Consider the following 57,671-nt stretch of genomic DNA (forward strand, 5'->3'; position numbering starts at 1 on the left):
GCCTCTAAGGACCCGCACTCTGTTTCTGCTCTCTTCTCTTGTCAAATAACTTCTCTTTGCTTCACTTAGCCTTCTCTTTTTATGAGTGACTTCGCTAGCAGCGAGAACCTTTAGCTACACAACCCACTTCGCCTTGTCAAACCTTTTTCAAATAATTTTATCTAAATATTTAAATCTTTGATATTATTAAATAAATATTAAATTATAATTTGATATTTATTTAAGCAACTCTACACCTTACAATTCTTGGTTTGAGAAAATTGTTTTCATTTTTTGGAATATTTCTAACTAAGAAACCTATATGATTTTTATTTAAGTTTTTTAATGAAACCATTTGTGAGTCATTGCAACAGCAGCAGCTTCACCCGCTGCGGCTGCCTGAATTGCTCCACTCCATCCATGGATATCCCCAGCAGCCCAAATCCCTTTAACACTTGTTTCTTTGCAGGAATCGATTTTGAGATAACCTGCTTCATTAAGTTCAATTTGAAAATTTTGAACAAGTTTTTGAATTAATGGTGATGGACGCTCAGGTAAAGTCCACAGTATACTTTCGATATCAACCTGTATTTCATTTTCGAGTGTAAGTGCATGTAAGATGCCGTCTGCATGATGAATTTTTAAGATTTTTTCTTCATAATATTTGGTTCCTCTCTCTTTCAAAATATTTCTCCCTTCATCAGAAATTTTCTTTCCATTCAAAAAAACTTTATTTTGCGAAGTCCAGTTTTGAGAGATTTTTGAAAAATGAAGTATTTCTGCTTCAGTTTGCTTAATAATACCCCACTCACGATCTTTATTTTCATAACCATCACAGAAAGGGCAGGGAATAATTGTCTTTCCCCAACAGTCCATAAAACCTAAAATATTTGGATATTCATCGATGAATCCAAATGCTAATAATAAATTTCGTGATAAATAGCTTTTTCCTTCTTCCGTTTTCACGAGGAATTGATTTGATGCATTTCTATCAATGTCTATAGCAGTTTCTTTTACAAGCTTTGCGTGGTTATAAGCGTTAATTTGTTGCCATGAAATTTCTCGAATTTTATTAGGTGGATAGCCATCTAATCCTAAAAAATTATGCACTTCTTGTGCAGAAAAATTTCTAGGCAAGGTAGGAGCATCAATCACAATAATTTTTTTTCGTGTTCTCGACAATACCAATGCAGCTTCCATACCTGCTGGACCGCTACCAATAATAATCACATCGCATATTTCAGATTTTTGATTTTCCATATTGAACTCCAAAAATTTAAGAAACCATACCGTCAATCACTTCTTTAGTAGTTAAAATTGAATTACATCCATCTACACTTTTTCCAGCCTGCCAATAGTCTTTATAGCCAGAGCCTTCCAATGAGGCTCTTTTTAATTTCCAAACTGCTTGTAAAGTGTAATAAAGTCTCATCCAATGCTTCATTTTTTTGTGTTTCAGCAAATATTTTGTAATTGGATTTGCTTTTGTTCCTATTTTCTCAATGTATTCAGTTTTAATAACTGAAACAGGGACTCCAGATATTTTCTCGGTGAGTACGATATCTTGTGAGGTCGCTTTAAGGATTGCATTTTTATAATCTTGATGTGCATTGCACTCTTTTGTTGCTATAAATCGGGTTCCCATTTGCACACCTGCATATCCAAGGCTAAGCGCTTCATCATAAGTCTTTTTATCACTCACTCCACCTGCACAGATGATTGGAATATTTAATGATTCTAAATCTTTATAAAGGCTTTCAAGGGAGAGTTCGCCCGCATGACCACCCGCTCGATTATTTACACAAATGACGCCATGCACCCCAGACTCCAATGCTTTTTCGGCCCATTTTCTTTCAGTGACATCATGATAAACAATTCCACCGACAGCATTAGCTTTATCAACAACCCATTTTGGATTCCCTAAGGAAGTCACAAAAAAACGAACACCCTCTTCGAGGGCAATATCGAGCCATAACTTCATTCGATCTTCATAAAGTTTTGATGATTTTTCTGTGATAATATTTAATCCAACTGGCTTTTTCGTTAAACTCTTTATAAACTGCATCCCTTTACGAAAATCATGTTTGTGTGCAAAAACCATCGATAAAGGTTGGATAATACCAATACCACCCGCCTCAGATGCTGCGGCCACAAGTTCGGGATTGCTACAAGGATACATTGCACCGCATATAATAGGATATTTAATTCCTACTTGTTTTGAAAAAACAGTATTTTGATTCATTTTATTTCTCTGAATTTATAATTTAAAAATTTTATATTCGAACTTTCCACGTTGCATACACTTTTGATACAATAATATTCTTTGAGTCTTTAATATTAGAAACTATTTTAAATTCATCTTCACTTTTAAATTGTTTTGGTAATTGAAAATTTGCTTCTGCAATTAAATCTCCTCTTGCTTTCTTTAAATATTCAATTTCTATTCTAACTAAAATCCCTTTAGCTGAATTGGGAAGCTGTGAAGTAATTGATAGACCTGTAGAAAACTCACCAATATTCGCCAATGCAATTGCATGAATACATTTTAAGTGATTGCGAATGGCTCTTTTATCTTTTATACGAACTTGCGCCAATCCGTTTTCAATCTTTAGCACAACTGGACTTATTGAGCCGGTGTATGGAATATACTTTGAAACTAAACTTGAGAAAATAATATTTCCGGCAGGAAGTTTATTTAATTTTTCCCAACCAATTTTGATCATTTCACTTGGTGATGAAAAATTAGGAAGAAATTTTGACATAGAATGTTTCCTTTGCGCATTAAATTATTCAACGCAAGAATACATTCATTTATAAAAAGGTCGCAACAAAATATTCTATTATTTTACTCTGATTCTTCATGATCATATAAACTTTGACGAGAAATACCTAAGGCAGAAGCAATTTTTGATTTGTTACCTCCGTATTTTTTAGATGCAACATTAATCATTATTTTTCTTAAAATATCTTTTGCTTCATCAAAATTTTCACCTGATGAAATAAACTTTAAAAGAGCTTCTCCAAAGCGGCCCTCTAACACTTCACCATAACTTTTAGCTGCACCTTGCAATCCGTGTAATTGGATTTGTGAAGAACGCATACTTCCAATAATTTCCACATCTGAAGGATAAATTTGACTTCGATGATCTGCTAATGCTCGAGAGAGTGCATTCTCTATTATTTGATGTAACGTTCTAAAGTTTGCAGGAAAAGTGTGATTTGCAGCGAGATCAAGAATCTTATCAATTACTTCAGAACTTGAAGTCACTTTCAAATCTTCACTTGATTGAGAGATTTGATCAAAAATAAATTGAATTGCTTTTGGCAAATCATTATTTAATGTTGAAATAGTTGGCAAATCAATTTCTCTATGAGCATATGCTTCTAGAAATCCAGGCACAATTTTCTTCTGATAATCAGTACAATAAGTCGCAACAAATTTAATAAGACCAATTGATAGCTTACCCTCACCAAGCACAGAAGTAACATACTCTGAATCAAAAACACTTTTTAGCTTATTTTGATTTTCATGAGAAAGGGCGTGTATATTATCAAGAACTAAAACACCACCAACAGCCCTTTCAAATAAAGTCAATTGTAAGGTGTTTCCTGTCATAGCCGCTTCGCCAAATAATAATAATGAATTCACTTCATCACTTTTTGAAGCACAATCGTGATAAACAATATTTCGGGAGATACTCCCATAATTTTGTTTTAAATATTGGTGAGCAAAAAATTGCGATCCAAGCGTTTTACCAGTCCCTGAAGCCCCACAAATTAACAATCTTTCTTCTTTTCGACGCATTGAATGTTCAAATGCATCAGTGGTTTGCTTTACTAAAAAGAGCTCTTTTGAAAATCGGGTATCAAACTCCATTACTTTTAATTTTCGAATAATCGTAGCTTGCAAAGCAGAGGAGCCCAAAACTTTAGTTAAAGAAAATGAATCTTTAAGTTTAGGGCAAAACATATCTGCTCCAGCTCGGATAACTTTAGCGGGCAGATCAAGATCATCTGAATTTGAAATCATTATTACTGGTAAACCAGGCAAAGTTGTGCGAAGATCAGGGAGAAGATCAATTCCCCATTTAGTTGTCCCTTTATAAAAGCAATCAACGACGCAGACATCATAAATATTTTTTCTTAAAAGCTTTTCTGCTGCTTTAATACTATCTGCTGTATCTGCCTTACCACCTAAACCTTCAATAGCAAGCACGATATCTTCTGCATCTTCAGCAGTGTCATCAACAACAAGCCATCTAGAAATTGGAAATACTTTAGAAATCATTGTTTAGAGTCTCCGATCCAATTAAGCGCCAACCCTTCAATCCTCTCTTTTTTTGTGATGAGTCTTAATGTAAATGATTCTGGTAAATTGAGCTCTTCATCAGCCACGACCTCAATTTTATCTTTTAATAATGATGATTGAATCAAACTACTAAGTTCTTCTTGAGATACAATATATTTATTTAAGCCACATTCAATTGCTTTTTTAAGAAGTTCATCACTCTTAAATATAATCACTTTCTTTTTTCCAATGGATACAAATTCATTTTGTAAAGAAGTTTCAATTAAAAAGGCGGGGATATCGAATCCAGTCTCTACAGTCTGATTGTTTATATCAAAAACCATTCTGCCGCTTAATTTAGCAGTGCCTCTTTTTATAATGGATAACCCTCTCCCTGTCCTGCCAAAAAACTTAAAAAATACAGGAGAATTTAAGTTCTTCATATCAATTCTATTTGTTAACTTTGCAAAGTGAATATTTGCGGCATTAAAAAAAGAAACTGGGGAATATATTCTTAAAATAAAGAAGTTTTCTTTATAATATATTTTAATATTTGGCATTGCTTTAGCGTGCTTTATTGCATTAGAAGACAGATTTACTATTATTCTTTCAAATAATGAAATATCTGCAATTGAAATCATACAATTTTCAGGCAATTCATTTTCAATTTTACAACCAACAAAATAAGATTGAATAAACTTAAAAATATTACGTGAGTCTAGCTCTTTAAAAGTATTTATTTCTTGGCTAGAATCGTCTGAGCTTCTGATTTCTATTGCCAAACGTTGCATTATTCCACGAATAACGGATACATTATAATTTAGATCTTCCTGAGCATATTTTCTGTCGATTGTATCGAGAACTTTAGCAATGTCATGCTGAGCATCGAGGACCAATGTTTGAAAAAATTGTAAATTTTTTCCCCTCACTTGAACAGCTTTTTGAGCTAGAATTCGAACATTAAGCCAATTTATTTTATCAGCTTTTTCAAGAAGTTCATCCACATCTTCCGTTTGTTCAAGCAGCTTTCCTGCAAAACCAATGGACTTTAACATAGCTGTAATACACAAACCCCAAAAGAATATAACAGCTAATGAAACTAAAATAGGTAAGGAAATACTGTGATATTCAAAGATATTTAAGTGGTTATCAATACAGGTATTTATTGTTAATTCAACCAAATATGGATAAGGAGATCGCACAGGTTGAAAATATTCTGTTCTCTTTTCAAGACATTCCGCTGGTGATGCTTCAGATGAAATCCACTCACCAATGAGCTGTCTATCAGGATTGAGTAAATAAACTGATACTCTTGCAACTCTTTCTTGACTTGAACTCTTTTTAGAATCAAACGTAAAATTAAGATATTCTTGCATTAAGGATAAAGATTGATCTTGTAAACCTTGTGAATCAAGCTCTGCAGTTCCTAAAATACTTCCAGAGATTCCGCCCATTATAAGCGCTACATCATTCCTTAAGTTGGCTATTCTTTCGGCTCTAACGGATAGTGTCCAGATAACAACATATAGAATAAAAAACCCGATTGCAGAAATGATAAAGTATGCAGATAAAGATCCTGAGTTAAATCGAAACTTTAGGTTTAAGCGCATTTTATCGTTCATTCCATAGTAATTCAAGAATCTTAAAACAAGAAACATGTGAGCAATTCCACCACTATCATGCAAAAGCGAAAAGCCCAAGCATTCTAAATATCGCTTTGTTTATTTAGCTAATGATTAAAACTCAAATAATAGAAACAAGTTCCTTTGTAAGGAAATTTCACTTGCAAATAGTAAAAACAGATGATATTGCCAAGCTTCCAGCTTTTCTGTCAAAGGAAGAGCCATAAGACAGCGTTTTTCTTGTTTTAACTTTTATTTTAATTATTTTAGGAGGTTGGTGTGCACGGATCACGTCATCGTCGCAAGCATCCAAAAGGTCGTCGTAAAGTTGGTCGTAAAAAAAGAAGATTGCTCAGACGTCGTCGCGCAATGAGAACAGGCGGTAAGTAATAATCGCTCTGGCTTCTTGCAAGCAAAGAACTCCTAAAAGAGACTTTTGATACCTTCAAAAGTCTCTTTTATTTTGAAATCTGTTAATAGAAAGCTTAAACACTTTGACTAAAGTTAGATTTAACTAAGGAGTTTTCAATATTTAAATCAAAACAAGCGCAGATATTTCTTAAAAACGGCACCCCTTTAGGCAATACCTCAATATCCCCTCTCTCTACTTTCACAAGCTTATCTTGTAAGATAGGTTCAAGATTCTCAAAAATTCTATTCATAATATCACTTGGTAATTCTTCTTGAGTAAGCGATGTTTTTCTATAGCAAGATAAGTTTAAAATATGTTTTTTAATAACTTTATCTATTTTATTTAAGGAATAACCAACTTCATAGCAAAGTTTATCTTCAGCAATTGCAAGCATATACTCTTGAATCGATTTTTTATTTTGAAAATAAAATCCGTTGTAATCACTGATAGCAGAGACACCCAAACCTATTAAATTTGGAGTGTTTTGCACAGTGTATCCCATAAAATTTCTATGTAATTTCTGATTTAAAAAAGCTTCGTATAAAGAATCCGTCTTTAAAGCAAAGTGATCATAACCTAAATCTACATATCCATTTTGAGTCAAAATTTCATAGCCCACTCTATAAATTTCATATTTTTCCATGCCTACTGGTCTTTTATTTAGATCTAACTTCTGTTGACTTGGTCTTAACGCAGGCAAATGAGCATAGCTATAAAAAGCAATTCTATCGGGTTTAAATTTTGATACGAAAGAAAATGTTTCTTGGATAGTTTGAATTGTTTGCAAAGGCAATCCATAAATAAGATCATAATTAATAGATTGAAAACCAATTGTTCTTGCATACTCTGTACAAAAATGAACATCAGACTCTGTCTGAACCCTGCCAATGATTTTTTGCACTTCTTCATTAAAATCTTGAACACCAAGACTCAATCGATTAAATCCGTTGGCTTTCAAAATATCTAAGTGCTCCTTTGTTGTAACACCTGGGTGTGCTTCAACACTGAAATCATAATCATCAGCAATTTTAAAATCTTTTAAGAGTGATTTTAAAAAATAACTCAGATTTTTTGCTGAAAAAAAAGTGGGAGTACCCCCTCCTAAATGCATCTCTTTTAAAATAATATTCTTAGGTAATCTCTTTTTATATAATTCCCATTCTTTTAAAATAGAATTTAAATAAGGAATTTCAAGTTGATGATTTTTAGTAATTACTTTATTACAACCGCAGAAGTGACATAGTCTTTCACAAAAAGGTAAGTGAATATACAAAGAAATATAGGGATTTGTTTGTATATCAACATTATTATCGACTAAGGAGAAAAATGTATCATTTTTAAAATTTTTCTCCCAGTGTGGGTATGTTGGATAACTCGTATAACGAGGAATAGGTCGATCATATTTTTGCAATAAATCATTATTAATATCCATTAGATAAACTCCTTCTTCCTATTAGGAGAGATACATTACAAAAATAGATATATCAAAATTTAAAGAAATGAATAGAAAATAATATTTTTTTATCTTTCAAATAGACTCTGATTTCAATGCTTTAATTAGAAATTCATTTAGTTTTCTTAAAGTTATGCGTCCCTGTTTATTTTTCAAATTATTTATCATTTTATAAGCGTCTTTTTTATTTTTTTGATAAAAATTTTCTGCGATACTTTGCAAAGCATTCAACCGATCTAAATCAAGCCAATCAGCTCTTTCAGGTAGGGAATTCTCCTGAGTAAAATTTAAAGGACAGACATCAACTGCAAGCTGAACTTGATTTTTATTCTCAGAAACTTTATATTGTAAAGGAAGTCCTTGAGTACGACAAATTGTTGGTCGAACTTCATAAATTGCGCAAATATCATTTCGCAAAAAGGAACATGGTTTACTTTTTTTCCCTAAAGTGTTTTGTTTTTCAGATGATTCAGGAAGTTCTAAAGTTGCAAGAAATTCTTTTTTTTTAACTGGTGTCAAAAACATGACCCACTCAATTATTAATTTTGCTTCAACCTCAAAAACGGAAATATCAACGTAACAACATTTAGAACAACCTGATTTACACATCATATTTTTAGAAAACTTATTCTGAAAATTAATAAAAAAATTAGAACTATTTTCTTGAAGATTAATTAAAGGTTGCAGTTCCTGTGACGGGCGATTGTTCATTATATAAATAGTCCTCTAAAGTTAAATTCACAAAAGTCGAGACGTTTACTCAACTTTTATGTATGATAAAATAGTAACTAGATTAAAAGGAAGTCAAGATGTTTAAGAAATTTCTCAAAAAACTGTTCGGTTTTCTTTTTGTGGGTCTTATCTGGCTATTTATCTTCTCCATACCTGTTGGAGAAGGCAAACGATTATATAATATTTGCTATACTTATATTGTAGACACACGCCCTGTTCGATGGGTCAAAGAAAAAATTTCCTCAGGGGCAAAAACCACTGAAAACACAGCAAAAGACACTGCAAGTGAAGTGATTGACAAAGTAGGCAAAGAAGTGAAAAAGTAAAAAACTTGTCTTTCAACAGCTGAAATTCAAGTTTTTTACTTTAAGACTTTTTCAGGATCCTTTAATTATGTCTTTTCCTTATTTATTATTTCAAGCGCTTTCTGAAGAAGTTTCTCATTTTTCACAATCAAAACTGCAAAAAGCTTATTCAGAGCTTACCCAGCTTTATAGAAATAACAGAATTAACATTGATAACTCATTAAACTCAGCTGAAAAAAGAATTTCATATATTGCAGCACGTATGCCTGCTACATTCGGAGCTATTTCACGAGTTCTTGAAGAAATAGATCATGAAACAAAAGAAAAAATAACCTCATTACTTGATTTAGGGGCTGGACCAGGCACTGCAGCATGGGCCGCATGCGAAGCTTTCCCAAACCTTACAAACGTTACCCTCATTGAACGAGAAGTAGAAATGCTCCTTTTAGGACAGCGTCTTGCTAAAGAAAATAATATCCTAAAAAACGCAAATTGGTTAGCAAATTCAATGGAGAAAGCTATAAAAGAGGCGAATAATACTGATTTAATTGTAGCCTCATATTCCTTCAATGAAATCCCTAAAGATAAAAAATCTGTTTTTTTAAAAGATCTTTGGGAAAAAACCAATCATATTTTAATTCTAGTAGATCCTGGCAGCAAAGAATCATTTTCTTCTCTACATGAAGCAAGATCTTGGTTTTTATCGCAAAATGCTCATATTTTAGCACCTTGCTCACACACATCAACATGTCCTGCTTTTGCAAACAATGATTGGTGCCATTTTAGCACACGTATTCAAAGATCCTCTCTTCACCGAGTTCTAAAGGAAGGAGAAAGGGGCTTTGAAGATGAAAAGTTTTCTTACCTCATTATTTCAAAGCAAGAATCTCATAAACTCAACTCACGCATCATTCGTCACCCTGAAATGCATTCTGGCCATTTAAAACTGCAATTATGCACCGCAGAGGGATTTGTACAAAAAGTTTACTCCAAAAAAAATGGGGACGAATATAAAAAAGCTAAGAAGAGCTTATGGGGCGATGCTTGGGAACTCTCACACTAAATTTTACAAATTATAAATGAATCTGAAAGACCACGGGTATTGACGACCTCCACATGACGATTACTTTAAAGAATGTAAGGATTCTTTTTGTGCCAAAAGCTCTATGAAAGAATTTTTTTAACTACTTAAGAGGTAATCCATGACAAAAGAAGTACATTCGTTTCAAGCAGAAACTCAACAACTGATGAGCCTCATGGTTCACTCACTTTATTCCAATAAAGAAATCTTCTTACGAGAACTTATCTCAAATGCAAGCGATGCCGTTGATAAACTTCGTTTTGAAGAGATCACAAATCACAATCTTTTAAAATCTGAAAAAGAAAATTCAGTCTTAATTACAGCAGATAAAGAAAAACATACCTTAACTATTGAAGACAATGGTATTGGTATGAATAAAGAAGAAATCATGAATAACTTAGGTACCATTGCAAACTCAGGTACTAAAAAATTTCTTGAAAAGCTTTCTGAGCAAGACAAAAAAGATTCTAATTTAATTGGTCAATTTGGTGTTGGATTTTACTCAGCATTTATGGTTGCAAGTAAAATCACTGTAGAAAGCCGTTCTGCACATGGTGGAAGCGCATATAAATGGATTTCTATTGGCGATGGTTCATACACACTAGAAGAATGCGAAAAAGAAACTCGCGGAACAAAAATTGTTCTTGAACTAAAAGAAGATGAAAAAGAGTTTTCAGAAGATTGGCGCATTCGTGGAGTTGTAAAGAAATACAGTGATTATGTTACATATCCAATCTTTTTAAGTGAATTAAAAGAAGGAAAAACAGAAGAAACAAGACTCAATAAATCAACACCTGTTTGGGCACGCAATAAACGTGAAAATAAACCAGAAGATTATCAAGAACTTTACAAACAAATTTCTATGGATTGGCGCGAACCTCTCCTATGGGAACATATGAGCGTAGAAGGATTAGTTCCTTTTAATGCTGTAGTATATGTTCCATCCGAAGCTCCATTTGATTTATACACTCGTGACAATCATGGATTACATTTATATGTAAAACGCGTATCTATTTCTGAAAAATGCAAAGAATTACTCCCAGAGTATTTAAGATTTGTCGCCGGTGTTGTTGAAACAGATGAATTGCCATTAAATGTTTCAAGAGAAATCTTGCAACAAAATAACAAATTGCCTCAAATTAAAAAGCAAGTTGTTAAAAAAGTATTAACTGCTCTGCAAAACTTATCACAAAATGACAATGAAAAATACCTAAATTTCTATAAGGTATTTGGTGCTGTTCTCAAAGAAGGTTTCCATTTTGATCATGAACAACATGAATTCCTGAGTGAACTCGTTCGCTTTAAATCAACTAAAACTGGAAAAGAAGGTTACGTCTCTTTCAAAGAATATATCGAAAGAAGAGCTGACTCGCAAAGAGACATCTATTATTTAACTGGCCCAAGTTTTGAAGCTGTTGAACGCAGCCCCCATTTAGAAGCACTCACCTCACGCGGAATCGAAGTTCTCTTTTTAATCGATCCAATTGATGAATGGTTTATTATGAGCTATGCGAAACATGGTGAATATAATTTAAAACCAATTAATAAAGGCGATATCGATCTTTCTGGAGTTGGTAAAGAGTCTGAAGAAGAAAAGAAACGCGAAGAAGCTCCAGTTGAACAACTTGTAGGTCTCATCGATCTCTTCCGCACAAAACTCTCTGACGACATTAAAGAAGTCAAAGTTTCCAAAAGATTGCGTGAAAGTGCATGTTGCTTAGTTGCCGATGAACATGGCATGTCTGCTCATATGGAACGCATTATGAAAGCGACTGGACAAAGTTTTGGCGATAACAAACGCATTCTTGAAATAAATCCTTCTCACGCACTTATTAAAAACTTAGCTGAAAGAAAAAATACCGGAGCGGATGAAAACACTTTAAATGAATGGGTTGAAGTTCTTTATGAAACAGCTCTTCTATCTGAAGGTAGTCCTGTAAAAAATCCAGGAACGTTTGCTAAACGCCTTACAAAAATAATGGAAGTGGCTTCTGGTAAATAATACCTCACGGAAAAGTTTTCCTAAAGCAGTGTAAGACTCTCTAAATATTCTTATTCTACATAAGAAATGTTTTAGGGAGCTTTTTTTATGGAAGTTTTTGATGCCGAAGGCAAATCGATCTTTGACATACAACCCAAAAAAAAGAAAAGATATATTTTATTTCTCTTCTCTTTAAAAAGAGAAGATGAATCACGCATACGCACCATTGAAAAAGCAATTCAAACGGCTGTTTCTGATTTTATTATGATTCGTTTTGAAGATCCAAATGAAGGATTAAAAGCATTACTTGTGAAAAATATTGAAATTGTTTTTATTGACTCTTCTCTATTTAATGATGATAAAACTTCAATAGATTTTGCTGTTGAATGTAAAAAAAGAAAAAAATGTCCTATTTTTTTCATTGCAAAAGATGAAAAAGTTTTAATTCAAGAATATCGCGAAAAACTTTATTTATATGAAGAATTTGATGACTATTTTTATGATCCAATTGATTTTGTAGAAATAAGTAAAAAATTAAAAAGGGCTGCAGCTAACTTAGGTCGAAGAGCAAAAAGATTTTCACTTGGCTTACCAATAAAATTGTTCAGGCTAAATACAAATGAAGAAATTAAAATCATTTTAAGTGATATAAGCCTTGTAGGATTTGGTATTATTTTGAGAAATGATGATATATTCAAAAAAAATGAACAAGTCAGAATTACTGTTCCTCTTGAAGAGTTTAAAATATTTCATCCACAATATGGAGAATTTTTACCTTTATCAGGTAAAGCGAGAAGAATATCCATAGATGGAAAAAGAGTTGGATTTTCTATTGAACACCTGACTCAAATGCAAATTGAACTTTTAATGAATATATTAGAAACTGTAACAAGAAGAATGAACATGATAAAGATTGCAAAAAAGCCTACCATTGTTGAAGTAACAGAATAATATTTTTATCAATGTTTTTTCAATTGAAGTGCATAATTATATAAATATTGACCTGCGCTTACAAGACTTGCCGCAAGTGCTAAATAAACAAATATTTGTCCAATATAATGAAATGGTACAAATAAAAGTGGACCACAGACCGTCAAACCAATTATTCCTAAATCTTGAAAAGTTGTTTTTGTTTTCCCAATAAAATTAGAGGGGATTTGAATTCCTTCATCAATAGCTGAAAGTCGAATTGCATTAATGCCAAGATCTCGAACTATAATAATAACTGCGATCACGCCTTCCATTCTATGCTTTTCAACTAGGATAATCATTGCAGAGACAACTAAAAGTTTATCCGCAAGGGGATCCAATAATTTTCCAAGAACTGTTTCCACATGAAATTTTCGAGCAATCCAACCATCAAAGAAATCAGTAATTGCAGCGATTGAAAAAACGATTGCAGCGGCAATATCGGTTGCACTCGGCACAATGGGTTGAATTATAAAAAAGTGTGCTGGACTTGGCGCAACTTCACCCAATGACATGAGATAAACCACAATAGGAATACAAAGAATTCTTAAATATGTCAGCCTATTGGGGAGTTTCTTAAGCCACATGGGTAAATTTTCTGGTTGACTGTTATTTTCTAATTGTAGCTGCCTATTTTTTTTAAAAAGAAAAAAAATCAAGAGTAACCTCACAAACAAGCAGGAAAGGCGAAAGAGACGTCGCAAATTACTATTCCCATCTCTCATTGTTGTGCAATGATATGGCTAGATTTTCAAGTCTCTCTATGAATTTTCTGTGATAACCTCAAAAGTTATCCTTCAAAGTCATATCCTTGACAATGGATCGAGGCGGTATAGTCTGTCTCTTCGAGGCATATGGCTCCTCTCAAGCTTTTCTATAAAAATACCTAAAGGAGGTTTTCATGAGCGTTTTAGTTGGCCGTCAGGCACCAAATTTTAAAGCTGAAGCTGTTGTAAATGGAGATTTCAATGAAGTTTCACTTTCAGACTATAAAGGCAAAAAATACGTTGTTTTATTTTTCTATCCTCTCGACTTTACATTTGTTTGCCCAACAGAGCTTCATGCTTTTCAAGAGAAATTAGAAGAATTTACAAAACGCGATGTTGAAGTTTTAGGCTGTAGCATTGACAGTAAATTTTCTCACTTTGCGTGGCTCAACACTCCAAAAAATCAAGGTGGTATTCAAGGAGTGCAATACCCGCTTATTTCTGATATTCATCGCACAATTGCACGTGATTACGATGTTTTAAGTGATGGTGGAGTTGCTTATCGTGGGCTTTTCTTAATTGATAAAAGTGGTATGGTACGTCACCAGTTGGTAAATGATCTTCCATTAGGCAGAAATGTTGATGAAGCACTTCGCCTTGTAGATGCTCTTCAGCACAATGAAAAACATGGTGAAGTTTGCCCGGCAAACTGGAATAAAGGCAAAGATGCTATGAAAGCAACTAAGGATGGTGTTAGTGGTTATCTTTCAAAGCACTAATTTATAATAATAAGTAATTATTCAACCAAGCTAAACTCTTTAGAGAGAATTCTTTAAAGAGTTTTTTTTAATATAAAAAGGAATTTTATGAAAAACTTAAAAAAAATAATTATTTATTTCTTTTTTGTTACTGCCAATCTAATCTTTAATATTCCAACAGCAGCAAGCACAGATCAATTTCCTAAATTGAGAAAACTTGAAAAAGAAGGAGTCCAAATAAGTGCATTAGTCGTGAGATTAAGTGATAAAAAAATAATTGCAGAACTTAATCCAGACAAAAGGCTTTCTCCAGCCTCAACATCCAAACTTATTCTTGCAGCGAAAGCTCTGGAAACATGGGGATCAAATAAAACATTTACCTCACAAATTTATATGAGAGGGCATCTTGAAAATGGAGTTTTAAATGGTGATCTCATTTTTTATGGTGCAGGGGATCCCTCACTCACTAACGAAAAAATATGGTTCTTAGCATCAGATGTATATCGTTACGGCATTAAAAAAGTGACCGGAAAACTCATAGTAAACAATTCATTTTTTGGTAAAATAAAAGAAGATGGAAATAGAAATGCTGGAAAAGCAAGGAGCAGAAATGCATACGATGCACCTTTATCCTCTTCAGCTATTAATTTTAGTGTTCTTGCCATAGTTGTAAATCCAGCTCAAAAAGTTGGTCAATCAGCAATAATAGCTTTAGAGCCATACGCAATGGAAAATATAAAAATTAACGGAAAAATTATTACAACAAAAGAAAACAAGAATGCTCAAATTTCTGTTGCAAGATCTTCAAATAAGGGAATAGATACTTTTACGATTTCAGGATCAATTCCAATAAATAGCACTGCTCAAAGAATTTATAGATCCGTTTCCAATCCTGATTTTTATGCCGGAGAAACTCTTAAGGCTTTCATTAAAAGTTCAGGAGTAAATATCTCTGGAAAAATTGTAATAGAATCACAATCTCTCTTAAAAAATGATAGGTTAATCGCAGAAGTTGATGGGTTTCCATTAGATTGGCAACTTAAAGGTCTTTTCCAAGTGAGTAACAATTTTATTGCTGACATGCTTGCATTAAATTTACTAAATGATGCATCTCCAAAAAATAAAGGAAACTTAGAAGAAAGCGGTAAATTACTAGAAAATTATGCAAATATCGCAGTAAAGGAATCTCCATGGGGTGAAATTATAAATAAGAATTTACCTATTGTCATGGAAAGTGGAAGTGGATTAACACCAAATAATCGACTCTCTGCTCGAGATATTATTTCTGTCTTGGATCGAATGTATTTTAATGGTAGAGAATTTCCAGCGTTTCTAGCAGCATTACCAATACCGGGAGATGAAGGAACGTTGAAAAAAAGATTTCAAACTTCCTCAGAAAAATTTCTTCAGGGGAGGTTAAGAGCCAAAACAGGTACCCTCAGCGAACCCGTAAATGTGAATGCGCTTGGGGGCTATAGTCGCCTGCAAAATGGTGAATGGATTTCATTTGCAATTATTGCAAATGGAATAAAATCCAAGCCACAAATTGAGATTAAAAACTTACGAGAAGCTATAGACTCGGACCTTGCAAGGGTTTTACCACCGGAGCTCTAAAATGGATAAAAAAACTAAGGGAACGTTTACTTTAAGAAGACTCTTTCCATCCCTACTCGAGGATGATCTCATTAGATTTCAAGAAAACTCTTCTGTAATTCGTCTCAAAAAAGGACAAAATCTTTTTATATCAGGTGACACACCTCGCTCTATTTATGGTGTTGCAAATGGCTGTCTAAAAATAGTGCGTGAAAGCCAAGAGGGAGAAAGCGTTATCACGCGTATTGTAAGAGCTGGTCAAATTGTGGGAATAAGAGAAGTTTTTGGTGAATTTAAATATGGGAGAACATCAGTTGCCTTAAAAGACAGTGAAGTTTTTTCAATTGAGAAAACAATTGTAATTGATTTAATACAAAGAAGTCCTGCTGTGTCTATGCAATTCATGAAAATATTTTGCAATGAATTGGCACGTCTTGAAAAAAGAATTGAATCCGATTTATATCGCCCAGCTAAAAACAGAGTTGCTTCAGTTATTTTTGAGCTTTACAATTTATTTGCGGATGAAGGTGCCCAGATCTTTGAACCACCTCTCAACCGCAGAGATATCGCCGAACTTGCTGATGTTACACCAGAGACTGTGAGCCGAGCGATTGCTGACTTTAAACAGGCAGGAATTATGGAAACTCATGGTTCTTCCTTCACAATTCTCGATACAAACTCTCTGCAAAATGAAGCAGAAGAAAGATAAAAATATTCATGTCTTGCTACCTTTTATGTGAAAATATCGAATTAAAGGCAGGATACAATACTCTCATTTCTTCTTTTTCATTAAAGCTTTACTCAAAAGAAAGCATTGCTCTCATTGGACCAAACGGAAGTGGGAAAACCTCACTGTTAAGAGTTTTGGCCGGAATTTCACGTCCATACAAAGGAAAAATTTTTGTAATGGAAGAAGAGCTCTGGCCAATAAATAATATTAGAAATGAGCATTATTCTGTTTTTCTAACAAATATTCCTTCACTACTTATGGATCACTGTGTTCTATGGAATTTAGAATTTTATACAGAATCTTACGGTTTAAAATTCTCAAAAGAAGAATACAGTAGTGCACTTTCTAAAGTAAATCTTGAAGGCAGAGAGTCACAAAGTGCAAGAACTTTATCCACAGGACAAAAACGTCGTTTAAGTTTAGCCGCTCTTTATCTTATAAAACCAAATATCATTTTAGCAGATGAGCCTACAAATGGACTTGATGAGTCAGGTTGCAATCTTTGTATTCAAATATTTAACGAATTATCGCAAAAAAATATGAGCTCAATTTTAATTGCAACCCACGATCAAAAACTCATTCAGTGGTGTCAAAAGACTATTTCATTAGAAGAGTTTATTCCCAAGCCGAGTATTGAAAAAAAATTGGTAAAAAAACTTTTGTAAAATGAATTTAATTATTAAAATAAAAAAAACTAATCTAAAAAATTCAAATTAAAAATATTTTTTCACAAATTTATTATTTAACGTGCCGTATATCCCCCATTAGCAAGAATTGTTTGGCCAGTAATCCACCAACCATCAGTCACCAGAAATTTCACTAAAGGAACAATATCTTCAATATCTGTCAATCCTGTTTTACTAAAATTTGCAAGTGCAGGGGCTTTTTTATTATATTCTACAGCTTCTGGAGTCTCTTGACCATAGAAAAAAGGAGTGTTCATAGGACCTGGCCCAACTGCAGTGACTGATATACCACGCTGGCCAAATTCAAACGATGCGGCACGCGTAAAATGCTCTACAGGTGCTTTTGTACCAGCATAACTTGAATAAAAAGGAGTATAAGCGGAAAGCAAAGAAGTTACAATTGTACATATTTTTCCATTATCGTTTAAATTTTTTCCAGCTTCTTTTATAAAAAAATAAGCTGCTTTTGAGTTTATATCTGACATACTATCAAATTCGCTTTCAGTCACTTCTACGATAGGTTTCTTTAAAACTTTTCCTACAGTATTGATCGCAATATCTATCTTACCAAATCTACTTTTTCCTTCTGCAAATACTTTTGCAACCTCGTTTGCATTTGTAAAGTCACCTTGAATTTCAAATGCTTCACCCCCATTTTTTTTAATTTCAGCGACAGTTGATTCGGCATCTTTTTTAGTTGAAGCACTATTATAATGAACAATTATTTTAGCTCCCTCCTTTGCAAAAGATTTGCTTATAAGGCCCCCTAAATTTTTTGCTCCTCCTCCAATAAGTACAACTTTATTTTTTAAATCATGGGATATCATAAAATCTCCTTTCTTTGCATATTTGAAATTAGAAAATATTTCTATTTTAAATAAAGATAAACAATGTTATTTTAAACAGACTGTTATCAAATTTTTAAACAATTAAGAGTTAACTCATATGGATTATTTCATAAAAAACATTAATATTTTTATTGAAGTTTCTAAAAAGGAAAGTATCACAAAAGCAGCCTTAAGTCTTAAAATTCCAAAGTCTGCAGTTTCAATTGGAATAAAAAAACTGGAAGAAAAAGTTGGCACTCGATTGCTTTTTCGTTCAACTCGAAAAGTAAGTTTAACTCAAGACGGAATAGAATATTTGCACCTCTGTAAAATATTACTATCTGATATTGAGCAAATAGAATACTTATTTAAAAAAAATAAAAATATAATTAAAGGTCAATTAAAAATTGATGCTCCCAGTAGAATTGCTTGTCGAATTATTATTCCAAATTTATCAAAATTCTTTACAATTTACCCAGATATTAAAATTTTCTTAAGTTCTAGTGATCGTTTTGCTGATATAATACATGAAGGATTTGACTTTGCTATTCGCGTAGGTGAATTAATGGACTCATCGTTTATTGCAAAACCAATTGGCAATCTAAAAATGATAAATTGTGTCAGTCCTAATTATTTAAAAAAATTTGGTCTTATAAATACAATCGAAGATTTATCTAAACACTTTATAGTAAATTACGAGGAAAATTCTGGGATAAAACCTGAATTTGAATATATGTTAAATGGAAAAATAAATTATTTAAAAATAAATTCTCTTATTTCAGTCAATAATGTTGAATCTTATATTTCAGCTGCAATTGCTGATTTAGGGATTATCCAAGTACCAGAATATGATGTTAAAGAACACTTAAAAAAGGGAGAACTTACAAGAATCTTAAATAATTTTAATGCAAACACAATGCCAATTTCATTTATTTATCCTCATAAGGAACTCATTCCAACTCGAATGAAAATTTTTATGGAGTGGCTTAAAAAAGAAATTGAACTACATATTGAATAGCAAATAAAAAGCCAAATATTTCTAGATTATTTTATTGCAAAAATGCTGTAATAAATCATGCTTGACTCCTATATATTTTTTTAATAAGCAGAAACATCTAAAATATCAATAATTAATTAAATATTTTAGATTGGACAGAATTTTCAAATGGAATTAGGATTTTATGGATATCTTATTTTGGAAGTTACAAACAAGAATACCTTTGAGAGATTGGGGGAAAACTTGAGAAAATATCCTAGCTTTTTTACATACTTTATCTTTATAAATAAAATAAGCTGTCGATCAATTTGGATGCGAAAAGCTTCTTGGTTTGGTACTTTACTCTTTGCAGGTTGTTTACTTATTTTATTTCCATTTGGCCTAGGAACCGAAGCTTTACAAAGAAATGATGTGCGCATTGGCTCCCTTTGGATAATTAACGAGTTCATTGCAGCCCTTATTATTGGTCGCATGTTTTCACCCGAACAAGAGTCGTTTGCTCTTGACTATATTCTTTCATCACGCATGCCTAGAGCCGCACTGCTTGTAGGTAAAATTTCTTTTACAGCTTTACAAATTCTAAGCCTTCAAATTCCTGTAACTTTTTTTTGGATTATTCTATATAACGTGCAAACAGAAATCTTGATCGAGCTTTTAAAAACAATTGTTCCTATAAGCTTGATTTTTAACCTTGGGACTGCCAGTTTAGGTGCGCTTGTCTCATGCCTTACAGCAAGGAGCCTCGCAAAAGAAATTCTGCAGCCTATGCTTTTTTTCCCGTTACAAAGCGGTGTCTTACTTGCAGCAGTTTCTTTGTCAATGCAGATAGGCGATAATGTGCTTCTGGGCGCATTCAGTTCAACGGCATGGTGGACTGTACTTTCTGCATATCCCATTCTTTTTACAGCTATGGGTTTTCTACTAAGCAATGTGTTGCTGCAGGAATAAATTTATGAGTTTAGAAAACGAAATTCCAAAAGAAATCATACAACCCATTAAAAGATGGAATTATTTACTATTTATATTTATATTTTTCCAAATAATTGGTTGGTATTTAGCTTTATATCATATAGGAGCGGATACCGATCAAGGAAATGTGTATAGGATAATATTTGTACATGTTCCAGTTGCATGGTGCGCATTTTTTTGGGTATTTTTAAGTGCATTTTTTGCAATTTTGACTTTACTCAATCCTCAAAAAAGTGAAATTTTTGATCGCAGCAGTCATACAGCAATAGAACTTGGAACATTATTTTCTGTTCTTATGCTTATTACGGGTAGCGTCTGGGGAAAGCCTACTTGGGGAGTTTGGTGGGATTGGGATCCTCGACTGACTTCAAGTCTCGTTATGTTTCTCATTTGTTGTGGTTATCTTGTTTTAAGACATTTCACCCCAGATATACGTACGAGAAGAAATATTGCGGCAATTGTTTCTATTTTAAGTGCGGTGAATGTTCCCATTGTTTATTACAGTGTTAATTTATGGAGATCTGTTCATCAGCCCCAAACCTTTGTAGAAAAAGCTAAAAATGTATCATCTGATATAAGTATAGTATTATTATTTAACTTTGCAGCAATGTTTTTACTAAGCATAGCAATTTATAAAATAAGACGACAATCCATTTCTGCAAAAGAAACTTTAGAATATGTTAGAGGTGAACAGTGAATGAAAGTTATGGAAATGTTGGATGGCAAATTTTTGTTTATGCTTCCTATTTCATAGTTGGAGTAAGTCTTTTATCTTATGTTATAATGGCAATTTTTTCACGAAAAAAATCTTTAAAAAATATGTATGAAGAAGGATTTTTCCAAGAAAAAAACTCTAAAAATTCTTCTGCCGGAGAAAAAAGTTTATGAAATTAAATGGAGGACAAATCGCTGGAATTCTAATAGTTGTCGGATCATTAGGTCTAATCACTTATCAAGCAACACGCAGCGAATCGACTGTAACATTTTATACTCCAGCAGAAGTTTATGCCAATCCAATGAAATTTGAGGGAAAATTATTCCGAGTATCCGGTCTCGTTTTAAGAGGATCAAAAACTTGGGAATCTCAAACAAATGATTTAAAATTTCAAATTACAGATTTAGAAGGTCATAACTTTAACGTACACTATAAAGGCATACCACCTGATTTATTTAAAGAAGGACAAGGAGTTGTTGTTGAAGGAAAACTCATTTCTAAATCAGGTATTCTCCAAAAAGACAATCTCATTCAAGCTAATTTACTCATGGTAAAACACAGTGAAGTTTATGACACTAAAGAAGATCACTCTAAGCTTAAAGAAGTAAAATTACTTGATAGTATATTAAAAGATCAAAAACTAGCAGGCACACAAATCAATAAACCCGTACAGAGTAATTAAAAATGAAGAAAAATAATAAAAAAACACTCGTCTTTTCTGGAATTATTCTTATTATTTTTATGTCTTTGATGATTTATTCACTTAAGCAAGATCCTAACTTTAATCCTAGTCAATTAGTTGGAAAAGAAGCCCCAAGTTTTGTTGCAGAAGATACCAATGGAAGAAATATTAATACAAAAGATATTTTCCTTAAAGACAACTGGGTTGTTCTAAATTTCTGGTCATCTTTTTGTGTCGTGTGTCGAAGTGAAGCTCCAGAGATAGAAAACTTTTATAAGACTGTGACATTAAATTCGGATAATATAAAAAAACCAACCTTTATTAGTATCAATATTCAAGATGATAAAAAATCGATTCTAGAGTGGCAACAAAATTATGGTCAAACTTTTGCTGTATTACAAGATACAAAAGGACTCATATCGGTTAGATATGGAGTAACTGGAACACCAGAAACTTTTTTTATCGATCCTAATGGAATAGTTCGTTACAGAATAGCTGGACAAATTAGTAAAAATCTAATTTTTAATTTTATTAGTTGGCTTGAAAAAAATCCCTCTGCAACTCAAGAAGAAGTAACACAGGCTTTAAAAACAGTGAGAAGCAACTCTTAATGTCACTTGCAAATCCAGTTTTTACAAAAATAAATGATTCTTTTAAATGCTTAAATTGCTCTAAACAAGTTCCTCATGCACAGAGTACGTGTCGTGACCACTGTCCAAATTGTTTATTTAGCATTCATGTAGATAATAATCCAGGGGACAGATCTGCAGAGTGCAAAGGAACATTAAAACCAACTGCTTGGTCACAGAATAAGAAAAAAGGTTATATGATTCATTATCGTTGTGAGAAATGTGGAGAAGAAAAATTAAATAAATTTTTAGAGCATGATTCTTTTCAAGCAGATGATTTTAGCATTCTCTTAAAATTAAACAGCGTTACGAAGGTAAAAGAGTGAGAACTTTAAAAGTCAAACCAATCAACAATTTTATCGTTATTTCTGATGTTCATCTGCGAGAGCCAGATGATAATATAACTCAGCTGTTTTTAAAAACACTTGATAATATTCTTAATGAAAGAGTTTCTAATCAGAAGAAAATTGATGCTCTCTTTCTTTTAGGAGATATTTTTGATTTTATTACAGGTTCAAAAAAGTTTTTTCTTAAAATGTGGAAAAGTGTTTTTGAAAAATTCAAACAATTAAAAGAAAGTGGAATTCAAGTTTACTTCATTGAAGGAAATCATGACTTTGGATTTGAGCATTTTCGCTCTAAAAAATTAGACGAATATTTTACAAATTATGGCGATTGCTCAATAGAGTTTATACATGAAAAAACAGGAAATATTGTTTTACGTCACGGAGATGATCTTATTTGTCCTGAAAAATATATTAAATTTAGACAGTTTGTTAAATCTAAATTTTTTCAAAAAATTACATCATTTCTATTCGCTGGATTTTTTATGCATTTCTTATTTTCTCGCTATGCAAAAGCAAGTAGATTGCAAGATGTATATAGAAAAATTGAACCTAACTTTATAAAAACCTGCCTTGATAAATATTTCTTATTTTATATGAGTGAATTTAATAAAAAAATTAACATTCTTATCATTGGTCATATCCATGTTTTTATTAATACATACTATAAAGACACTCATATACTAGTAGGCCCAGATTGGTTTTCAGCGCCAAATTATTTATACTATAATGAGGATGGAGTTTCAGAAAGAGTTTATTGCGACAATAAAATACAAAAAGAGTTTCAATTAAATAATTTATAAATTTTCCAATTAATGATTTTGTTGATTATGCTTACTTGAAATTCTATTAACAACTTCTAATATACGAAGTCCCTTATTCAAAACTGCTATTTCAGAGTCTTTCAGATTTTGAAATTGGCAAGAAATTGTCTTACCTAAATTTGTAGCTCTTTTTATTTCAGCCTTTAATTTCAATTTATCTTCAGAGTCAATCCCAAACATTTTTACCGGTATTTCAAATGTAACAATGCAACCCACTTTATATCCACGTTTTATATTATCAACTTCTAAATTAAGACTCACGCCACCAGCAGAAATATTATTTATCGTTCCCATAACTGTTACAGTATCATCTTCATCAGTTGTGATTTGAACAATAGCTTTGCTCGTAAAACGCTGATGAACTCTATTTTCAACGCCAGATGAATCCGTCATAGGAGCTCCGAATTTAAGAATAACTGAACTCAAAAGAGATCGGAAGAATTTAAGAGTTTATGAGTGAAAAATCATTCTTTTTATCCTGTCTTTTGTAAAAACTATTTGTTTGCTTCGCTGCAAGATCTTTCTCGTACGTCAAAAATTCCAATATAATTTAAGGATTAATACCCTTAAAATACGACTAGATATTTCAGATTTTAAAATCTTCAAAACATGAGGTTTTGATATGGAACTTTCTAGCATTATAGGTCCCATACTTGGTGCCATCGCAGTCGTTGGAACTGCTGTTTTAAAAGGACTCTCACCTGCTATGCTATGGGGTGGTTCCGCGGCCATGATCGTGGGAGTAGGAGCTATGGCTGCTGTTATGACTGCCTATCCAATGAAAGATGTTGTTTTTTCTTTTAAATCCCTTGGTTTATTTCTAAATGGTCCAAAGATGGATTCAGAAGGCGCTATTTCATCAATTGAACGCCTTGCTCAATTGGCTCGTAAAGATGGAGTGCTTGCACTCGAAAAAGAAATCGACAAACTCGAAGATCAACTGATGAAAAAAGGTATTGAAATGGTCTCCATGAATACAGAAGCACTCATAATCGAGAATATTCTCCTTTCTGAAATTGATATGATGTATGAAGAAGAAGAAATTGCTGCAAAATTTTGGGAAGATATGGGCGCTTTTGCTCCAACCATTGGTATTCTTGGTGCGGTGCTTGGACTCATGGTGGTGATGCTCAATCTCGACAATCCACCAGAAATTGGCCCTGGAATTAAGACAGCATTTATTGCAACACTTTATGGAGTGGCTCTTGCAAATCTATTTGCCTTACCTGCGGGAAAAAAAATTAAAAGAATGTGTCATCACAAGAAGGTTTTTAGAGAAATGGTTGCTACTGGAATCATAGGAATTGCTCAAGGAACAGCTCCTAAAGTGCTAGTAGAAAGATTACATGGAATGGTTCATCACTAATGCCAAAGAAAAAGAAGTGCCCCGAATTTGAAAACCATGAACGCTGGCTTGTCGCATTTGCTGACATGATGACACTTCTCTTTGCACTTTTCGTGGTTCTTTATGCCATTGCAATTGTTAATACCTCTAAAGTCAAACAAGTCACGGAATCGATGCAAACAGCCTTTGGTATTAAGGAGGAAATCCCCAAGGAAGAGGGTACAATTCCGCGGGGCCCAACAGCAACAGAAGGTATTTTCCGCTACATTAAAGGCAACACAAGTCGAGAACAAATTCTGCAAAAAATCATAAGAGAGAGAGCTGCGATTATATCTGCACAAGCAAAAGCCGTCGAACAAAAACTATCCGAGAGGTTATATGGAACCAAGCAGTTTCCTGATAGCGCAAAAAAACCTGTAGACAGAGTTATTTATGTAGCTCGTGACCCAGAGGGAATTCGTATCACATTACTCGCGCGCATTCTTTTTGCCCCTGGGGAATACAATTTAGCGCCTGAAGCATCTAAACTCATTCAAGCCGTTGCAGAAGTTCTGAAAGGTATTGGAAGAGTTATTCGAGTTGAGGGGCACACTGATAATATTCCTTACGAACGAAATGGTATGTCAAATTGGGAACTCAGCACCTTGAGAGCAACTTCTGTCACAAAATTTCTGCTAAACACAAATCTATTTCCTGTTGGAAGTGTTTATCCTGCAGGTTTTGCTGAAACGCGTCCACTTGCTGAAAACGACTCAGCTGAAAATAGAGCATTGAATCGTCGCGTTGATCTGAAAATTTTGTATGATAATCCAACTGATTACATCCCACCCGATGAACAACTAGGCAATGAAGAAAAATCGAACAAAGAATAATGTTTGAGCATTGCTCAATCTGAGATATATAATATAGATTCAGGGATTAGAGTGTATTTTTTAAATACAAATTATGCTGATTTAAGTAAAAAATCCCTAATTATTGTTTTTAAAAAACTTTATGGAGACTTCCATGTCATTTCTTAATTTTAAAAAAAACCATTCCTTTATCAATTTGAAGGAGCATTGCTCAACATATTCTCTGAATCCAAAAACCCCTTTATTTTTGATCGTTTCAACAAGTCTTTTAATGTCTGGATGCATGACCTCTTCTCGTCAAGATCAAATTCAATCTTCAATCAGTCAATTGCAGGGACAAATTTTCCAGATTCAAGAACAGCTCAGCTCTCGAGATCAACAAATAACTAATACGACCCAAACAGCAATTTCTTCACAAAATGAAGTGCAAAATTTACAAACACAAATCCAACTTACACAAGGAAATGTAGACGAACTGAAAGCACGTCTCAAAAGAATGGAAGAAACATCTGGGAACGGTGGTAGCGAACAAAATGTGATTACTTTAAATAATAATCACGAATTTATCGCATTGCAAAGACAAATTGCACGTATTGAAATAATGTTAAACAATCGTTTAAATAATAACAAAAAAGCAAAGCTTCCTGAGAAATTAAAAACGATTCCTTCAATTACTAAAAGTTTAAAAACTGACTTTGAGCAAAGTAAATTCAAACAAGTCATAGACAATAGCTCAGCAATTTTAATAGCCACTGATGCCTCAGAACCAATGCAGCAAATTGCATTAGAATATAGAGCAGAAGCTCGATTTAAAATTCAAGATTTTAAAAATGCAGCACTTGACTTTACCTCATATATTGAAAGATTCCCAGATGCTCCAAAAAATGCAAGAGCCCTTCTGCTTGCAGGAGATAGTTATGTATATTTAAAAAATAATTTAATTGCTAAAACATATTATCAAGAATGCGCTAAAGTATATGCAAATATGCCCGAAGGAAAAGCTTCTGCGGGCCGTCTTGCAAACTTAACGGCACAATCCAATTCCTCTCAAGCTAAAGCTCAGTAAAAATTACTATGCAAAATACACTTCTCTCTATTGAAAGTTCCTGCGATGAAACAGCAGTTTCTATTATTAAAGTAAAAAAGAATGCCGAAGGACAAATTATTTCTTTAAATATACTTGCCCATGAGGTTGAATCCCAAATGGAAAGCCATGCACCATTTGGCGGTGTTGTTCCGGAGGTTGCAGCACGCGATCATCTTGCTAAAATCTATGAAATTGCAAATAAAGCATTGCAAGTCTCAAGATTAAAAAAATCCGATTTGTCAGCTATTGCGGTAACAATGGGACCCGGTCTCATTGGAGCACTTATGGTAGGAGTTTTATTTGCACGTGGCCTTGCTATGGCACTAAATATTCCGCTTATTTCTGTTAATCACGTTGATGCACACTTAGCACCTGCTCTATTATTAAAACAATTTTCACCAAAAGATGATTTACGTGCTTGGCATGATGTAGATACTATAACTTATCCAGCTCTTGCATTAACAGTCAGTGGTGGTCACTGCCATTTGAGTTTATTAAATTCCCCGACTGATCGAACAATTCTAGGAAAAAGTTTAGATGATGCCTGTGGTGAAGCGTTTGATAAAGTCGCAAAACTACTTGGAATGAGTTACCCAGGTGGCCCACTTATCGAAGAATTAGCTAAGCAAGCTGAAAAGTCGGGAAATATAAATGAATTTACATTTCCAAATAAGCCGGCTAACAAAGAAAATAGATATAATTTTTCTTATAGTGGAATTAAAACTTCTGTTATGGAAACTATTCGTAAAGAAACAGGAATAAAAAAAGGTAAAATCACTGGAAAAGATTTGAGTAAAGAAAAAAAACAAGGAATTGCATATGCGTTTCAAAATGCAGCTCTATCGCAATTATTAAATAGAGTTGAAAATGCTTTACAAGACTATCCAGAAATTAAATCAGTCCTAGTCGCGGGAGGAGTAGCACAAAATAAAAAATTTAGAGCTCTTTTTTCAAAATTAAATAAACCTACTTATTTTGCTCCTCCCTCGTTGTGTTCTGACAATGCCACTATGATTGCATTACAAGCCGCCCTTAGTGAAAATGCGGAAGGATTTATTCAGCATCCATTTGCAAAGTATCACTAAGAGAAAAAATTTTTAAAAATCTTGACATTAATTTTTTTATTCATAAGATATTATTGCATTAATCAATTTTCTGAGTCAATATACACAGAAAGTTTCAATCTTGATTTTTAAATTCAAGGAGAATTCCATGTTCATTACCAAGTATATCTTAATTATTATTTCCAAATAATTTGGCAATAAATACATAGAAATACCAAATATAAGTTAATACCCTTTTCTTCGAGTGTATGTTTATATAATTCTTTCATATTTTATTGCCAATTTTTAAATTAAAAAATTAAATTTAAGAAAGCACAATAAAAAATGGAATTATTAAAGAACTTATTCTTTCTATATTTAACTCCTGTTTTTAAAAAAATTCTGAATAAAGACTCTAATTGGACTGAAACAGACGTTCCAACTCTTGCTCCAGTTTTTAGCGATAAATATTTAAATGAATTTGAAAGAAAATTAAACTATAAAAGCAAAATGCATTTAGCTAAAAGCTTTTTAGACAGAACTAAAAAGCAAATATTATTACTTATTACTCTTATGTTATTAAGAGTTCTATTTTCCCTTCTTTCATTTTTTGCACTGTATTACTTTATAAATCAAATCATGTATTTTAAGAACATTCATTCCGCCATTCTTTCTTCACTTTTAATGACATCAAGCATATTTTTTAATGGAATTATTACAGCACAATACTTTAAAAAAAATTATCGTTTTCAATATTTTACAAAATATTTTTTTGCTAGATATATCTTTAAAAAAATTCCCAAATTATACAGAGAAGAGTTCAACGAAGCTCTAATTATAAATAACTCAACAAGCGACATCGAGGAATTTTCAACTATGATTTTCAGCTTTTTTGAGTTTATTCATGATCTTCTCATCTCTTTAGGTTGTCTTATTTTACTTTTTTATTACTTAGGTATATCAGCATTTTTTGCGATAGGAATACTTTTAATTTTTATACCACTCATAAAATGGGTTGTTTCTAAGACGACAAAAAAAGACGAGGAAATCCAAGAAGAAAAAGACAATCGTATACAAATTCTTAACTCACTATTCTCACAAATAAGAAATATTAAATCTTATTTACTTGAAAAATATTTCCATAATAAAATTATTGAAATAAGAAATAGAGAATTAAATAAATTTAAAGTAAATACCAAATATTATGCATTTACATATAAACTTATTTCAATATTACAAAGCATTCTTTGCATTTCAACTCTCGCTTGTTTTTTAGCGCTTGGACATGAACTCACATTGCCAGTTTTATTTACATGCCTTGGATTATTTAAAACACTTGAATCTTCTATTTTCGAATCATTTGAATTCATTCAAATATACTCCAGTGGGAAAGCTTCTTTAAACAGATTATTTAACCTTATAAAAAACTCCAAAGAAGAAGAGTTAACTGAAAATAATTTAAAGAAAGATCATGAAAATTGCATAAAAATCAACACAAAAAATCCAAATTTTAATTTGTCATTTAAAAAAGGTGAAAAAGTTGCAATTATTGGTAAAATTGGTTCAGGAAAAAGCCTATTACTTGAGATTATGTCTGGTTTTAAAACCATAAAAAAAGGTAAAATCTTATTGCAGGATAATCCTCTTTTTATTAAACAAACACCTTGGATCATGAATGCATCAATAAGAGAAAATATTAGTTTAGGAAATTCAAACTTAAATTTAGATAAATTCATTCATGCCGCAAACTTAGAAGACGATATCAAACTCTTGAAAAATGGAGTTGAAACCTTAATAGGTGAAAATGGTGTTAATTTATCAGGAGGACAAAAGCAGAGAATAGCACTTGCACGTGCTGCCACAATGAATACAGAAATAATTTTACTTGATGATCCTTTATCTGCACTTGATATGCAGACTGCAGAAAAAATTGTTAACAGACTTTTTTGTGAATTATGGAAAGAAAAAAGTCTCATTATTGCAACACATAATTTAAATTATATTCATTTATTTGATCGCATAATTTTACTCGATAAGTGTAATATTTTAGCTGATGGAAATTTTAATGACCTTATAAATTTCTCATCTAACTTCATTGATTTTTATCAGAAGGCTCATAACTCTTCAGAACTGAACAAAGTCATACAAAATGATAAAAAGAAAATTCCTCAAGGATTTAATGTTAATGATGAACTAGAAATTGAAAATTTAAAGAACTCATTCAAGACATACTTATTTTACTTGAGAGCAATTTTACAGACTAAAAAATTATATGGAATATTCTATTTAATCATTTTTTTAATATTGTTTATAGGCACTGCATTTTTACCAAAATTTCAAGATATATGGCTAAGTTTTTGGTCTTCTAAAAATTTATCGATTATGAATTTTAATTTTATAAATAATTTTTCAAATATGAGTAATATTTTAATTTACTCACTATTTGGACTTTTAAGTGCATTGAGTATTGCATTATTAACGTTCCTCTGGAGTTATAGGGGTGTATATGTGTCTGAACTTTTAAATATTAAAAGCTTAAATAAACTGTTATTTTCTCCTTTAAAATCAATTGACACTTTGACTACAGGGAGGGTAATAAGCTGCTTTTCACATGATATTTCAATCTTAGACTCTAAATTACCAAAATATTTTCAAAAATTTCTGTGTGTAATATTTGAAATGATTTTTTTTCTAATAAGCTTATTTTTAATCAAACCTATAATTATACTTCTCATTTTTCCAATTATTTTATTGCAATATAAAATATTAAAATTATATATCCACTCCTCAAGAGCATTAAATAGAAAAATAGCAATACCAAGAGCATCGCGTATTAATAACATACGAGAGAGCTATCAAGGTCAAAATATCCTCAGCGCACTTAATATGCAAGAGTGGTTCTTCTCAAAATATATTTTAAATCTTCAAGAAGAAGTAAGAATGGAAATACTAGAGGCAGACATTGATATGTGGCACTGCTTTATGTGCTTTTTAAACAATGCTTTACTTATTTTAATTATTAGTCTTATTGGAATTTTTCTCATTCATGTAGGAAGCATAAGCGCACCTATTTTATCCTTAATAACAACATGGATAATGATCGATATTTTACATTTTGTCTTTAATTTTTCACATTCATTTTCAAATGTTGAACAAGGACTTGTTTCTCTTGAAAGAGTTGAGGAATTTAGCTATGAAAAAGTTGGAGTTTCAGAAAATAAAAGTAAAATAATATCAAGTAATAAAGAAGGCAGTTTCATAGAATTTAAAAATGTTTATATGCAATATGAAAATCAAGAGAGATATGTGCTAAATAATTTTTCAACCTCAATAAACTTTGGGGAAACAATAGGAATTGTTGGAAAAACAGGATCAGGAAAAAGTTCAATATTATCGCTTCTTCTAAAATTCTATGATTATTCTCATGGACAAATATTTTTCAATGGTAAAGGTATTGAAACTTATTCAACTCAGGAAATTCGCCAGCAAATATCTATAGTTTTACAAAATCCTCAGTTTTTCCCTGGCAGCATCCGCTATAATCTTGATCCTCATGATAAATGCAAAGATGAGATGATTTTCTCACTCCTTTCTGAATTGAACATTCTAGAAATGATAAATTCTTTTCCTGAAGGAATTCATACTAATGTCTTAAGCGAAAAGTTTTTACTCAGTGTTGGACAAAGACAAATTTTATCTTTTGCAAGAGCTTTACTTAAACCAGCTAAAGTTCTTTTACTTGATGAAGCTACAGCAAATATTGACATTAAAAGTGAACAAATTATTTTGAAAAAATTAAAAGATCTTAAAGGAACAATAACTATAATTATAATTGCTCATAGAACTGATATCCTAGCCTCAGCAGATCGAGTTATAAGTATTTAAAATAAATTCGTATGGTTTTTTTATGAATAAAAAATATAAATAGAATAAAGTTTCTATTTATATTTTTTATATTTTTAAAATAAACCTAATGCTTTATCACTATAACTCACTAATAAATTTTTAGTTTGTTGATAATGACTTAGCATCATTTTATGATTTTCTCGCCCAATTCCTGATTGTTTATATCCACCGAAAGCTGCGTGAGCAGGATAAAGATGATAGCAATTTGTCCATACTCGTCCAGCTTTTATTTCACGACCCAAACGATAAGCCAAAGCAATATCGCGCGTCCAAATTCCCGCCCCTAATCCATATAAAGTATCATTTGCTAAATGCAACGCTTCTTCTTCATCTTTAAATGTTGCAACAGAAACGACTGGACCAAAGATTTCCTCTTGAAATACACGCATATTATTGCTGCCTTTAAAAACTGTCGGTTCAACATAATAACCTTCAGACAGGTTGCCATCAATAATATTTCTGCGCCCCCCTGTGAGTAATTGAGCGCCTTCGCTTTGACCTATTTCAATATAGGAAAGAATTTTTTCCATTTGCTCCTTAGAAGCTTGAGCTCCTAGCATTGTACTTTCATACAATGGATTTCCTTGCTTAATTGCCTTAATTCTTTTAATTGCTCTCTCCATAAATTCTTCATAAATAGACTCATGCACCAACGCCCGAGATGGACACGTACAAACTTCTCCTTGATTGAGAGCAAACATGGCAAAACCTTCGACAGCTTTATCTAGATATGCATCATCTTTCGCAAGAACATCTTTGAAAAAAATATTTGGAGATTTTCCACCTAGCTCTAAAGTAACGGGAATTAAATTTTGTGATGCATATTGCATTATCAAACGCCCCGTTGAAGTTTCACCCGTAAAAGCTACTTTTGCAATCCTTGAACTTGAAGCCAATGGTTTCCCAGCCTCTAAGCCAAAACCATTCACAATATTTAAGACCCCAGGAGGCAATATATCTTGAATGAGTTCAATTAAAACAAGAATTGAAGCAGGCGTTTGTTCCGCTGGTTTTAATACCACACAATTTCCAGCAGCAAGTGCTGGAGCCATTTTCCAAACAGCCATAAGAATTGGAAAATTCCATGGTATAATTTGCGCCACTACTCCGAGTGGTTCGTGAAAATGATATGCTATAGTTTCACTATCCACTTCACTTAAAGTTCCTTCTTGTGCACGCACACATCCAGCAAAGTAACGAAAATGATCAATTGCTAAAGGAATGTCTGCAGCTCTACTTTCTCTAAGAGGTTTTCCATTATCAATTGTTTCAGCTAGAGCAAGCAAATTTAAATTTTCTTCCATTCTATCCGCAATTTTTAATAGAACATTTGAACGTTCTTGAGGAGAAGTTTTCCCCCATTTTTCCTGCGCTGCGTGTGCTGCATTTAGAGCAATTTCAATATCTTCTTCAGATGATCTTGCTATATTTGTAAATATTTTTCCATAAATTGGTGATATATTTTCAAAATATTTTCCATTAACAGGAGGTATCCATTTACCCCCAATATAGTTCTCATATTTAGTACGAAATGGATTTTTAAAATCTAATTTTTGAAGATCTGCATTTAACATAGCTTCCCTTTCTTTTAATTAGCAATTAGAAAATATTTCTTGAGGACATGGACATAGTACATAAATAAAAAAATCTTACAAGACTGTTTCTTTATAAAATATAATATAATAAGTTATTATTTTCATTATTTCTGCTCTATATTGAAATATCACTAATGAGCGTATTTTATCATTCAAGATAAAATACGCTCATTAGTGATATTATTTATTTAAAAGCTAAAAATTTCAATAATTTATTTTAATTAAATTTACTCTCAAGAGACACTGTAATATATTCAGCATTCTTAAAATCATTATCAGTTAATTTATACTTGCTTTTTGAGAAAATAACTCTTGTTTTTAAGTTATCTAAATTAATTAACTTCTTAATCTCTATTTTATCATTTGAATTATAAGTAATTAAATTAAACTTAGATGAATTAATATCTTTACAAATCCCCTTTTCTGAATTACCCAAACAACTTTTTAGCAAATCTGTTGTTAGAAATAGAGATGTCTGATATCCATTTTTATTAAATTCTTCTGCATACTTTAATAAATCTTCAGAAAAAGAATTAAACTCAATAGCAATATTTTTTCTTTTGTTATGAACAAAAATATTATTAAACATATCAATGTATTTATTAAAATCATCTAAATTATTTTGATGAATAGATAGAATTAATCTCCCATTAAATTTAATACTATCTATTAAATCAGATAATTCAAGTTTATTGTTTGTTTTTTCATTTTTAAATGCATATATTTTATTTTCGCTAGAATTAATATCTATATTTAATTGAATACAATTAAATAACCATGAAGATTCATAATATTTAATAAAGCTATTTGCATTTTCAACACAAACTCTATCCCTATTATTAAAATCAAGTGTATTTAAATTTCTTCTTCTGAATAAAAAATCATCAGAAATATCTTTAATATTTTCTAACTTAATATTTTCTTTATCGACATTTACAACTTGATCTTCTCCTCGAGATGAGGTTCTAAAAATTGAAAACCGAGGAGGTAATTCTGTTGTTCTTATTTTAAAAATGGAAAGAGATGATCTTAATTTCTCAATTGATATTCCAGCTAAATCAATTATGCTATCTGACAACCAGCTCAAACTTAATGGCTTATCTTTGTTTTTCTGTACTGCTTGATATTGATCAGGAAGTGACTTCTTAGCTGAGTCATTAAAATAGACATAAAAAGGAATCTGTAAATGCTTAAAATTATGCCTAGCAGAATCATGAGAAGTATTTCCAAAAACATCTTCACCATGATCTGAAAAGTAAATAACAATCGTTGGCTTTAAACTCTTTTTAGCAATTTCAATCACTGAATTTATATTTTTTGAAATATGAATCATTGCTGAATCATAACAATCTATATTTTCAAGATGTTGACCTTGATTTTGAATAAAAAACTTCCCAAAAATATCCCTAAAATTAGCCTTTGAAAAATTATCATTAAAAATGATTTTTTCAGATTTTGGAATATTGGAGCAATAATCAAAATGACCCGCATAAGAATGCAAAAATATTGCTTGAGGCTTATCAAATTTATCTTTAAATTTATTTTCCAATAAATTTACAAGTTCACTATCAAATTTAACTTCATTATTAGAAATAAATGATTCATTTATTTTGAAATTCAAAAACTTTTTCTTATATGCCTTTGCTCCATAAAGTTGAGAAGCTGTATCAAATTTTCCAGCAATACCTTGATTTGAAAACCAAGTGGTTTCATAACCTTTCATATTAAGTAACTGAATTAAATTAATTCGTTGAAGTTCATTATCTCGCACCAAAGGATCCGTATATGGATCTTGGGCTATAGATAATGCTCTTAATAGTGAAGGAGCCGTATGAGAGTGAGCAGATAAGACATCTGTTAACACTGTAATATTCTCTTTATTGTCCTTCAAAGGAGAATTAGTGTCTCTAAAATATCCATAAAAAGATTGGTGAAACGCAGAAGTAGATTCCCCAATATAAACGATAATATTAGGAGATTCATTTTTCTCTAGAAAATTAATATTATGTTTTAATTTTTCGATTGCCGAGTCTTGGTTTAATACTAAATCATCGGTAGATCCATAATTTATAACAAATATTCTACAAGAGTTAACAAAAATTATAAGCAAACTGAGAAAAAATACTTTCAAAATATATTTATGGAATTTAAACTCAAATTGTTTAATTTGAGAATAGAATTTAAAAATAATTGCAAATATGACTGGTGATAAAATAAAAGAAATTACAGAAACACTGTATGTGGGAAAGAGTAAAAAATTTATTATAAACTCACGGGACTCTTTTGGGTTGGTATTTAAAATCTCTCTAACAGAATCAGCTCCTATTTCACCAATTTTATCATATATAAAGACAAGAATAAGAAAAACAAATATAATTAAAGCATAATTAAAATAGGACAATTTAGATTTCTTAAAATCATTATTTAAGATACTTATTGCAAGGGTTAAAGCCATCAGAAAAAGAAAAGATAACTCTTTAAGCTTATTAAAAAAATTAATTATTTTAGTATAAAAAAAATTTTGAAACTCATAATTTTCAAAAAAATAAATTGGTACAAAATACAATATCAATAGAGCAAATAATGCTATATATAAGAAAGCATTGATAATAACTTTAAATTTCATAAAACTCCATACAAACTATAAACTTTAAACAGATGCTAATTAAAACATGGAAAATCTTATCAGAAAACTAAAATTTAGATTTCAATTGTTCATATGATGAACAATTGCACATTAAGATTTATTTTACTTGAGTAATATTCGCTAGATCAAACCAGCAATTCTTATAGAGTTACTATAAAAAAAATAAGAAATCAATATTAGAAGCTTAAATATTTTTTTAAATTGCTACATCAATTGAATTAATTACAAAGATAAATAACAATACAAAATGATTGATAAAAATTTATATAATTAAGCTCTTGAACTATTCCATCTAATATTATATGACTGATTTATAAAACGAAGCTTATTATTTAGAATAAACTTCATGAAAGGAATTTAGTAAATGAAAAATATTCTGTTTTTTAACCAAACAATCGATTTTGGCGGACACGAAATCATGTCTCTCGAAATCATAAAAGAGTTTTCATTGAATAATTCTGTAAATGTGATTATATGTATTCATAAAATGAATGAAAAATTTTACAATGAATTGCTTAAAATTAATAATATCAAAATTATTTTCCATAAAATTAATTATTCAAAATTCGATTTCATAAGAGGTTTTTTTTATTTCTTCTTTAGTAATTCCTTAAAGAAAATTTTAATATCAGAAAATATTGATACAGTTATTGCTATACAAGGTTCGATAAAAATGTCAGCTATTATACATTTTGTCACTCGACGTTTTAATATTAACTCTTTTTCTTACATTCCATTTCACTTTAAAAGTATTAAAAGAAATATAATTAATAAATTAGTTATAAAATTTTTATTTAAATTACCTAAAAATTACTTAGTTTTATCAGATTACTGGAAAAAAGAGTTATTATTGATTACCAAAAGAAAAAAAGAAGATTTTTATATAATCAAAAACTTCTTCCCAGAAAATGAAATGCAGATTGAAAAAAGAGGAAATACTTCTGATAATAAAAAAAATATTTATCTTATTGGAAGAATTTGTGAACAAAAAAACCAAATTTTTCTTTGCGATGCAATAAAATCTTTTCCTAATTTATCTGAAATCTATAATTTTTATATCGTTGGAAATCGCGTAGATTATGATATTATCTCAAATCATATATCTGTAAAATCAGGAAAAATAAAAATACTGCCATGGAGTAGTTTAAATACAATTTATTCAAATGCTGATATCATTCTCATGACTTCACATTATGAAGGAGTACCACTCGTTGTCATTGAAGCAATGGCCTTAAAAAAACCACTTGTTTTACCAGGAATAAAAGAATTAAAAGATTTTACCCTACCAGAATTGATATACGAACCTGAAAACCTATCTTCTCTAAACTTCGTATTAACAGAAAATGTTTCAAAATTTTCAGATGAAGTAATCCAAAGAAATTATAATTATTACATAAATAACTTTTCAAAAGAATCATTTAAAAATGATTGTAGAGAGTTTTTAAACAATGTACTAAAAATTACTAAATAGACCAATTTTATATTTTTACTTTTTAGATCACTGAATAATTTTTTATATTTCCTTCTGAGAAGCTTTAAAAAAAATTTATTGTCAAACATTTTCTAAATATTCATTATTTCAAAACATTCTAATAATTGCTACACTCTCACTATATAAAACCTTCTTGCCTCTTTTTTGAAAGGTAAAATATGTTTGAAAAAGTGTCCAATTCAATCGTAAAAAAAGCCCTCTCAGCAATGAAGAAAAAAATAAGGAGCAATGGTTTTCTTTGTTTATAAAAGATGCAAAGTTAACTGATGACGGAAGTGTAAAAAATTTTAAAAAATGGTCAAATTCCGAATTTTTTGGGAAGGGACAGGGACAAATACTCTCAATTGATAAAATTGAGAATGATGGAAAAACAGTTTTTGCCGAGTTTAAGTCGGCCGAATTGGGAACTTTCGATACATTTTGGAAATTTACAATTGAAAATGAAAAAATTTCAATACTTGAAGTTGGAGTGGTGAAATAGAAACTATTTATAGTATAAGCATAACCGACTAAAAAAAGTCAGACTATATCCACCAAATAAAAAACCCACTCAATGAGAGTGGGTTTTTTATTTGGTGGAGGTGCCGGGGATCGAACCCGGGTCCGGAAAGGAATTACAATCGGCGCCACATGCTTCTTCTTTCTTTAAATCTTACTTATTAGCCGGGAAAAGACACCCTACCAAATAAGCCAGTTCGATTATTAGGAAAACTTAGCTACGAACAGAAGCTAACGATTGCCCGCACGTAAATTAACGGCGATTTTGGATGCACGTGCTGCCACACCCAAGTCACCGGCTCTGTGCTTAATTAGGCAGCGAGAGCGGTAAGTTTTTGGTTGCCACTTCTGGCTGACACAGCGTTTTGAAGAGGTACTGTAACCAACCCCTGCATGCTCCTTATGCTCAGCTCTCTCCGTCGAGACCAGTTCACCCCCGTAAAACTTAAATCCCTCAAAACATCCTATCCTGAGGGAACCGAATTCTAATTCTATTTTAATTAATTAGCAAGCTGTTTTCATAATTTGTAAAGATCTTTAAACTTCAGCTTTATCCCTTTACCGCAGAAAGAATTAATTTTAAAAAATCGAAAGCATTTTGTGAATATTCAAATTTAATTAGTTTTTCACCAATCTTGCGAATATTCTTATTGTTATAAAACCAAACTGGTTTTGGCCAAACTATAAATGGAGCCTCAACAATCGATTTTTCAGGGAAATCTAAAAGATATCCATTATGAACAATACCTATTCCTGATTGAATATCCTCTAAGGTATGCCCTGGGTAAGCTCCCCACGTTGTCGAAGCAAATGCATAAGACAAAGCGGACCAACAATTTATTCCGATAGAACCATAACGAAGGGAATCAATACAATTTTCAATTTCATTTTCATAAATTGAACGGGATTCTGGATCAACAATTAAAGAACAACTTAAACTTCCCCAGACCTTTTCGTTACAAAAGTCTGTTGCAAACTGAATAAAGGTAGGTATATCATGTGCACTTAATGCTGTTTCAGATATAATCCCACAAAAGGCTTCTTCTCTAAAAGCATAACTGTCATCTGTTTCTTTAATATCTGCAATTAGAGTCCAAGGAATACAATTCTTCTTTTTTTCTCCCAAAATCTCAGATTGGGGATATTTTTTTAGATACTCATTATACCTCTGCTCAGCTCCTGGATAATAAGCAATTCGTGGTTTCAATTTAGATAATTCTTTGCGTAAGCAATTTAAAAAAAGCGCTCTTTGCTGCCATTCTTTACAAGTCACAATTAACTTAATTGCATTACAGTTAAAGCTTGCATTATTTTCCACTGCACTCGCAATTTGCTGCGCATGATACTCTAACTGTTCATCACTCCAAACCCCCGGAACAATAACAACAGGAGTGACACACCCTAATTCAGAAGTAATATTTTTAAAATTTCTCTTACTAATAGAATAATCTAAATTCTCACTGAGCGGCCCAAATTCATTTCCCCAAATAATTTTATTATGAGTTCTATGCGATCCTGTAATATGTATATCTTCAATCAGATCATGTTCACAAAGCCATTGTGAAATTTCTACATCGCCTTTAATAAAGTAAAGAAAATTATCATTTATTAAATCCTCAAAAACCTTATTAAATATTTCAAATAAATAATCATTAACTGGGTTTAATTTAACAATACAGACTTTTCCCTCAGAAAATAGTTTGTGCAAAGCATCAAGAGGAGCAATACTTGAAACATTTCCTGCTCCAAGAACAAGACTCAATCCACCCAAATTCTTTTGAGTTTTATATATTGAACCTTGAGTAGGTTCTTTACTTTTTTGAATTCTGACCTCTGCTTTAAATCCTTTCCAAATAATAGTGTCATAGAAATTTGCAGGCACCACCTGAGCTATATATTGATTTGATTTAGATTTATAAATTTTAGGTATTCTAGGGCTCCCTTTGGCTATTAATGCTTTTTTAAGAAGTCTCATCTGCTTCATCACTATTGCAGGACCAAGTAAAAGCTCTTGTCCAGAAATCTCAGAATTAAACTCTAAACCTTTTGCTCTTACACAAATATCTGCCCATTGTTTAGATTCTGCTAAAAGTTTTTTCATGGCTTCAGTTAAATAATTTATTTTCTTTTGCAACCCTAGTTCTACCCAATGATTTTTATTCTCATGAAGATTCCTCAATAGATTCTCAATTTTTTTTCGTTCATCCATAAAATACTCTTCCCATGGCAAAATATATTAAATAATATTATATAATAATAAGAGCATAATACAAAATGATTTAAAAGAATAGATTGAACAAAATATAACTTATTAAAGAGTAAAGTTTAAATTTTTTCAATAAAAATATAATTGCTCATATACTTAATATTTCATTTTCAAAATAGATCTTTCAAAAAATTCATCTCATATAAATGCGTAACAGTCTCATCGACTTTAAAAAAAGAAAAATTGTTTTTAAATTCCATCTTCAAATAAAAATTGCTCCCTGCTATTTACATAACACATAATATTTCGCTATAGTTACCCAGTTGGAAAAAGTAAGTCCATTACGTTTAGTTTACTTATCAAGTAGAGTGAGTGGCTGCTTTTTCTTTTTCCCTCTTTTTCAATGGAGAAAATGATATGAAGTTAAAAGCTATACCGTTCGTAACTCTTTCCGCTCTTTTACTTTCTAGCTGCACAAGCACATGTGGTTCAAAATCTGAAGCACCAGCTACAGAAGCCGCTCCTACTGCAGATGCTGCTACACAAGCCCCAGCTGCTGATCCAAATGCTGCAGCTTCTCCTAGTACTGATGCAGCTGCACAAGCTCCAGCTGCTGATCCAAGTGCTGCAACTGCAGCAACAACTGCTCCGGCTGAACCCGCTCCAGCTGCAGAACCGACAGCAAAATAAGTTATTTTTAATAAAAAAAAGTCAGAGTAACACTACTCTGACTTTTTTTTATTAAAAATAACATTTCTCATTTGGAAATGAGAATCTTCTTTGTTTTTGTTTTTGCTGACAAGAGGTTCTCCCCAAAAATTGATGTAATTCAAAATTTAAGTAAGAGCTATTTTCACACCAATAAGAATTCCCCTTATTCCATGTTAAAACTAAATTTCTACTTATCTTATTTAACTTGTCTGGTGTTGAAACAGTTATTAAAACAATACACGATTCTTTAGGTGACACATTTAAACTATTTACTATAATAAAATCGCTTTTTTTACTTAATTTAACTAAGAGACCTCGACATGAAATTATATTAAAATCAGTTTTAAATGATATATTATAATCTGAATTTGGTACATTTTCAGGAGAAATTATTTTGATAGGAATCCCTGGAAATTCATCATTGAAAACTTGAAGATTTTTTTCAGTTGAAAACCCACTGCGCGTCATATTTTTTGAATATTTTAATTTCCCATCATCCCAATGTAACTCAAAGGTTGCCATTTTAAAATAGTGAGGAACGCTAGAGCTAGGCTGTTCATTATAAATTAAAATATCTTGAGGAATTTCATATCCATTTTCATTCCGAGATAAAATATTGCGACCTGTTTTTTTCGTACATGATAATATAAAAAAAATTAAAATTATTGAGTTTATAATACCTTTTTTAAAAGAACTTATCAACATTTCTTAACCACACAAATTAACTAGATCGAAACTTTATTATCTATCCATAATCTAATATTAGATAACTCTTCACTGAAATTTTTTGAAACACGAAGTTTCATATATTCTTTATAAAGCTCATCTATCAAATCAGTTAAAACCTGAGTATATAAAATCCTCTGAGATATATGAGCTTTAGAGTCTGCTTCAGATACCGAAGGAAGACGAATTGTACGTAATGAAAGATCTTCGCCTAATATAGAAAAACTCCACTGTCTTTCAGAATCCTGTAAAATAAATTTAGCTTCATGGACAAGCTTACCTGATCCCAAAGCACTTCCAGCTTCATAAGCATACGCTGGAGTTCCTCCTTTTAAACTATTTTCTCGAACAGAACCACTTGAACTGCTTAAAACAATTCTATCATCAATATAAAGGTGAAAGCTTTCAAATTGTTTAATTGCAATTTTATGATTCTGTGTTTCACTCTTAAACCACAACCAAGTTAAAAACTCGCGACCTAAGAACGCTCTATTTGTTTGGAGAAAACACAATCCTTCGTGTAAAAGCTCATTTGACATTGTATCCATTCCTCCATTGCGACGCAATTTTGCGTTTTGTGCGAGGATACTCTAATACTCGCAAAGATGTTGAGCAATATGCTCGAAAGGATTTTTAAAATGGAATCTCTAGAAATGATCTTCAAAACGGCTCAACTGTGCTCCGAAATCTCAACTAAAATGAGCCTTGAGTTTAAACATGGTAGCGATCCACAAAGTTTAAAAGCAGATAAATCATGGGTAACCTCAGCAGATCAAAAAATTGAAAAAGAACTCAGAAAAATTATTTTACAAAATCACCCAACTCATTTTATTTATGGTGAAGAAGAGGGTGGAGATATTGGAGTTGACGAAGATACTTACACTTGGATTCTAGATCCAATAGATGGGACATTTAGTTTTGTCCATAATATCCCTTTTTATTCCTCACTTATTGCAGTGCTTAAAGGGAAAACACCAATTATTGGTTTCGCTTGCTTACCTGCAATGGGAATAACAATGAGCGCTCAAAAAGGTAAAGGTGCTTACATTAATGGAGAAAAATATATTAAATCCCCCCTACTTGGCAGCAACCATATTGAAATTGTAGCAACGGCAGATCCATACAGATTTTACCTCGAACAGAAGGGCGAAATTTTACAGACACTTTATGGTCAAAATAAAAAATCACGTACTTATCCCGATGCTCTTGGGTACTATTTACTTTTAAGAGGATCAGTACGTGCATTTATTGATCCAAAAGTCGAAATTTGGGATGTTGCTCCTTTTCATGTCATTTTACCAGAAGCAGGCTTTGCAATTCAAAGCTGGGACGAAAACAAGGAATTAAAACGAGGCAGCAGTGTAGCTTATTCTACCGATGAGAAAAATATGCCTATAAACTGTTCAGATATACTTGAACTCACCAAAGGATTTGCTTAAAGTACAAGAATGGCTAATATTGCTTATTATATAGGCAAATAATATAGGAGTCGTTATGAAATATATATACTCGTTCATTTTCAAAACGATTTTTATGGCTACTTTAGCTTTAACAAACGGATGCATTTCACTAACAGATAAAGAAGTTACCATTGAAAAAAGTGAACAAATAACTCCAAAATGGGCACAAGAAAACTGGCAGAGCACAGATCACGAATCTATTCATTTTACTTTCAAGAAGAATGATGTTTACAATTTAAATTTGGGAATTAAACAAATTCAGGCTGCTGCTCAAATCCAAACTTCTTTTTTAGTAATGGAAAAAGTTCAAAAAACTTTACTGAACTTTCTGCCTGCCTCTTCCAATATTTCAAATAAAGAGAGAAACTCACTCGTCAATGAGCTTTCTGAGGCTGTTAGCAAGAATAGGTTAACAATCAACTTTAAACCTGTCTTGCCAAAAGCTATATATTGGGAGTATCGCCAAAAGGATACTGACAATGGACTAGAAAAGTTTTATGTAATCTGGGTTTTACTTTCAGTTCCAAACTCAGATTACAAAGCAGCGTTAATTTCAACTGCACTCACTTTAACAAAGTCATCTTCTTCAGATGCTGTTGATTTGGGGCAAAACATACTACAGAAAATGACTCCTCCTTAAAAAGAGTCGCAGATACAAGGTGAGATATGGATAAAGCTTCAAAGTGGCTCGTCGTGACAGAAAAACCATCCGTAGCTGGTGATTTAGCAAAAGCACTTGGTGGATTCGAAAAAAAGGGCGACCACTATGAGTCTCCAAAATACTACATCACATGGGCGGTAGGACATTTACTTGAATTGCTTGAACCAGAAGAACTTGATCCCAAATACAAAAGATGGCTTTTACAAGATCTGCCAATTCTTCCACAAGAGTTTCAATATAAACCTAAAAAAGGTCAAACTGAACGGCTTAATCATATTAAAAGCTTAGCTAAAAAATCAGATGTTTCGGGAATAATAAATGCATGCGATGCTGGGAGAGAGGGTGAACTTATTTTCCGAGAAATATATGATTTTTGTACAATAAAAAAGCCATTTAAAAGAATTTGGTTACAAAGTATGACTCCTGAATCTATTCGTAAGGAGTTTCAAACTTTAAAACCTGGTCATGATTATGATAATTTAGGAGATGCAGCACGTTGTCGAGCTGAAAGTGATTGGCTGATTGGTATGAACGCAACACGCGCTGTTACAAAAAGATTGAAAACTCGAAATACAAAAGGAGTTTGGTCTGTTGGAAGAGTTCAAACACCCACACTTGCACTCATTGCAAAAAGAGAACTTGACTACTTAAAACATAGACCTGAACCTTTTTTTAATCTTGAAGGACGCTTTTCAACTCCAACTCATGAATACTCAGGACTTTGGTTTGATCCTAAATTTAAAAAATCTCATTCAGATGATGAAGAAATCATAAACACACGCGAAAAAGAAGATCGTATCTTTTCTCAACAGAAGTTGGACGAAATACTAAAAAACTTTAATGCAAATAAAGATCATGCTAAAGCGAGTGAAACAAGAAAAGAATCAAAAGAAATTGCACCTCAATTATTTGATTTAACTCTATTACAAAGAGAAGCAAATCGTAAATTTGGCATGCCAGCATCCAGAACTTTACAGGCTGCTCAGCGTCTGTATGAAAAGCATAAATTATTAACATATCCTCGTACAGATTCACGTTATTTACCTGAAGATTATGTTGATAATGTTAAAAACATTCTTAAAGAATATTCAGCAATACCAACTGAATATTCAAAAGCATGCCAAAAAATACTAAAAATTGGGTTATTAAATAAAGAAAGAGTTTTTAATAATAAACACGTATCTGATCACTTTGCAATTATCCCAACGGGACAATTCCCTTCTGAAAAATTAGACGGAGATGATGCACGTATATTTGACCTCGTCTTAAAGAGGTTTTTTGCTGCATTTATGTCACATGCAATTTGGGCAAAGGTAGAGAGAATAACAGCAGTTGGTGAACAAAGTTTTAGAACTCGAGTACAAGATTTACAAGAGCCCGGATGGCGTGAAGTGTATGGACTTGACACTGAAGAAGAAAGTAAGCTCCCTAAATTAAATGAAAAAAACTCAGAAGAACAGACCTCAGTGCAATCCGAAAGCATTGATCCAATTCAGAACGCAACCAAGCCTCCACCACGCTATACCGAAGCAAAACTTCTTTCTCTCATGGAACACTGCGGAAAATCAGTTATTGATGAAGAAATTGCTGAAGTATTAAAAGACAAAGGTATAGGAACCCCAGCTACGCGTGCAGATATAATAGAAAATCTTATATCTAAAGAGTATGTAAGCCGTTATGGCAAAGCACTCAAAGCCACATCTAAAGGAATTCGCCTAGTTGATGTATTAAACCGTATACCAATTGATATATTATCAAAAGTAGACCTCACAGGAGAAATCGAAGCTGGTTTGCGTAAAATGGAAAAGGGTCAAGAAAAACGGTCAGATTTTATGCAAAATATGTTTGATTTCACATCAACAATCGTAGACAAAGCACGAACTTTTGAATACGACGCCATTTATAAAAACGATCCTCCTCTTGGTGCATGTCCTGTTTGTAAAATAGGAAAAGTTTTTGAAGGTTTTTGGGGCTATAAATGCAACAGAGCAGGTAACTCAAAAGAAACAACTCCTGATCAATGTAATTTCATAATTTGGAAAGAAAAAAGTCAGCGTTACATTGATCGCAGTGTTATCGAAGAAGTATTAAATAATAAGATTGTGGGCCCATTTGAGTTTAGTAATTCATCAGGCACTTCGCATTACGAAGAATTTCTTACTGTTTCACCTATTAAAGGTATTATCTTTTGTGATGAAAAGGGTGAACCCAAAGAATCAGCAACTGGATACGATGCTGTTGTACTACATGAAGAACTTCTTAATGAAACTTTCTTAAAAATGCCGGGAACTGTGAAAGTAACAGAAATGGCTTATTTATGTGAGTTTGGTGTACAACCAACTGAAGTAAATGTAGAAGCAGTTAAACCTAAAAGAAAAAGTAAAAAGACCTCAGAAGATACTGAAGAAAAAAAGAAAAAAGTAACTAAACCAAAAAAAGTCAAACGCCTCATTTCTCGTATGCCACGTATTCTGTGCGGCAGAGAGATGACTCTTGAAGATTACAAATCATTTATACTCACCGGTTCAACACCTCCCATTGCTGACTTTAAATCAAAGAAAGGAAGGCCTTTTGCAGCAGCTTTACATTTAAAGGAAAATGGTAATTTTGAATTTAAATTTGTTTCTCGAAAAGCCCTACTTGGTGATAATGAACTGGAAAAATCTAAAAAAACTTCTAAAAAATCAACTAACAAAGCTAAGGTAGTAAAGAAATCTAAAAAAACTGAAAATGTATCGGAATCCGTATGAAGGATAATTAAAAAAAGGCTTAATTAAATTTTAAAGCCTTTTTTTAATTGAGGAGTGAGGTAATAAAAAATAAATGTTTTTTCATAACTTCGATCATCTCATGCTCGAGCTTTTTAAACCACTGCCCATTTTTTGTACATGAATTAAAATCAATTTCAAAAAGAAAATCTTTTTTATCACGTCCATAAAGACAAACAAAACAATAAATATTATTTAGTTGAATTGCTCTATACATACCGTTATGAACATTAAAAAGACGACTTCTCTCATGATTTAGGAACACTCCTACACGAACATTGCTATTGAACATTTTGATTTGACTCATTTCGAGTTCTTTATAGTGATAGGTTTGCATCCTTGTATATTTTATTTGCTTTAAAAAAGGATCTCTTTTAAAATAATTCATTGTTACATAGTAATCGGTTAAACCAATTTTATCGATACCTAAATTTATACATTCTCCTGTTTTCATATTGACTACATTTGGATCAATATAATGAAAATATTCATATGCTTTATTTCTAAGTAATATTTCATGAATACTATTTTTAATACATTCATTTTTAAATATTAAGATATTTTCACAGGTTTTCATAATAAGTTCCAGGTATAAAGGATACAAGAAAGGAAATTGTTTAATATATTTCCTATTTTATTTATTTAGTTAGGTATCCATTATTTGAATACCTAACTGTAGAATCTTCTAATTTATAATTCGAGGTCAATATTCTATCAAGCTATTCCATTTTTATTTTCTTATAGTATATTTTTCCAAATGACATTCTACAGAAATCAGAAAAAAATTTATTTTATTTTATATTTATCAGATTTATACCATCCAAAAGTTCTATTCAAAGCCTTTTGAAATGGTGCAAAAGTATTTTTTAAGGGGATATTTTATCTTTTATAGTTTATTTCAAATAGATTTTTACTTCGCTTAACTTAGATACTTTTAAACTCTTTAATTAATTGGCAAATAAGGTAAATGTCTTCTTTTTTATGATCAGAAGCTATTGCAAGCCTTAATATACTTTTTCCTTTACTTACTGTTGGATACATCGCTGTTAAAACAAAAAAGCCTTTTTCCCTTAATATCTTTGTTAAATAAATAGCATTCTCCTCATTGCCTATAAAAACGCCTCTAATAGGAATTCTATTCTTTCTATTTATAATATAATCCGCTTCAAGTAATGAATCAAAATAACTTACATTTTCCCATAACTTATTCTGTAGTTCACTTAATTCATTTGAAAGATGTATTTGAGCAGATCTAATTGCTGCATTTACTATTGAAAGAGCTGGAGGATTGCTAAATAAATAAGGAGTACAAAAATGCTTTAATGTTTCTTTATCATCTTGAGTAGGTAAGGCAAGTGCTGCTGCATTTGCACCAAACCCTTTAGACAATGAACAAGCCAATATAAGCCGATCATGAAATTTATTTTTAAGTTTATCTAAAACATATCCGCAACCATTTTTTCCATAAACTGACGAACCATGTGCATCATCTAGATAAACATAACCATTATATTCTTCCGCAAGTTGTATAAGAAGATTTAAAGGAGCTATCCCACCCATAGAACCAATGCTATCGGAAAATGAAATAGATGTCATTCCATTCTTAAAACCAAACTGGAATGCGTCTCTAAGACAGTTGCTATCCTGAAAATCAATAATAGTAACTGTACCCAACTGCTCCATCAACCCTCTATTTATTTGAATGGATGCATGCGCTGTTTTATCCACAATAAAATAAACACCATTCTCTTTAACTGGAAAGCTCGGCATTTCACCTGAGGAAAGGAGTGGGATAAAACCGAGATGAGTAATATGCAGAGAAGAAAATAATGTAACATGCGATTGGCAATAAATTTCAGAAAGTAAATCCTCAAGCAGAATAAAGCTTTTGACTCTTAAACGCGTTCTAGCAATAGCAAAATTTACTCCTAATTGCTCTAAATCATTTTGTGACGCTTTTATGACTCTTTCATCTAAATCTAAACCAAAATACGAACATGATCCAAAATCTTTTAATATTTCACCATTTTCTAAATATATTTTTCTGCCTTTTTCCCTTTTTATTACAATAGAATCATTAATAGTTTTAAATGCTATCTTTTGATGCGATTTTGAATTTATTATTTTTTTCTTTTGCCAATTATCATTGTTACTCTTTTGTTGCATAATGCTTCTCCATGAAGAGAGTTTATATTCAATGTAAGTTTTTTTATTAAATATGAGATTATTTAATGGTTATTTCTTATAATAAAAAACAATATTATATTTTTTTCCCAGATACAGGATGCTCAAATGACTTTACTTTAAATAATTCTGGAGTATGCGCTCCTACCATTACGAAAACCATAACTGCAGGTTCATTCCCTGTATTTATCCAACCATGTATAGTTGCTTTTTGAACAAGACAATCGCCTTCATTGAGTTTAATAAAACCATTTTCAGAATGCATTTCCATTTCTCCTTTAAGGACAATTGCAAAATCAAGAGTTGTCGTGCTGTGCATTCCAAAAGTTTCTTTATTTAATATACAAGCTCTCTCTTTTGCATAAGATTTAATCTCATTGAAAGGAGGAAAAATAGTTTTAATAAAATGGAGGGCTCCAGGCTTAATATTAAAATTAAAATTTTCTAAAAAATCTCTCTTACCAAAAGGCTCACATGGAGTTTTATCGCAATACCAAAGCTCAGTAATTTTATGACCATCTTCTAAAATGACAGTAGGCTCAATATAACTATCCTCAGCTATTGCCGAAGAATTATTTTTTAAATTATCGACAACAATTAGTCTTGATTTATGCATATTTTTTCATCCTTAAAAAAATTATTTGCAATAAAATTTTATATTTTAAACTTCATCTAGGCTTCATTTGTTTTTTATTCCTTTACTTAAAACAAAGAGTAGAGTATTTTACCTTTTAAAGATATTGCATTAATTACAGTATTTATGTAAATAAATCAATTAACCTTAAATCACTTAAGTTACTCTATTTATTTTAATGAGTCAATAAATCATACCAAGAGAATTCTTGAAATAAATATCTTTTAAAGAGAACCATTTATTTTAGTTAAAATATATAAAACTTTCTTTCTTTTTACATAAAGAAAAGATAATCTTTGTAAAGAAGGAAAATTTACCGAACTTTGCTTGACTTTTTCTAATGCTCATACTAATTGCTTCATTCACGATGGCAGGGTAGCTCAGCTGGTTAGAGCGGAGGTCTCATAATCCTCAGGTCGGTGGTTCAAGTCCACTCCTTGTCACCATTTATACTCTTGTTATTATTCAACTATATTCTAGTATGATTCTATTTTCTTCAGTCAATTAAAAAATTCATTTATTTTTTTAAATAAAATTAATTAGTTATAAAAGCTTTAACTTATTTTTATATACAAATATTCCTATTTATAACGTGATAGTAAACTCCTGATCTTGATTATTGAATGCGAAAGAGGTTAACGTCATTCTGAATGAGTCATTTTTACACATTCATGCACCACCCCTTATAAAAGGCTTGCAAAAATGGAAAAAAGCAACCGTTTGAAACTCTATTTTAACAACAGTTGTGGATTTCTTTCTCTTCTATCCCCCCTACTCCCATGGATGTCTTATGGGGTAGGCTCAAAAACAGGTATTGATATTGGAGACAAACCTACTTATATTATATTCATTGCTTCTTTCTGCCTTATTCTATTCTCATTTATTTTATTTAAAACAGATAAGCTAAGAAAATTATTCTTATTTCTCTCACTCACAGCCTCATTATTGTTACTTGGAGTATACTTGTATGAAATTATTAGAATTTCATACCAAACGATGATTGCCAAAAGCCTCCCGACTGAAATGTTCGGCGTTGTTTCTCTGTCTGCAAGTCAAATTAAAGTGGGTTATGGACTCTGGGTAGGTGGAGGGGCCTCTTTATTATCAACAATTGTTAACTTAATTTCATTACGCATAAAAAAACCTAAGTGAGTCTTATGAAATTTATAGAAGTAGACAATATATTTGATCTTTACCCAGAAGCAATTGCACATCCAATCAATTGTATTGGCTTATCGCACGATTTATTATCAAAGAAAATTAAGAAAGTTTGGCCAAATTATTATAGAGAATATGCAAGAACATGTCTAAGAAAACAGTTTATCCCATATAAAGCATATTATCACTCAATCGATGCTCTTTTTGGTACAAAAAGCATTGTTACATTAACAATTAGGAATAATTGGCAAGAGCGTTTAAAACAGGATTCTATGAAAGAAGTAATAAACTCTCTTATGCAACAATGTAAAAAGCAAAATATTTTAACAATAGCAATTCCAGAAATTGAGGGCGTCCCTAAACATTGGCTTGAACAGGAGCTAAAGAATACTTTTCAAGATTATCCAATTACAATCTATTTCTTTAAAAATAATTAAAATATTTTTTATTCAGACATTAAGAATAGGACAGGTCTTACATCATCTTCCTCAGTTGACTCCCAATATTGGACAAGAACCTTATAAGTAATAATACCAATTTCTCCTTCACCAAATAATACATAAAATATAGCTTGTTCCATTGCATTCTTTCGAGCCAGTCCTAAATAAATTGCTATAGGATCTATTTGCTCACTAATATAAGCAACTGTATTCGGTATAGCGACAGCTCCTGAAACCTCAATTAAAAAATTCTCAGAATTATCTTCCATTTTTAAAACTTTAATAAATAAAGGGGCTACAAATTCACTTCGATCATCTCTTAAAGAAACAGTTAAAAATGCTAATGGCTCAGTACATTTATAAAATCTTTTAATTTTTTCTTCTTTACGCTTAAACCATTTCTTGTCACCAGAAGAAATGGGCACAAGATTTACTTTTTTGTCCGTAATTGAAGTCCAAAGGGCTACAGATTCATCGTTCATAAATTTATGAGATTCCACTCTTAATTCAAAGGCACGCCTCCATCTGCTGACTGCACTTGCAAAAAGAATGGCAAGAAAGAATATAAAAGCAATGACAAGTCCATCAGGACGAGAGTTTACATTATCAATTAATGTAAAAAGAAAAACAGCAGATACAAGCCAAAAATAGTATGATTTAATTCTAATCTTGAAATCTTTTTGAAGCTTAGCATCTTTTTTTAGAGAGAGTGCAACAGCTACAGAGGCTGATAGAATCAGAGCAAGCACTCCAGTCGCATAAGCTCCGGCTTGAGCATTTACGTTTGCTTGAAAAATAATTAATATTGCGACACTTATTAGCGTAATTAATACAACCAATGGGCGCCTGACCTCTACCCAACGTGGAGCCATTCCAAATCTTGGTAAATAGCGTGGAATAACATTCAAAAGTCCAGCCATTGCCGAAGCACCAGCAAACCATAGAATTATGATAGTGCTAATATCATAAACCGTTCCAAATATATTCCCTATATACTTATGCGCTAAATAAGATAATGCACGTCCAGAAGCCTCAGCTCCATCCATTACTTGTGATTGTTTTAATAAAATTGAAGTAACAACACTTGAAGCAATTAAATAAATTGACATAATAATCGCAGAACAAAGTAACAATTTTTTTGTCCCTGCAATTCTTTTCATAGGAGGACGCTGAACAGCGTCAACTCCTTTACCATTATCGATTAGCGGCATAACCGAAACGCCAGTTTCAAAACCACTTAAACCCAGCGCAAGCTTAGGAAATGCCAATGCTGAAATAACAAACAGACCAAACCAATCTACTTTAAAGATAGGATCAGAAATCCAATGGTAGATTAAATAAGGATCATCAATGATCACAAAGGTAGCTCTACAAATTACAATTAATGTTAAAATTAAAAATGGGATTGTACTTGCAATTGCAACATTTATGGCTTCTTTAAAGCCAATAAAAAAGACAACACCTAATAAAATAATTAAATAAATGGAAATATTTAAAATAGAATGACCTAAATAAACATTTAAAAGTGGATTTTCAATAATATGTGAAGCCGCATCAGAAGCAGAAAGAGTTATCGTTATAAAGAAATCTGTTACAGCAAAAGCAATCAAACCAAGAACAACAAATTTTCCGCTCCATCCACTCAATAAATTCTCGAGCATGGCTATAGAGCCTTGTCCAGTATAAGAGCGTTTAGAAACTTCTATATAAGTTGGAACAGCACCAAATAAAGTTAATAAAATAAGCAGCAATGTCGAAAATGGAGCGAGCGCAGCTACTGCCATAAGCGCTATGCCTGGCTGATAAGCTAATGTTGAAAAATAATCCACGCCAGTTAAACATAATACACTAAACCAATGATGTGTTTTTTCTACTTTTTCCGGCGAAGAATCATTTTTAAAGTGAAAACTCTTTGTTAAAAAATACGACATCTTAGAAATAAATGGGTGAGACTGTGTCTCAACACTTTTCACAGATTTATTTTTTTGATTTTGATCCATAAATCCTCTTATCAAACTTAAACTAAATAATTAAATTAACTTTTTTTTGTTAATATCAAAAAATAAAAACACCCAACCTAACATAAAAGAAACTCCCCCAATGGGAGTGATAGCTCCAAGAATTGGGAGATTTAATAATACTAGTAAAAATAATGAACCTGAGAATATCATACACCCGATTGCAAAAAATAATTGTGATCTATTTTTATCTGTCACATAATATGATATAAGTCCTGCTAAAATATGAATAAAAAGATAAAGTGTAGCTGTTTTCCAGTTCTCCAAATATTCTGGAGAAACCTTATTTTTTAATCCATGAGCACCAAAAGCTCCAAGTGCTACTCCTAAAAGTCCTAAAACAGAAAATAGTTTTGGGTAAAACATGCGTGTTCCTTTAAAGTAAGATAATATCGATACGTCAAAATTTTGACGATATTTGGTTTTCAACTGAGCAAGTAAATAAAAACAACAAATTTTATTTGCAAAGTATATTATTTATTAAGGGAGCATTTATCATTGCACAACCTCAATTGATTTCAATATAAAATAGAATTGATAAAGCAGACAGTAGTTTTATAACTATATTTTATCTAATTTAAGGAGCCTCCATGTCAGATAAAAAAATAAAAAGAGTCGGCGCAACAAAATCAAATATCCCAAAATCAGAATTTAAAAACTATGAACGTCCACAAAGTGTAAGAATTATTTCAGTATGCAATCAAAAAGGAGGATGCGGCAAAACAACAACCGTTATTAATGTTGCAACTGCAATTGCAAAACTGGGTCAAAGAGTGCTCGTAATAGATCTGGACTCTCAATGCAATGCAACATCTGGCCTCGGAATAGAAGTTTCTGAAATTGAAAAAAGTATTTTTGACTTAATTGTTGAACCCAAAAAAACAAATTTAGAAGATGTTATACTTGAAACCCAATATGAAAATCTCCACATTGCACCAGCTTCCATAGATCTCTCTGAATTTGAAAGTAGAATGGCTGGAGAAATAGGGAGAGAGAATCGCCTTAAAAAAACACTTATTCCACTACATAATTTATATGACTTTATTATTATTGATACACCACCAAGTTTGGGATTATTAAGTATTAATGCCTTAAATGCATCAAATGAAGTTCATATTGCTCTTCAAGCACATCCATTTGCCTTTGATGGTTTAAATCTATTACTTGAAACAATTTCACTTATCAAAGAAGAATTAAACCCTAAATTAAAGATCACAGGTTTAGTCGTCACGATGTTTGACTCAAGAACAAAACTTTCAAGAGAAATTGTAGATAAAGTAAATACATTGGAAGAGCTGAAAAATTGCATTTTTACAACCTGCATTCGACAAAATGTAAAACTCGCAGAAGCTGCTAAAGCAAGAAAATCCGTTCTAACCTATGATCCATCTTGTACAGGAGCAATTGACTATATTGCTTTAGGCAAAGAAGTTTGTTTACAAAGCATTCAAAACAACACTCGAAATCAAAAAGATATAATAACTATCGATACCGTTGTCGTTTGAGTTGATGTGACGTCACATCAACTCAAAAATTTTTACTCTCATTTAATAAAAAATTATAATGAAGGAAAATCTACATGAATCAGACAAAACCTAAAAAAGCTTTACGAGGGCTGTTCACAAAAACAGAACCAGATCAAATAGAAAATATAGCTTACCCTGAAAAAACCACCAAAGAACCCATAGTTGAGGCTATAAGCTCAAACTCAAAAAGATCTCATAGCACAAATGTTGAATTAAATTTAAATTCCGAAGACTCAATTGATAAAATGGAAAAAGAATATACAATAACTAAAATTCAATATAATTTTGATAGATTACGTTCCGAAAGAAACTCTTGGAATAAACATGAATATGTAAATTTCCTCACTCGTATCGATAACGCTCAAACAGAAGCGTTTTTCTTAAAAGGAAAACTTATTGCTGAAATCAAAGAAAGATTTTTTGAAGGTAATAAAATGGGCTGGAAAAATTTTTGTGAAGATACATTAAACATGAATTATACAACAGCAAATCAATATATTCGTGTAGCTCAAGAGTTTGATGTGACGTCACATCAACGCACCGATTTCGGCTTTGAGCATTTCAAAGCATTGCTCCCACTACCTTCTCAAGACCGTTCACAAATAATAGAATCTTTACCGCAAAGTATTAGCGTGAAATCCTTAAGAAATTTAGTATCCTTAAAAACTGATAAAAAATCTCCAAACAAAGCTACCCATAACAACAAAATAAATTTAAAAAATATCACTGAAAATCTTGAAAAAATAAAATTACAACTTGATAATCTCGATCTTAACTCACTTGATCAAACTGAAAAATGGAGTCTCTTAGGTGCTTTTCGAAGCATATCTGAAGAAATGTCAGATTTAGCTGAACTTCTTTCAAAATCTCAAGAATCAAGATATACAAGACACATGGGAGCAACTATTCTGCAAAATGAGGAAGATCATGCAACATAATGAATATTTAAGAACTAATTCAACAGATAGAAATTTACCTGTTACAAATTCAAATCAAAATATAATTTCAGTAGTTTATATTCTACAATTTTTATCTCTGTTCACAGCTGGAACATTTTTAATCTTACCTCTCATTATAAATTATATATTTAGACATAAATCACGAGAGACTTGGCTTGATTCACATTTTCGTTGGCAAATTCAAACTTTTTGGTTCGCAGCATTATTTTATGGAATTGCTTATATATTTGGTTTTATTCCATTTATTGGTTGGCTATTTTCATTTCCAAGTTTCTTAATAGCTTCTTTGATAATTCTCATACGCTCTTATAAAGGTTGGAAAAAACTATCAAAACAGCTACCACCCAGCTCTGAGATCTAATATCAGTTCAAAATAAAACCTTGCAACTAATTCATCTCCCACTCCTTAAACTCATGTAATCTTAGTTAATTCTCTAAAGCAATCATTTAAGAAAAATTATTAATAAAAAAAGTTATAAAATTTTGTGGAAGAAATCTATTATTGACATTATGCATAAGATTTGGAATTTACCTAAATTTGGTATATAAAAAGGAATTACAATGACATTTCGTAATCATAGATTTAGTCGACTTGAACTCCTCATTGGACGTGAAGGTCTTGGGCGATTTAGAAATCTTCATATTCTTATAGTTGGTGCTGGTGGAGTTGGTAGCTTTGCAGCTGAAGCAATTGCACGGTCAGCTATTGGAAAAGTGACTATAGTGGATCATGACGAAATCTGCGTCACAAATGTCAATAGACAATTACTTGCATTTAGCGACACAGTCGGTAAAAAGAAAGTAGAACTTCTAGTTGAAAGATTAAAGAAAATTAACCCTCTTGCAAGATACTTTGGGATTGCAGAACATCATCATCCTGACAAAGAAAACTTTATTTTTGAAGAAGCGGAACGCTTAGCAGGACAACCTGTAGATGCTATTATTGACTGCATTGACACTCTCATCCCTAAAGTCGATCTCATTGCAAGGTCAAAGAAATTGAACATACCAATTTGGAGTTCTATGGGCTCAGCAAGCAGGTTGGATCCGTCACAAATAAGATGTGCTGACATTTCAGAGACAAGAGTCGATCCCTTTGCAAAACAAATTAGAGCAAAATTACGAGAAGTCGGAATCACTGAGGGAATAAGAGCAGTCTTCTCAATTGAAGAACCCATCGATCCTGAACAAGCAGTGCCTGGAACTGAATGGCATTGCATTTGTCCAACCATTGAAAAAGAATTTGGTGCCTGTCAGCACAAACGAGTCATGCTCGGTACAATAAGCTATTTACCCCCAATATTTGGAATGTGGTTATCAGGTGATCTCTTACAACATTTTTTAAAAGGAATTGATTTTAAAAAGAGAGATACTTTTGAAAAAATCCCGACATATGATGAATTTAAAAAAGTTTTAAAGCTTGGTCAGACCTAAAAATCAATTATTCTGTTATAAATCTAAAAACTCAATGATGTGACATCACATCATTGAGTTTTTTTAAAATCCATTTACTATCTACCAATATTTATTCTGTCAAAAACTTTCGCCAAAAAATTGACGAAAGAAACTTGTACTGAAAAAATCATCAAAAAAAAGGGGCTAAGAAGAGTTTTTTTACTCCTCTAACATATTCAAAGGAGAACTAAAAATCGCTTTTTACTGCATAAATAATTTATAACAATAAAGTAAGAGTACAGATTAATTATTTGAAAAACGAACCGTGTTATAAGAAGTAAAACTATTTTTATCTGTTTTAAAAATAAAGTAAACATCTTTTCCAAATAAAGTATCCCAATTTCCAAGCGTATTTGATGGTATTTTACTAATACATAGTTCAGTTGATTTTAAAAATGCTTTTTCAACAATATCGTGACTTCTAGGATGTGTTTGTTTATAAAATTTATCAATATCATCCCCATTCCTTCTTGGAGTGTCAGAAGTTAATATTTTACAATTTGATCTAAATAAAGTATCTCCTTCAGTGCTTTTCCTAAAATACAATGTATATCTGTAAGAAGTGCCTGATAGCGGCAATTTTCTCAAATGAAAATTAAATAATTCCTTAATATTTTCATTATCATAAACTACAAACTTTGATTTAATTTTAATTTCTGGTTCATTTTGCACTGGAATATCAAAAGTGCTACTTTTCACTAAATTAAAAATAACTTCTTTTCCAAAAACTTGAGGCTGAACGAGTATTGCTAAAGATGTATTTTTCTCTTTATAAATATACTTATTTATCGAGTTATTTAATAATATGTTATGGCTATCCCCAGCAGCTTGAAAAGCTAATATTATTATTTCTTTATTCTCCAGAGGTAAAAAAGCCTGCTCATTGCTTTTTGCAGCAAATTTTATCTCTTGAATGTAAATGTGACACGTTTGAAAATTTGGAATATAAAAGTGAGTTTCTTTTACGGATAATTCTTCTGACTTATTGTAATCTTCACATTTAATGTCCGCTTTTGCT

Annotated in this window: 54 protein-coding genes, 1 tRNA gene and 1 other RNA gene (1 of these 56 running past the window's edge); 34 read left to right on the forward strand and 22 right to left on the reverse strand. The window is 31.7% G+C overall.

Translation table 11 applies throughout. From position 1 onward, the window contains the following. Positions 1-321 precede the first annotated feature (321 nt). The 7 genes from GCL57_RS06430 to GCL57_RS06460 all read right to left on the reverse strand — a co-directional run bounded on the left by GCL57_RS06430 (position 322) and on the right by GCL57_RS06460 (position 8,465). Entirely contained in the window at positions 322-1,239 is a 918-nt protein-coding gene (locus tag GCL57_RS06430; protein WP_152212534.1) for an NAD(P)/FAD-dependent oxidoreductase, read from the reverse strand. A 16-nt stretch (positions 1,240-1,255) separates the two neighbouring features. Further along, entirely contained in the window at positions 1,256-2,221 is a 966-nt protein-coding gene (locus tag GCL57_RS06435; RefSeq protein WP_152212535.1) for an NAD(P)H-dependent flavin oxidoreductase, read from the reverse strand. A gap of 31 nt (positions 2,222-2,252) precedes the next feature. Continuing rightward, positions 2,253-2,741 carry a DUF4442 domain-containing protein gene (locus GCL57_RS06440; RefSeq protein WP_152212536.1) on the reverse strand — a complete coding sequence of 163 codons (489 nt, stop codon included), beginning with the start codon at positions 2,739-2,741 and terminating at the stop codon, positions 2,253-2,255. An 83-nt stretch (positions 2,742-2,824) separates the two neighbouring features. Beyond that, positions 2,825-4,267 (reverse strand): sigma 54-interacting transcriptional regulator, encoded by a 1,443-nt coding sequence (locus GCL57_RS06445; RefSeq protein ID WP_152212537.1) that lies wholly within the window; start codon positions 4,265-4,267, stop codon positions 2,825-2,827. Further along, positions 4,264-5,925 carry a histidine kinase gene (locus tag GCL57_RS06450; RefSeq protein WP_152212538.1) on the reverse strand — a complete coding sequence of 554 codons (1,662 nt, stop codon included), beginning with the start codon at positions 5,923-5,925 and terminating at the stop codon, positions 4,264-4,266. Before GCL57_RS06450 ends, GCL57_RS06445 begins: the two co-directional genes overlap by 4 nt. Before the next feature lie 449 nt (positions 5,926-6,374). Next, positions 6,375-7,733, reverse strand: a complete 1,359-nt coding sequence (hemN, locus tag GCL57_RS06455; protein ID WP_152212539.1) for an oxygen-independent coproporphyrinogen III oxidase — start codon at positions 7,731-7,733, stop codon at positions 6,375-6,377. 96 nt (positions 7,734-7,829) lie between these two features. Then, complete coding sequence (locus GCL57_RS06460; RefSeq protein WP_152212540.1) at positions 7,830-8,465, reverse strand: YkgJ family cysteine cluster protein; 636 nt, start codon at positions 8,463-8,465, stop codon at positions 7,830-7,832. A 98-nt stretch (positions 8,466-8,563) separates the two neighbouring features. Between GCL57_RS06460 and GCL57_RS06465 the strand changes: the two genes are divergently transcribed. The 4 genes from GCL57_RS06465 (at position 8,564) to GCL57_RS06480 (ending at position 12,804) form a co-directional block, all read left to right on the forward strand. Further along, positions 8,564-8,812, forward strand: a complete 249-nt coding sequence (locus GCL57_RS06465; RefSeq protein ID WP_152212541.1) for a hypothetical protein — start codon at positions 8,564-8,566, stop codon at positions 8,810-8,812. A gap of 67 nt (positions 8,813-8,879) precedes the next feature. Continuing rightward, positions 8,880-9,854: a small ribosomal subunit Rsm22 family protein gene (locus tag GCL57_RS06470; RefSeq protein ID WP_152212542.1), complete on the forward strand. Its 975-nt coding sequence runs from the start codon at positions 8,880-8,882 to the stop codon at positions 9,852-9,854. 139 nt (positions 9,855-9,993) lie between these two features. Further along, positions 9,994-11,874 carry a molecular chaperone HtpG gene (gene htpG, locus GCL57_RS06475; protein WP_152212543.1) on the forward strand — a complete coding sequence of 627 codons (1,881 nt, stop codon included), beginning with the start codon at positions 9,994-9,996 and terminating at the stop codon, positions 11,872-11,874. Positions 11,875-11,961: 87 nt separating this feature from the next. Then, complete coding sequence (locus GCL57_RS06480) at positions 11,962-12,804, forward strand: PilZ domain-containing protein (protein WP_152212544.1); 843 nt, start codon at positions 11,962-11,964, stop codon at positions 12,802-12,804. Between the two features lie 8 nt (positions 12,805-12,812). Here GCL57_RS06480 and pgsA read toward each other — a convergent pair whose 3' ends face one another. Then, positions 12,813-13,481 (reverse strand): CDP-diacylglycerol--glycerol-3-phosphate 3-phosphatidyltransferase, encoded by a 669-nt coding sequence (gene pgsA, locus GCL57_RS06485; RefSeq protein WP_161597633.1) that lies wholly within the window; start codon positions 13,479-13,481, stop codon positions 12,813-12,815. Positions 13,482-13,723: 242 nt separating this feature from the next. Here pgsA and GCL57_RS06490 point away from each other — a divergent pair, with 242 nt between their 5' ends. From GCL57_RS06490 to GCL57_RS06505, 4 genes are all read left to right on the forward strand, one after another. After that, on the forward strand, positions 13,724-14,308 hold the full coding sequence (locus GCL57_RS06490; protein WP_152212546.1) for a peroxiredoxin: 585 nt from the start codon (positions 13,724-13,726) through the stop codon (positions 14,306-14,308). Positions 14,309-14,395: 87 nt separating this feature from the next. Continuing rightward, the gene (dacB, locus tag GCL57_RS06495) at positions 14,396-15,901 is read left to right on the forward strand and encodes a D-alanyl-D-alanine carboxypeptidase/D-alanyl-D-alanine endopeptidase (protein WP_152212547.1); all 1,506 of its coding nucleotides are present in this window, start codon (positions 14,396-14,398) and stop codon (positions 15,899-15,901) included. A gap of 1 nt (position 15,902) precedes the next feature. After that, positions 15,903-16,589 (forward strand): Crp/Fnr family transcriptional regulator, encoded by a 687-nt coding sequence (locus GCL57_RS06500; RefSeq protein WP_152212548.1) that lies wholly within the window; start codon positions 15,903-15,905, stop codon positions 16,587-16,589. Positions 16,590-16,597: 8 nt separating this feature from the next. Next, positions 16,598-17,275, forward strand: a complete 678-nt coding sequence (locus GCL57_RS06505; protein WP_152212549.1) for an ABC transporter ATP-binding protein — start codon at positions 16,598-16,600, stop codon at positions 17,273-17,275. A gap of 77 nt (positions 17,276-17,352) precedes the next feature. Here GCL57_RS06505 and GCL57_RS06510 read toward each other — a convergent pair whose 3' ends face one another. Continuing rightward, entirely contained in the window at positions 17,353-18,123 is a 771-nt protein-coding gene (locus GCL57_RS06510) for an SDR family oxidoreductase (protein WP_152212550.1), read from the reverse strand. Positions 18,124-18,241: 118 nt separating this feature from the next. Between GCL57_RS06510 and GCL57_RS06515 the strand changes: the two genes are divergently transcribed. The 8 genes from GCL57_RS06515 to GCL57_RS06550 all read left to right on the forward strand — a co-directional run bounded on the left by GCL57_RS06515 (position 18,242) and on the right by GCL57_RS06550 (position 23,262). Next, positions 18,242-19,141, forward strand: coding sequence for a LysR family transcriptional regulator (locus tag GCL57_RS06515; RefSeq protein WP_152212551.1), 900 nt, complete (start codon positions 18,242-18,244; stop codon positions 19,139-19,141). Between the two features lie 222 nt (positions 19,142-19,363). Then, positions 19,364-20,068, forward strand: a complete 705-nt coding sequence (locus GCL57_RS06520; protein ID WP_161597634.1) for a heme exporter protein CcmB — start codon at positions 19,364-19,366, stop codon at positions 20,066-20,068. A 4-nt stretch (positions 20,069-20,072) separates the two neighbouring features. After that, the gene (ccsA, locus tag GCL57_RS06525; RefSeq protein WP_161597635.1) at positions 20,073-20,786 is read left to right on the forward strand and encodes a cytochrome c biogenesis protein CcsA; all 714 of its coding nucleotides are present in this window, start codon (positions 20,073-20,075) and stop codon (positions 20,784-20,786) included. Then, positions 20,783-20,977, forward strand: a complete 195-nt coding sequence (locus GCL57_RS06530; RefSeq protein WP_152212554.1) for a hypothetical protein — start codon at positions 20,783-20,785, stop codon at positions 20,975-20,977. Before ccsA ends, GCL57_RS06530 begins: the two co-directional genes overlap by 4 nt. After that, positions 20,974-21,486, forward strand: coding sequence for a cytochrome c maturation protein CcmE (locus tag GCL57_RS06535; RefSeq protein WP_152212555.1), 513 nt, complete (start codon positions 20,974-20,976; stop codon positions 21,484-21,486). The genes GCL57_RS06530 and GCL57_RS06535 overlap by 4 nt, the downstream gene beginning before the upstream one ends. A gap of 2 nt (positions 21,487-21,488) precedes the next feature. Beyond that, positions 21,489-22,097: a TlpA family protein disulfide reductase gene (locus GCL57_RS06540; protein WP_152212556.1), complete on the forward strand. Its 609-nt coding sequence runs from the start codon at positions 21,489-21,491 to the stop codon at positions 22,095-22,097. Next, entirely contained in the window at positions 22,097-22,441 is a 345-nt protein-coding gene (locus GCL57_RS06545; RefSeq protein ID WP_152212557.1) for an RNHCP domain-containing protein, read from the forward strand. Before GCL57_RS06540 ends, GCL57_RS06545 begins: the two co-directional genes overlap by 1 nt. Then, the gene (locus GCL57_RS06550) at positions 22,438-23,262 is read left to right on the forward strand and encodes a UDP-2,3-diacylglucosamine diphosphatase (protein WP_161597636.1); all 825 of its coding nucleotides are present in this window, start codon (positions 22,438-22,440) and stop codon (positions 23,260-23,262) included. The genes GCL57_RS06545 and GCL57_RS06550 overlap by 4 nt, the downstream gene beginning before the upstream one ends. A 9-nt stretch (positions 23,263-23,271) precedes the next feature. Here the strand turns inward: GCL57_RS06550 and GCL57_RS06555 are convergent, their stop codons facing one another. Further along, entirely contained in the window at positions 23,272-23,676 is a 405-nt protein-coding gene (locus tag GCL57_RS06555; protein ID WP_152212559.1) for a PilZ domain-containing protein, read from the reverse strand. Positions 23,677-23,905: 229 nt separating this feature from the next. On the opposite strand from GCL57_RS06555, the gene GCL57_RS06560 reads away from it, so the two are divergent. From GCL57_RS06560 to GCL57_RS06580, 5 genes are all read left to right on the forward strand, one after another. Further along, a complete protein-coding gene (locus GCL57_RS06560) occupies positions 23,906-24,649 on the forward strand; it encodes a motility protein A (protein ID WP_152212560.1) in 744 nt (247 codons plus the stop codon). Further along, the gene (locus tag GCL57_RS06565) at positions 24,649-25,500 is read left to right on the forward strand and encodes an OmpA/MotB family protein (protein WP_152212561.1); all 852 of its coding nucleotides are present in this window, start codon (positions 24,649-24,651) and stop codon (positions 25,498-25,500) included. The genes GCL57_RS06560 and GCL57_RS06565 overlap by 1 nt, the downstream gene beginning before the upstream one ends. A gap of 133 nt (positions 25,501-25,633) precedes the next feature. Further along, entirely contained in the window at positions 25,634-26,545 is a 912-nt protein-coding gene (locus GCL57_RS06570; protein ID WP_152212562.1) for a hypothetical protein, read from the forward strand. A gap of 8 nt (positions 26,546-26,553) precedes the next feature. Further along, a complete protein-coding gene (gene tsaD, locus GCL57_RS06575) occupies positions 26,554-27,651 on the forward strand; it encodes a tRNA (adenosine(37)-N6)-threonylcarbamoyltransferase complex transferase subunit TsaD (RefSeq protein ID WP_152212563.1) in 1,098 nt (365 codons plus the stop codon). 303 nt (positions 27,652-27,954) lie between these two features. Next, the gene (locus GCL57_RS06580) at positions 27,955-31,494 is read left to right on the forward strand and encodes an ATP-binding cassette domain-containing protein (protein ID WP_152212564.1); all 3,540 of its coding nucleotides are present in this window, start codon (positions 27,955-27,957) and stop codon (positions 31,492-31,494) included. A gap of 74 nt (positions 31,495-31,568) precedes the next feature. On the opposite strand, the gene exaC is transcribed toward GCL57_RS06580, so the two are convergent. Then, complete coding sequence (exaC, locus tag GCL57_RS06585) at positions 31,569-33,089, reverse strand: acetaldehyde dehydrogenase ExaC (RefSeq protein ID WP_152212565.1); 1,521 nt, start codon at positions 33,087-33,089, stop codon at positions 31,569-31,571. A gap of 238 nt (positions 33,090-33,327) precedes the next feature. Beyond that, positions 33,328-35,736, reverse strand: a complete 2,409-nt coding sequence (locus GCL57_RS06590) for a phosphoethanolamine transferase (RefSeq protein WP_152212566.1) — start codon at positions 35,734-35,736, stop codon at positions 33,328-33,330. Positions 35,737-36,121: 385 nt separating this feature from the next. On the opposite strand from GCL57_RS06590, the gene GCL57_RS06595 reads away from it, so the two are divergent. After that, positions 36,122-37,228 (forward strand): glycosyltransferase, encoded by a 1,107-nt coding sequence (locus GCL57_RS06595; protein ID WP_152212567.1) that lies wholly within the window; start codon positions 36,122-36,124, stop codon positions 37,226-37,228. A gap of 259 nt (positions 37,229-37,487) precedes the next feature. Further along, positions 37,488-37,730, forward strand: a complete 243-nt coding sequence (locus GCL57_RS06600) for a hypothetical protein (protein ID WP_152212568.1) — start codon at positions 37,488-37,490, stop codon at positions 37,728-37,730. A gap of 92 nt (positions 37,731-37,822) precedes the next feature. Here the strand turns inward: GCL57_RS06600 and ssrA are convergent. Next, positions 37,823-38,185, reverse strand: a transfer-messenger RNA (tmRNA) gene (gene ssrA / locus GCL57_RS06605). Between the two features lie 112 nt (positions 38,186-38,297). Further along, a complete protein-coding gene (locus GCL57_RS06610; protein ID WP_152212569.1) occupies positions 38,298-39,956 on the reverse strand; it encodes an NAD-dependent aldehyde dehydrogenase in 1,659 nt (552 codons plus the stop codon). Positions 39,957-40,370: 414 nt separating this feature from the next. On the opposite strand from GCL57_RS06610, the gene GCL57_RS06615 reads away from it, so the two are divergent. Next, the gene (locus GCL57_RS06615; RefSeq protein ID WP_152212570.1) at positions 40,371-40,643 is read left to right on the forward strand and encodes a hypothetical protein; all 273 of its coding nucleotides are present in this window, start codon (positions 40,371-40,373) and stop codon (positions 40,641-40,643) included. Positions 40,644-40,694: 51 nt separating this feature from the next. On the opposite strand, the gene GCL57_RS06620 is transcribed toward GCL57_RS06615, so the two are convergent. Beyond that, positions 40,695-41,369 carry a hypothetical protein gene (locus tag GCL57_RS06620; protein ID WP_152212571.1) on the reverse strand — a complete coding sequence of 225 codons (675 nt, stop codon included), beginning with the start codon at positions 41,367-41,369 and terminating at the stop codon, positions 40,695-40,697. A 20-nt stretch (positions 41,370-41,389) separates the two neighbouring features. After that, positions 41,390-41,929: a hypothetical protein gene (locus GCL57_RS06625; RefSeq protein WP_152212572.1), complete on the reverse strand. Its 540-nt coding sequence runs from the start codon at positions 41,927-41,929 to the stop codon at positions 41,390-41,392. A 99-nt stretch (positions 41,930-42,028) separates the two neighbouring features. Here GCL57_RS06625 and GCL57_RS06630 point away from each other — a divergent pair, with 99 nt between their 5' ends. The 3 genes from GCL57_RS06630 to GCL57_RS06640 are packed head-to-tail and all read left to right on the forward strand — an operon-like array spanning position 42,029 to position 46,261. Further along, the gene (locus GCL57_RS06630; protein ID WP_161597637.1) at positions 42,029-42,829 is read left to right on the forward strand and encodes an inositol monophosphatase family protein; all 801 of its coding nucleotides are present in this window, start codon (positions 42,029-42,031) and stop codon (positions 42,827-42,829) included. 55 nt (positions 42,830-42,884) lie between these two features. Continuing rightward, complete coding sequence (locus GCL57_RS06635) at positions 42,885-43,490, forward strand: hypothetical protein (protein WP_152212574.1); 606 nt, start codon at positions 42,885-42,887, stop codon at positions 43,488-43,490. Positions 43,491-43,516: 26 nt separating this feature from the next. Further along, on the forward strand, positions 43,517-46,261 hold the full coding sequence (locus GCL57_RS06640; RefSeq protein WP_152212575.1) for a DNA topoisomerase 3: 2,745 nt from the start codon (positions 43,517-43,519) through the stop codon (positions 46,259-46,261). Between the two features lie 43 nt (positions 46,262-46,304). Here GCL57_RS06640 and GCL57_RS06645 read toward each other — a convergent pair whose 3' ends face one another. The 3 genes from GCL57_RS06645 to GCL57_RS06655 form a co-directional block, all read right to left on the reverse strand. After that, positions 46,305-46,856, reverse strand: a complete 552-nt coding sequence (locus GCL57_RS06645) for a hypothetical protein (RefSeq protein WP_152212576.1) — start codon at positions 46,854-46,856, stop codon at positions 46,305-46,307. 347 nt (positions 46,857-47,203) lie between these two features. Then, positions 47,204-48,445, reverse strand: a complete 1,242-nt coding sequence (locus tag GCL57_RS06650; RefSeq protein ID WP_152212577.1) for an aminotransferase class I/II-fold pyridoxal phosphate-dependent enzyme — start codon at positions 48,443-48,445, stop codon at positions 47,204-47,206. Between the two features lie 94 nt (positions 48,446-48,539). After that, complete coding sequence (locus tag GCL57_RS06655; protein WP_152212578.1) at positions 48,540-49,079, reverse strand: cupin domain-containing protein; 540 nt, start codon at positions 49,077-49,079, stop codon at positions 48,540-48,542. A 387-nt stretch (positions 49,080-49,466) separates the two neighbouring features. Between GCL57_RS06655 and GCL57_RS06660 the strand changes: the two genes are divergently transcribed. From GCL57_RS06660 to GCL57_RS06670, 3 genes are all read left to right on the forward strand, one after another. Beyond that, positions 49,467-49,543, forward strand: a tRNA-Met gene (locus tag GCL57_RS06660). A 256-nt stretch (positions 49,544-49,799) separates the two neighbouring features. Next, complete coding sequence (locus GCL57_RS06665) at positions 49,800-50,249, forward strand: hypothetical protein (RefSeq protein ID WP_152212579.1); 450 nt, start codon at positions 49,800-49,802, stop codon at positions 50,247-50,249. Between the two features lie 5 nt (positions 50,250-50,254). Beyond that, positions 50,255-50,692, forward strand: a complete 438-nt coding sequence (locus tag GCL57_RS06670) for a macro domain-containing protein (protein ID WP_152212580.1) — start codon at positions 50,255-50,257, stop codon at positions 50,690-50,692. 8 nt (positions 50,693-50,700) lie between these two features. On the opposite strand, the gene GCL57_RS06675 is transcribed toward GCL57_RS06670, so the two are convergent. Continuing rightward, on the reverse strand, positions 50,701-52,695 hold the full coding sequence (locus GCL57_RS06675) for an APC family permease (protein WP_152212581.1): 1,995 nt from the start codon (positions 52,693-52,695) through the stop codon (positions 50,701-50,703). A gap of 30 nt (positions 52,696-52,725) precedes the next feature. Further along, positions 52,726-53,079, reverse strand: a complete 354-nt coding sequence (locus tag GCL57_RS06680; protein ID WP_152212582.1) for a DUF423 domain-containing protein — start codon at positions 53,077-53,079, stop codon at positions 52,726-52,728. A 224-nt stretch (positions 53,080-53,303) separates the two neighbouring features. On the opposite strand from GCL57_RS06680, the gene GCL57_RS06685 reads away from it, so the two are divergent. The 4 genes from GCL57_RS06685 (at position 53,304) to GCL57_RS06700 (ending at position 56,632) form a co-directional block, all read left to right on the forward strand. After that, positions 53,304-54,218: a ParA family protein gene (locus GCL57_RS06685; RefSeq protein WP_152212583.1), complete on the forward strand. Its 915-nt coding sequence runs from the start codon at positions 53,304-53,306 to the stop codon at positions 54,216-54,218. Positions 54,219-54,292: 74 nt separating this feature from the next. Next, a complete protein-coding gene (locus GCL57_RS06690; RefSeq protein WP_152212584.1) occupies positions 54,293-55,177 on the forward strand; it encodes a hypothetical protein in 885 nt (294 codons plus the stop codon). After that, positions 55,167-55,559, forward strand: a complete 393-nt coding sequence (locus tag GCL57_RS06695; protein ID WP_152212585.1) for a DUF4870 family protein — start codon at positions 55,167-55,169, stop codon at positions 55,557-55,559. Before GCL57_RS06690 ends, GCL57_RS06695 begins: the two co-directional genes overlap by 11 nt. 200 nt (positions 55,560-55,759) lie before the next feature. Beyond that, positions 55,760-56,632: a tRNA threonylcarbamoyladenosine dehydratase gene (locus GCL57_RS06700; RefSeq protein ID WP_152212586.1), complete on the forward strand. Its 873-nt coding sequence runs from the start codon at positions 55,760-55,762 to the stop codon at positions 56,630-56,632. 264 nt (positions 56,633-56,896) lie between these two features. On the opposite strand, the gene GCL57_RS06705 is transcribed toward GCL57_RS06700, so the two are convergent. Next, positions 56,897-57,671, reverse strand: partial view of a hypothetical protein gene (locus GCL57_RS06705; RefSeq protein ID WP_152212587.1) — the 3' portion only. Its footprint extends 158 nt past the window's final position; the window shows 775 of its 933 coding nt (coding positions 159-933); the start codon falls outside the window, past its right edge; its stop codon occupies positions 56,897-56,899.

This window comes from Fluviispira multicolorata, from assembly GCF_009208585.1.
GTDB lineage: Bacteria > Bdellovibrionota_B > Oligoflexia > Silvanigrellales > Silvanigrellaceae > Silvanigrella > Silvanigrella multicolorata.

Coding starts and splice junctions, on each gene's coding strand:
- GCL57_RS06430 (WP_152212534.1), bottom strand. CDS start 1,239: ATGGAAAATCAAAAATCTGAAATATGCGATGTGATTATTATTGGTAGC.
- GCL57_RS06435 (WP_152212535.1), bottom strand. CDS start 2,221: ATGAATCAAAATACTGTTTTTTCAAAACAAGTAGGAATTAAATATCCT.
- GCL57_RS06440 (WP_152212536.1), bottom strand. CDS start 2,741: ATGTCAAAATTTCTTCCTAATTTTTCATCACCAAGTGAAATGATCAAA.
- GCL57_RS06445 (WP_152212537.1), bottom strand. CDS start 4,267: ATGATTTCTAAAGTATTTCCAATTTCTAGATGGCTTGTTGTTGATGAC.
- GCL57_RS06450 (WP_152212538.1), bottom strand. CDS start 5,925: ATGTTTCTTGTTTTAAGATTCTTGAATTACTATGGAATGAACGATAAA.
- hemN (WP_152212539.1), bottom strand. CDS start 7,733: ATGGATATTAATAATGATTTATTGCAAAAATATGATCGACCTATTCCT.
- GCL57_RS06460 (WP_152212540.1), bottom strand. CDS start 8,465: ATGAACAATCGCCCGTCACAGGAACTGCAACCTTTAATTAATCTTCAA.
- GCL57_RS06465 (WP_152212541.1), top strand. CDS start 8,564: ATGTTTAAGAAATTTCTCAAAAAACTGTTCGGTTTTCTTTTTGTGGGT.
- GCL57_RS06470 (WP_152212542.1), top strand. CDS start 8,880: ATGTCTTTTCCTTATTTATTATTTCAAGCGCTTTCTGAAGAAGTTTCT.
- htpG (WP_152212543.1), top strand. CDS start 9,994: ATGACAAAAGAAGTACATTCGTTTCAAGCAGAAACTCAACAACTGATG.
- GCL57_RS06480 (WP_152212544.1), top strand. CDS start 11,962: ATGGAAGTTTTTGATGCCGAAGGCAAATCGATCTTTGACATACAACCC.
- GCL57_RS06490 (WP_152212546.1), top strand. CDS start 13,724: ATGAGCGTTTTAGTTGGCCGTCAGGCACCAAATTTTAAAGCTGAAGCT.
- dacB (WP_152212547.1), top strand. CDS start 14,396: ATGAAAAACTTAAAAAAAATAATTATTTATTTCTTTTTTGTTACTGCC.
- GCL57_RS06500 (WP_152212548.1), top strand. CDS start 15,903: ATGGATAAAAAAACTAAGGGAACGTTTACTTTAAGAAGACTCTTTCCA.
- GCL57_RS06505 (WP_152212549.1), top strand. CDS start 16,598: ATGTCTTGCTACCTTTTATGTGAAAATATCGAATTAAAGGCAGGATAC.
- GCL57_RS06510 (WP_152212550.1), bottom strand. CDS start 18,123: ATGATATCCCATGATTTAAAAAATAAAGTTGTACTTATTGGAGGAGGA.
- GCL57_RS06515 (WP_152212551.1), top strand. CDS start 18,242: ATGGATTATTTCATAAAAAACATTAATATTTTTATTGAAGTTTCTAAA.
- ccsA (WP_161597635.1), top strand. CDS start 20,073: ATGAGTTTAGAAAACGAAATTCCAAAAGAAATCATACAACCCATTAAA.
- GCL57_RS06535 (WP_152212555.1), top strand. CDS start 20,974: ATGAAATTAAATGGAGGACAAATCGCTGGAATTCTAATAGTTGTCGGA.
- GCL57_RS06540 (WP_152212556.1), top strand. CDS start 21,489: ATGAAGAAAAATAATAAAAAAACACTCGTCTTTTCTGGAATTATTCTT.
- GCL57_RS06545 (WP_152212557.1), top strand. CDS start 22,097: ATGTCACTTGCAAATCCAGTTTTTACAAAAATAAATGATTCTTTTAAA.
- GCL57_RS06555 (WP_152212559.1), bottom strand. CDS start 23,676: ATGACGGATTCATCTGGCGTTGAAAATAGAGTTCATCAGCGTTTTACG.
- GCL57_RS06560 (WP_152212560.1), top strand. CDS start 23,906: ATGGAACTTTCTAGCATTATAGGTCCCATACTTGGTGCCATCGCAGTC.
- GCL57_RS06565 (WP_152212561.1), top strand. CDS start 24,649: ATGCCAAAGAAAAAGAAGTGCCCCGAATTTGAAAACCATGAACGCTGG.
- GCL57_RS06570 (WP_152212562.1), top strand. CDS start 25,634: ATGTCATTTCTTAATTTTAAAAAAAACCATTCCTTTATCAATTTGAAG.
- tsaD (WP_152212563.1), top strand. CDS start 26,554: ATGCAAAATACACTTCTCTCTATTGAAAGTTCCTGCGATGAAACAGCA.
- GCL57_RS06580 (WP_152212564.1), top strand. CDS start 27,955: ATGGAATTATTAAAGAACTTATTCTTTCTATATTTAACTCCTGTTTTT.
- exaC (WP_152212565.1), bottom strand. CDS start 33,089: ATGTTAAATGCAGATCTTCAAAAATTAGATTTTAAAAATCCATTTCGT.
- GCL57_RS06590 (WP_152212566.1), bottom strand. CDS start 35,736: ATGAAATTTAAAGTTATTATCAATGCTTTCTTATATATAGCATTATTT.
- GCL57_RS06595 (WP_152212567.1), top strand. CDS start 36,122: ATGAAAAATATTCTGTTTTTTAACCAAACAATCGATTTTGGCGGACAC.
- GCL57_RS06610 (WP_152212569.1), bottom strand. CDS start 39,956: ATGGATGAACGAAAAAAAATTGAGAATCTATTGAGGAATCTTCATGAG.
- GCL57_RS06615 (WP_152212570.1), top strand. CDS start 40,371: ATGAAGTTAAAAGCTATACCGTTCGTAACTCTTTCCGCTCTTTTACTT.
- GCL57_RS06620 (WP_152212571.1), bottom strand. CDS start 41,369: ATGTTGATAAGTTCTTTTAAAAAAGGTATTATAAACTCAATAATTTTA.
- GCL57_RS06625 (WP_152212572.1), bottom strand. CDS start 41,929: ATGTCAAATGAGCTTTTACACGAAGGATTGTGTTTTCTCCAAACAAAT.
- GCL57_RS06630 (WP_161597637.1), top strand. CDS start 42,029: ATGGAATCTCTAGAAATGATCTTCAAAACGGCTCAACTGTGCTCCGAA.
- GCL57_RS06635 (WP_152212574.1), top strand. CDS start 42,885: ATGAAATATATATACTCGTTCATTTTCAAAACGATTTTTATGGCTACT.
- GCL57_RS06640 (WP_152212575.1), top strand. CDS start 43,517: ATGGATAAAGCTTCAAAGTGGCTCGTCGTGACAGAAAAACCATCCGTA.
- GCL57_RS06645 (WP_152212576.1), bottom strand. CDS start 46,856: ATGAAAACCTGTGAAAATATCTTAATATTTAAAAATGAATGTATTAAA.
- GCL57_RS06650 (WP_152212577.1), bottom strand. CDS start 48,445: ATGCAACAAAAGAGTAACAATGATAATTGGCAAAAGAAAAAAATAATA.
- GCL57_RS06655 (WP_152212578.1), bottom strand. CDS start 49,079: ATGCATAAATCAAGACTAATTGTTGTCGATAATTTAAAAAATAATTCT.
- GCL57_RS06665 (WP_152212579.1), top strand. CDS start 49,800: ATGGAAAAAAGCAACCGTTTGAAACTCTATTTTAACAACAGTTGTGGA.
- GCL57_RS06670 (WP_152212580.1), top strand. CDS start 50,255: ATGAAATTTATAGAAGTAGACAATATATTTGATCTTTACCCAGAAGCA.
- GCL57_RS06675 (WP_152212581.1), bottom strand. CDS start 52,695: ATGGATCAAAATCAAAAAAATAAATCTGTGAAAAGTGTTGAGACACAG.
- GCL57_RS06680 (WP_152212582.1), bottom strand. CDS start 53,079: ATGTTTTACCCAAAACTATTTTCTGTTTTAGGACTTTTAGGAGTAGCA.
- GCL57_RS06685 (WP_152212583.1), top strand. CDS start 53,304: ATGTCAGATAAAAAAATAAAAAGAGTCGGCGCAACAAAATCAAATATC.
- GCL57_RS06690 (WP_152212584.1), top strand. CDS start 54,293: ATGAATCAGACAAAACCTAAAAAAGCTTTACGAGGGCTGTTCACAAAA.
- GCL57_RS06695 (WP_152212585.1), top strand. CDS start 55,167: ATGCAACATAATGAATATTTAAGAACTAATTCAACAGATAGAAATTTA.
- GCL57_RS06700 (WP_152212586.1), top strand. CDS start 55,760: ATGACATTTCGTAATCATAGATTTAGTCGACTTGAACTCCTCATTGGA.